This window comes from Streptomyces corynorhini, assembly GCF_003346515.1.
Taxonomy (GTDB): Bacteria; Actinomycetota; Actinomycetes; order Streptomycetales; family Streptomycetaceae; genus Streptomyces; species Streptomyces corynorhini.
Window position 1 is genome coordinate 1 of the sequence record NZ_QQNA01000060.1, and the last position, 57,351, is coordinate 57,351.

General features: G+C 72.0%; 50 protein-coding genes and 2 pseudogenes (1 of these 52 only partly in view). 19 read left to right on the forward strand and 33 right to left on the reverse strand.

Annotated elements, in window-relative coordinates; genetic code table 11:
- Nucleotides 1-81: 81 nt before the first annotated feature.
- The 6 genes from DVH02_RS09345 to DVH02_RS09370 form a co-directional block, all read right to left on the reverse strand.
- Complete coding sequence (locus DVH02_RS09345) at nt 82-378, reverse strand: hypothetical protein (protein ID WP_114623290.1); 297 nt, start codon at nt 376-378, stop codon at nt 82-84.
- Nucleotides 379-568: 190 nt separating this feature from the next.
- Nucleotides 569-4,873: a galactose-binding domain-containing protein gene (locus DVH02_RS09350; RefSeq protein WP_114623291.1), complete on the reverse strand. Its 4,305-nt coding sequence runs from the start codon at nt 4,871-4,873 to the stop codon at nt 569-571.
- A gap of 320 nt (nt 4,874-5,193) precedes the next feature.
- Nucleotides 5,194-6,228: a PrsW family intramembrane metalloprotease gene (locus DVH02_RS09355; RefSeq protein WP_114623292.1), complete on the reverse strand. Its 1,035-nt coding sequence runs from the start codon at nt 6,226-6,228 to the stop codon at nt 5,194-5,196.
- A complete protein-coding gene (locus DVH02_RS09360; RefSeq protein WP_233518114.1) occupies nt 6,225-6,821 on the reverse strand; it encodes a hypothetical protein in 597 nt (198 codons plus the stop codon). Before DVH02_RS09360 ends, DVH02_RS09355 begins: the two co-directional genes overlap by 4 nt.
- A 189-nt stretch (nt 6,822-7,010) precedes the next feature.
- Nucleotides 7,011-7,541 carry a cupin domain-containing protein gene (locus tag DVH02_RS09365; protein ID WP_114623293.1) on the reverse strand — a complete coding sequence of 177 codons (531 nt, stop codon included), beginning with the start codon at nt 7,539-7,541 and terminating at the stop codon, nt 7,011-7,013.
- Nucleotides 7,542-7,725: 184 nt separating this feature from the next.
- Nucleotides 7,726-8,850, reverse strand: a complete 1,125-nt coding sequence (locus tag DVH02_RS09370) for a type III polyketide synthase (protein ID WP_114623294.1) — start codon at nt 8,848-8,850, stop codon at nt 7,726-7,728.
- 357 nt (nt 8,851-9,207) lie between these two features.
- Between DVH02_RS09370 and DVH02_RS09375 the strand changes: the two genes are divergently transcribed.
- Nucleotides 9,208-10,062, forward strand: coding sequence for an NAD(P)H-binding protein (locus DVH02_RS09375; RefSeq protein ID WP_114623295.1), 855 nt, complete (start codon nt 9,208-9,210; stop codon nt 10,060-10,062).
- Nucleotides 10,063-10,556: 494 nt separating this feature from the next.
- A complete protein-coding gene (locus DVH02_RS09385) occupies nt 10,557-10,961 on the forward strand; it encodes a MerR family transcriptional regulator (RefSeq protein ID WP_114623296.1) in 405 nt (134 codons plus the stop codon).
- A 356-nt stretch (nt 10,962-11,317) separates the two neighbouring features.
- On the opposite strand, the gene DVH02_RS09390 is transcribed toward DVH02_RS09385, so the two are convergent.
- From DVH02_RS09390 to DVH02_RS09410, 5 genes and pseudogenes are all read right to left on the reverse strand, one after another.
- Entirely contained in the window at nt 11,318-12,286 is a 969-nt protein-coding gene (locus DVH02_RS09390; protein WP_114623297.1) for an aldo/keto reductase, read from the reverse strand.
- Nucleotides 12,283-12,702: a MerR family transcriptional regulator gene (locus DVH02_RS09395; protein WP_114623298.1), complete on the reverse strand. Its 420-nt coding sequence runs from the start codon at nt 12,700-12,702 to the stop codon at nt 12,283-12,285. Before DVH02_RS09395 ends, DVH02_RS09390 begins: the two co-directional genes overlap by 4 nt.
- A 51-nt stretch (nt 12,703-12,753) precedes the next feature.
- Entirely contained in the window at nt 12,754-12,912 is a 159-nt protein-coding gene (locus tag DVH02_RS09400; RefSeq protein WP_233518115.1) for a hypothetical protein, read from the reverse strand.
- A gap of 90 nt (nt 12,913-13,002) precedes the next feature.
- Nucleotides 13,003-16,581 carry a phosphodiester glycosidase family protein gene (locus DVH02_RS09405; protein ID WP_407697606.1) on the reverse strand — a complete coding sequence of 1,193 codons (3,579 nt, stop codon included), beginning with the start codon at nt 16,579-16,581 and terminating at the stop codon, nt 13,003-13,005.
- Nucleotides 16,582-16,765: 184 nt separating this feature from the next.
- Nucleotides 16,766-18,454: pseudogene (locus tag DVH02_RS09410) on the reverse strand (SpoIIE family protein phosphatase); the annotation flags it as partial.
- Nucleotides 18,455-18,623: 169 nt separating this feature from the next.
- Here DVH02_RS09410 and DVH02_RS09415 point away from each other — a divergent pair.
- Entirely contained in the window at nt 18,624-20,411 is a 1,788-nt protein-coding gene (locus tag DVH02_RS09415; RefSeq protein ID WP_114623302.1) for an ABC transporter ATP-binding protein, read from the forward strand.
- Nucleotides 20,412-20,618: 207 nt separating this feature from the next.
- A complete protein-coding gene (locus DVH02_RS09420) occupies nt 20,619-20,888 on the forward strand; it encodes a chaplin (protein WP_114623303.1) in 270 nt (89 codons plus the stop codon).
- A gap of 184 nt (nt 20,889-21,072) precedes the next feature.
- Here DVH02_RS09420 and DVH02_RS09425 read toward each other — a convergent pair whose 3' ends face one another.
- The 5 genes from DVH02_RS09425 to DVH02_RS09445 form a co-directional block, all read right to left on the reverse strand.
- On the reverse strand, nt 21,073-21,936 hold the full coding sequence (locus DVH02_RS09425; RefSeq protein WP_114623304.1) for a tyrosinase family protein: 864 nt from the start codon (nt 21,934-21,936) through the stop codon (nt 21,073-21,075).
- Between the two features lie 24 nt (nt 21,937-21,960).
- Nucleotides 21,961-22,458 carry a tyrosinase family oxidase copper chaperone gene (locus DVH02_RS09430; protein ID WP_114623305.1) on the reverse strand — a complete coding sequence of 166 codons (498 nt, stop codon included), beginning with the start codon at nt 22,456-22,458 and terminating at the stop codon, nt 21,961-21,963.
- A gap of 160 nt (nt 22,459-22,618) precedes the next feature.
- Nucleotides 22,619-22,981 (reverse strand): Asp23/Gls24 family envelope stress response protein, encoded by a 363-nt coding sequence (locus tag DVH02_RS09435; RefSeq protein WP_114623306.1) that lies wholly within the window; start codon nt 22,979-22,981, stop codon nt 22,619-22,621.
- Entirely contained in the window at nt 22,978-23,820 is an 843-nt protein-coding gene (locus tag DVH02_RS09440; RefSeq protein ID WP_114623307.1) for an Asp23/Gls24 family envelope stress response protein, read from the reverse strand. The genes DVH02_RS09435 and DVH02_RS09440 overlap by 4 nt, the downstream gene beginning before the upstream one ends.
- A complete protein-coding gene (locus DVH02_RS09445; protein WP_114623308.1) occupies nt 23,811-24,440 on the reverse strand; it encodes an RNA polymerase sigma factor in 630 nt (209 codons plus the stop codon). Before DVH02_RS09445 ends, DVH02_RS09440 begins: the two co-directional genes overlap by 10 nt.
- A gap of 210 nt (nt 24,441-24,650) precedes the next feature.
- Here DVH02_RS09445 and DVH02_RS09450 point away from each other — a divergent pair, with 210 nt between their 5' ends.
- On the forward strand, nt 24,651-25,157 hold the full coding sequence (locus DVH02_RS09450) for an Asp23/Gls24 family envelope stress response protein (protein ID WP_114623309.1): 507 nt from the start codon (nt 24,651-24,653) through the stop codon (nt 25,155-25,157).
- A 209-nt stretch (nt 25,158-25,366) separates the two neighbouring features.
- The gene (locus DVH02_RS09455) at nt 25,367-26,470 is read left to right on the forward strand and encodes a YihY/virulence factor BrkB family protein (protein ID WP_114623310.1); all 1,104 of its coding nucleotides are present in this window, start codon (nt 25,367-25,369) and stop codon (nt 26,468-26,470) included.
- A gap of 74 nt (nt 26,471-26,544) precedes the next feature.
- Here the strand turns inward: DVH02_RS09455 and DVH02_RS09460 are convergent, their stop codons facing one another.
- The 9 genes from DVH02_RS09460 to DVH02_RS09500 all read right to left on the reverse strand — a co-directional run bounded on the left by DVH02_RS09460 (nt 26,545) and on the right by DVH02_RS09500 (nt 36,884).
- Nucleotides 26,545-27,609, reverse strand: a complete 1,065-nt coding sequence (locus tag DVH02_RS09460) for a glycoside hydrolase family 19 protein (RefSeq protein WP_233518116.1) — start codon at nt 27,607-27,609, stop codon at nt 26,545-26,547.
- Between the two features lie 134 nt (nt 27,610-27,743).
- Nucleotides 27,744-28,769 (reverse strand): LacI family DNA-binding transcriptional regulator, encoded by a 1,026-nt coding sequence (locus DVH02_RS09465; protein ID WP_114623311.1) that lies wholly within the window; start codon nt 28,767-28,769, stop codon nt 27,744-27,746.
- Complete coding sequence (locus DVH02_RS09470; protein WP_114623312.1) at nt 28,769-30,214, reverse strand: L-fucose/L-arabinose isomerase family protein; 1,446 nt, start codon at nt 30,212-30,214, stop codon at nt 28,769-28,771. Before DVH02_RS09470 ends, DVH02_RS09465 begins: the two co-directional genes overlap by 1 nt.
- 17 nt (nt 30,215-30,231) lie before the next feature.
- A complete protein-coding gene (locus tag DVH02_RS09475; RefSeq protein WP_114623313.1) occupies nt 30,232-31,659 on the reverse strand; it encodes a BNR repeat-containing protein in 1,428 nt (475 codons plus the stop codon).
- Between the two features lie 92 nt (nt 31,660-31,751).
- Nucleotides 31,752-32,072: an L-rhamnose mutarotase gene (locus tag DVH02_RS09480; protein ID WP_114623314.1), complete on the reverse strand. Its 321-nt coding sequence runs from the start codon at nt 32,070-32,072 to the stop codon at nt 31,752-31,754.
- A 15-nt stretch (nt 32,073-32,087) separates the two neighbouring features.
- Complete coding sequence (rhaS, locus tag DVH02_RS09485) at nt 32,088-33,176, reverse strand: rhamnose ABC transporter substrate-binding protein (RefSeq protein ID WP_114623315.1); 1,089 nt, start codon at nt 33,174-33,176, stop codon at nt 32,088-32,090.
- Nucleotides 33,177-33,228: 52 nt separating this feature from the next.
- Nucleotides 33,229-34,302 (reverse strand): ABC transporter permease, encoded by a 1,074-nt coding sequence (locus DVH02_RS09490; RefSeq protein ID WP_114623316.1) that lies wholly within the window; start codon nt 34,300-34,302, stop codon nt 33,229-33,231.
- On the reverse strand, nt 34,286-35,335 hold the full coding sequence (locus DVH02_RS09495) for an ABC transporter permease (protein WP_114623343.1): 1,050 nt from the start codon (nt 35,333-35,335) through the stop codon (nt 34,286-34,288). Before DVH02_RS09495 ends, DVH02_RS09490 begins: the two co-directional genes overlap by 17 nt.
- Nucleotides 35,336-35,360: 25 nt before the next feature.
- Nucleotides 35,361-36,884, reverse strand: coding sequence for a sugar ABC transporter ATP-binding protein (locus DVH02_RS09500; RefSeq protein ID WP_114623317.1), 1,524 nt, complete (start codon nt 36,882-36,884; stop codon nt 35,361-35,363).
- 275 nt (nt 36,885-37,159) lie between these two features.
- Between DVH02_RS09500 and rhaI the strand changes: the two genes are divergently transcribed.
- The 7 genes from rhaI to DVH02_RS09535 all read left to right on the forward strand — a co-directional run bounded on the left by rhaI (nt 37,160) and on the right by DVH02_RS09535 (nt 46,287).
- Nucleotides 37,160-38,329 carry an L-rhamnose isomerase gene (rhaI, locus tag DVH02_RS09505; protein ID WP_114623318.1) on the forward strand — a complete coding sequence of 390 codons (1,170 nt, stop codon included), beginning with the start codon at nt 37,160-37,162 and terminating at the stop codon, nt 38,327-38,329.
- Between the two features lie 45 nt (nt 38,330-38,374).
- Nucleotides 38,375-40,426, forward strand: a complete 2,052-nt coding sequence (locus DVH02_RS09510) for a bifunctional aldolase/short-chain dehydrogenase (RefSeq protein WP_114623319.1) — start codon at nt 38,375-38,377, stop codon at nt 40,424-40,426.
- A 149-nt stretch (nt 40,427-40,575) separates the two neighbouring features.
- On the forward strand, nt 40,576-42,003 hold the full coding sequence (locus tag DVH02_RS09515; protein ID WP_114623344.1) for a rhamnulokinase: 1,428 nt from the start codon (nt 40,576-40,578) through the stop codon (nt 42,001-42,003).
- Between the two features lie 108 nt (nt 42,004-42,111).
- Complete coding sequence (locus DVH02_RS09520) at nt 42,112-43,134, forward strand: LacI family DNA-binding transcriptional regulator (protein WP_114623320.1); 1,023 nt, start codon at nt 42,112-42,114, stop codon at nt 43,132-43,134.
- Between the two features lie 3 nt (nt 43,135-43,137).
- Nucleotides 43,138-44,142: a phosphotransferase family protein gene (locus tag DVH02_RS09525; protein ID WP_114623321.1), complete on the forward strand. Its 1,005-nt coding sequence runs from the start codon at nt 43,138-43,140 to the stop codon at nt 44,140-44,142.
- Nucleotides 44,143-44,355: 213 nt separating this feature from the next.
- Nucleotides 44,356-45,102, forward strand: coding sequence for a carbonic anhydrase (locus DVH02_RS09530; protein ID WP_114623322.1), 747 nt, complete (start codon nt 44,356-44,358; stop codon nt 45,100-45,102).
- Nucleotides 45,103-45,306: 204 nt separating this feature from the next.
- Nucleotides 45,307-46,287 carry a fibronectin type III domain-containing protein gene (locus DVH02_RS09535; protein WP_114623323.1) on the forward strand — a complete coding sequence of 327 codons (981 nt, stop codon included), beginning with the start codon at nt 45,307-45,309 and terminating at the stop codon, nt 46,285-46,287.
- 29 nt (nt 46,288-46,316) lie between these two features.
- Here the strand turns inward: DVH02_RS09535 and DVH02_RS09540 are convergent, their stop codons facing one another.
- Both DVH02_RS09540 and DVH02_RS09545 read right to left on the reverse strand, forming a co-directional pair.
- A complete protein-coding gene (locus tag DVH02_RS09540; RefSeq protein ID WP_199566222.1) occupies nt 46,317-47,309 on the reverse strand; it encodes a DUF6397 family protein in 993 nt (330 codons plus the stop codon).
- A gap of 135 nt (nt 47,310-47,444) precedes the next feature.
- The gene (locus DVH02_RS09545; protein ID WP_114623324.1) at nt 47,445-47,858 is read right to left on the reverse strand and encodes a roadblock/LC7 domain-containing protein; all 414 of its coding nucleotides are present in this window, start codon (nt 47,856-47,858) and stop codon (nt 47,445-47,447) included.
- A 147-nt stretch (nt 47,859-48,005) separates the two neighbouring features.
- Between DVH02_RS09545 and DVH02_RS09550 the strand changes: the two genes are divergently transcribed.
- From DVH02_RS09550 to DVH02_RS09560, 3 genes are all read left to right on the forward strand, one after another.
- Nucleotides 48,006-48,434, forward strand: a complete 429-nt coding sequence (locus DVH02_RS09550; protein WP_114623325.1) for a PPOX class F420-dependent oxidoreductase — start codon at nt 48,006-48,008, stop codon at nt 48,432-48,434.
- A gap of 142 nt (nt 48,435-48,576) precedes the next feature.
- A complete protein-coding gene (locus DVH02_RS09555; protein WP_114623326.1) occupies nt 48,577-49,176 on the forward strand; it encodes a class I SAM-dependent methyltransferase in 600 nt (199 codons plus the stop codon).
- A gap of 128 nt (nt 49,177-49,304) precedes the next feature.
- A complete protein-coding gene (locus DVH02_RS09560; protein WP_114623327.1) occupies nt 49,305-50,264 on the forward strand; it encodes a hypothetical protein in 960 nt (319 codons plus the stop codon).
- Between the two features lie 71 nt (nt 50,265-50,335).
- On the opposite strand, the gene DVH02_RS09565 is transcribed toward DVH02_RS09560, so the two are convergent.
- A complete protein-coding gene (locus DVH02_RS09565) occupies nt 50,336-50,827 on the reverse strand; it encodes a hypothetical protein (RefSeq protein WP_147286025.1) in 492 nt (163 codons plus the stop codon).
- 82 nt (nt 50,828-50,909) lie between these two features.
- Here DVH02_RS09565 and DVH02_RS09570 point away from each other — a divergent pair, with 82 nt between their 5' ends.
- Complete coding sequence (locus DVH02_RS09570; protein ID WP_114623345.1) at nt 50,910-51,668, forward strand: DeoR/GlpR family DNA-binding transcription regulator; 759 nt, start codon at nt 50,910-50,912, stop codon at nt 51,666-51,668.
- A 281-nt stretch (nt 51,669-51,949) separates the two neighbouring features.
- On the opposite strand, the gene DVH02_RS09575 is transcribed toward DVH02_RS09570, so the two are convergent.
- Together DVH02_RS09575 and DVH02_RS09580 are read right to left on the reverse strand one after the other, a co-directional pair.
- Complete coding sequence (locus DVH02_RS09575; protein WP_114623329.1) at nt 51,950-52,573, reverse strand: HAD family hydrolase; 624 nt, start codon at nt 52,571-52,573, stop codon at nt 51,950-51,952.
- 32 nt (nt 52,574-52,605) lie between these two features.
- A complete protein-coding gene (locus DVH02_RS09580) occupies nt 52,606-53,811 on the reverse strand; it encodes an MFS transporter (protein ID WP_233518118.1) in 1,206 nt (401 codons plus the stop codon).
- A 152-nt stretch (nt 53,812-53,963) separates the two neighbouring features.
- On the opposite strand from DVH02_RS09580, the pseudogene DVH02_RS09585 reads away from it, so the two are divergent.
- A pseudogene (locus tag DVH02_RS09585) lies at nt 53,964-54,167 on the forward strand (transposase); the annotation flags it as partial.
- 29 nt (nt 54,168-54,196) lie between these two features.
- Here the strand turns inward: DVH02_RS09585 and DVH02_RS09590 are convergent.
- The 3 genes from DVH02_RS09590 to DVH02_RS09600 form a co-directional block, all read right to left on the reverse strand.
- Nucleotides 54,197-54,667: a GNAT family N-acetyltransferase gene (locus tag DVH02_RS09590; RefSeq protein ID WP_199566223.1), complete on the reverse strand. Its 471-nt coding sequence runs from the start codon at nt 54,665-54,667 to the stop codon at nt 54,197-54,199.
- A gap of 116 nt (nt 54,668-54,783) precedes the next feature.
- Nucleotides 54,784-54,966 (reverse strand): hypothetical protein, encoded by a 183-nt coding sequence (locus tag DVH02_RS09595; protein ID WP_114623331.1) that lies wholly within the window; start codon nt 54,964-54,966, stop codon nt 54,784-54,786.
- A 69-nt stretch (nt 54,967-55,035) separates the two neighbouring features.
- On the reverse strand, nt 55,036-56,166 hold the full coding sequence (locus DVH02_RS09600) for a fatty acid desaturase family protein (RefSeq protein WP_114623332.1): 1,131 nt from the start codon (nt 56,164-56,166) through the stop codon (nt 55,036-55,038).
- A gap of 762 nt (nt 56,167-56,928) precedes the next feature.
- Between DVH02_RS09600 and DVH02_RS09605 the strand changes: the two genes are divergently transcribed.
- Nucleotides 56,929-57,351, forward strand: partial view of a DEAD/DEAH box helicase gene (locus tag DVH02_RS09605; RefSeq protein ID WP_233518120.1) — the 5' portion only. It continues 2,454 nt past the right edge of the window; 423 of the gene's 2,877 nt are visible here — the first part of the coding sequence; its start codon is at nt 56,929-56,931; its stop codon lies beyond the right edge, outside the window.

Below are 57,351 nucleotides of genomic sequence, written 5' to 3' on the forward strand. Positions count from 1 at the left end.
GCCCTCGCCCCCCTCGGCGGCCCCGGCGGCCCCCGTCCCGGCCGCTCCCGCACGGGAGCGGCCGGGACGGGCCGTGCTCGGTCAGTGGTCGTCCCAGTGGCCGTCGTGCTCGGCGTGCCGGTGGCCGTCGTGCACGTAGTCGACATGCCCGTCGTGCGGCACGGCGACATGGCCGCAGCCCTCGCCATGCTGGTGCGCGTGGCCGCTGTGCGGGGTGTGCCCGGTGGGCTCGCACTCGTCGGTGTGGTCGTCGTGGGCCTGGTGCAGATGACCGTCGTGGACGTAGTCGACATGGCCGTCGTGCGGTACGGCGACATGGCCGCACCCCGCGCCGTGCCGGTGTTCGTGGTTCGGGTGAGGGGCGTGTGCGGTCGTCATGGCTCTCTCCGGTCGCTCTCGGACGAATCCGTCGGACAGGCGGCGGCACCCGGTCCCACCGGGTACCGCCGGCCTGATTTCGCCTCCGTAACGACGGACAGCCGCCCACGTCACCTTCGGTACGGCATTCGAGTGCGACGATCATCTGGTCATGACATTCATGACCACCACGCCCGATTCCGGCGGTTTCCTACGGCTTGATGTTGATCTTGAAGGTGGTGGTCGTGTTCCTCACGTCCACGACGTTGTTGTCGAGTCTCAGCCGGTTGAAGGTGACCTCCCCCACCGCGGGACCCTGTCCGGCCTCGGGCAGTTCGTTGGCCCACAGTCCGAAGCCCGACTTGGCGTCGAAGGCGTCCCCGCTCTTGCGCGCTCCGGTGATCGAGATGTCGTTGAGGATGGTGTCCTTGATCGGGAACTGCGGCTGGCCGCCGACGTAGTTGGTCTGGAACATGATGCCGCTGTAGGTCGGATCGACGATGTCGACGTTGTTGATCCGGATCCCCTGGAACACCTTGGACGCGGAGAACAGCCAGATACCGGGGAAGGTCTGTCCGTCCCAGAAGTGGCCGCCCGACCGGACGACCGATACGTTCTCGATCGTCGTCGGACCGGTCCCGAAGCCGTTCATCGGATACCCGAAGTCCAGCGAGCTGACCGTGATGCCCGAGTACACCAGGGTGTCCGCGATATGGATATTGCGGAAGGTGTTGTCGTAGCCGCCGTACACGGCGACGCCCGCGGCCCGCCAGGTGAGGATCGACGTCAGGTTCTCGTAGACGTTGTTCTTCATGTCCGAGCCGCCGGAGTCGATCGCCGAGAAGAGCGCGAAGCTGTCGTCGCCGGTGGCCCGTGCTTCGTTGTTGACGACGTGGTTGTCCGTGGAACCGTTGGTCATGTTGATGCCGTCGGCGAACATGTCGCGGATCCGGGAGTTCTTGATGGTGATCCGGTCGGTGTTCGCGCCCCAGTAGAGGCACACCATGTGCTCGTTCCAGATGTCGTCGATCACGATGTCGGAGACGTTCGAGAAGTCGAAGACCTTGCCGGGGCCGTCGATGCGCGAGGTGTAGTTGCCGAAGTACGCGAACCCGGTGAAGACCGATCCCTTCGCGGCGGCCTCGGCACGGAAGCCGATGTCGGTGTTCTCCTGGGACGCGGGAGCGTGGAACCTGGTGAACCAGGGCCCGGCCCCGACGACCCGTACCGGCTTGCCGTACACCTGGAACTTGCTGGAGGTCTGGTAGTCACCGGCGGGCAGATAGACACCGGTCAGCTTCCCCGTGGTGTCCATGCGGACCTTGTCCAGCGCGTTCTGCACGTCCTGATGGGTGCGTCCGGCGGGCACCGTGTAGGCGGCCGGGTCCGGGTTGGCGATCTCGGTGGCCTGCTCCAGGCTGACGAAGTCGATCGCGTACTTGGAGGTGTTGGCCGCGTCCTTCTGGAGCCTGATCCTGCTGCCCGCCGGGACGGTCCTGCCCAGCAGGACGTTCGCCTCGTCGTAGATGTGCCGGGGTGCTCCGGAGCCCGGCGAGTTGCCGGGACCGGTCTCCGACCCGTACAGCCAGGCGTACTTCGAGGTGAGGTCGATCGCCTTGAGGAAGGTGCCGTCCACATAGATGTCGAGAGTGGAGTCGATACCGCCGCCGCCCGGCGCGTCCGGGATGGAGAACCGTGTGACCAGGGTGTTCGTCCTGGCCTTGGTGGTGAACTCGACATAGCTTCCGGTGTCGTCGAGGGTGACGGCCTTGCGTCCCGACGCCTCTCCCGCGAGGTCGCCGACGGTGCGGTTCGGCCCGACGACCCGCGCGCCGCCGCCGATGACACCGTCCTCGGCCTCGTACATGTCGTACGGCATGTCGGCGCCGCGGCCGACGAAGAGCGGCTGGGTGCTGGTGTTGTTGTCGCGCTTCACCGGCAGTTCGTTGGCGTCGGCCGCGAGCACCACCTTGAGGGTGTACGAGCCGTTGACGGCCGTCCAGGTACCGAGACCGGCCGGCGGGGTGGTCGCCCCGGGCGCGATGGTGCCGTTGTGCGCACCGGTGAGGGTCCTGACCGTGTCGCCCTTGGAGTCGAGCAGGGAGAGCGTGATGCCGTGCGCACCGCTCGCGGACGCCACATTGCCCTGATTCCTGATCGCGACGGAGAAGGCGACGGTGTCACCGGCGGCGGGCGAGGACGGAGTGGTGGCGACCGTCGCGGCGATCAGGTCCGAGCTGTCGACCGCCCGCACCACGAGCGGGACGGGGCTGGTGTACGTGTTGTTGGTCTTGTTCTCCTCGATGATCAGGTCGTCCGGGTCGACGACGGCGCTGAGCTGGTACGAGCCCGCGTCCCGCGGTCCGATGTTCGCCGAGACCGTGGCCGAGGCCCCGGCCGCGAGCGCCCCCACCGGGGCGGTGGCCACCTTGCTGCCGCCGAGCCGGAATTCGACCGGACCGGCCGGTGCGGCCGCCCTTCCCGTGTTCCGGACGGTCGCCGACAGTGTGATCGCGTCGGACTCGACCGGCGAGGCGGGCGACGCGCTCAGCGCGCTCACCGTGAGGTCCGGGTTGGGGGCCGGGACGCCGAGGACCTGGAACTCCGCGACCTGCCCGGCCCCGGAACCGGTGTTGGAGGTGAACTTCAGCTGGACGTCGGCGACGCGCGCGGTGACCGGAATGGTCACCGAGTTGCCGCTCGCCGGGCTGAAGGCGTAGTCCTTGGCGGCCACCAGAGCGGTGAGACCGGAGGCGCTCTGCTCTCGGCCGAGCACCTGGATGTTCTGGGTCCGCGCTCCCCAGGCGCTGTCCGGATTGAGTTTGACGATCACGCTCCGGGTGTCGGCGTTGGCGCCCAGCTTCACGGTCAGCGTGTTGGGGTAACTGCCGCCCGCGCCCTCCCAGTAGGTGGTGAGGCTGTTGTCGTTGGCGTTCTCCGCGACGAAGGTGTGTACCACGGAGGACGCGGAGATCGGCCTGCCGACGGCGAGGTTGGACGCGGAACCCGTACTGCCGTTCCTGGTCACCGTGTTGCTGTCGCCCGAGACATTGCCGGCCGCGTCCTTCGCCCGTACGAAGTACGAGACGGTCGTCCCGGCGGGCTGGGTGTCCGTGTACGTGGTGACGTCCCCGGCGACGCTCGCGCGCAGGACGTTGTTGGCGTAGATGTCGTAGCCGGTCACGCCCTTGTTGTCGGTCGAGGCGCCCCAGGTCAGCTTGATCCGGTCGGCGGCCGGCTCGGTGAGGGCGAGATCGGCGGGGGCCGTCGGCGCCTCGGTGTCACCGCTGTCGCCGCGCCGGGTGACGGTGTCGCTGTTGGCCGACACATTGCCCGCCGCGTCCCTGGCACGCACGTAGTACGAGACCGTCGCCCCGGTGGGCCGGGTGTCCGTGTAGGTCGTCACGTCGCCCGCGACGCTGGTGCGCAGTTCGTTGTCGGCGTATATGTCGTATCCCGTGACCCCCGTGTTGTCGGTCGACGCCTTCCAGGTCAGCTTGATCAGGCCGGTGGCGGGCTCGGTGTACGCGAGTCCGGTGGGCGCGGTGGGCGGCTCCGTGTCGCCGGTCGCGGGCCCGTAGATCTCCAGCTCGGAGAGCTGGCCGCCGGGCTGGACGGTGTTGGCGGTGATCAGTACCCGCAGATAGCGCGCGGTGGTGGCGTCGAAGGGGATCGTCACCGACTGGCCGCCCGCCGCGTCGAACCGGTACGCCTTGGCGGGCGTCAGATCCGTGAAGGCGGAGTTGTCGACGCCGGCCTGGATCTTCAGGGTCTGATCCCTGGCGCCCCAGCCGTCGGGCAGCCGCAGCACCACCTGGTCGACGCGGACCGAGGCGCCGAGGTCGGCCTGGATCCACTGCGGAAAGGCGTTGTTCGCGCTCTCCCAGTAGGTCGACTTGTTGCCGTCGTTGGCGTTGCCGGGCCCGTAGACCTCGGTGTGGCCGCTGGCGGTCAGGGTCTTGCCCAGGGCGAGGTTGGTCGAGGCGGCGGCTGCCGCGCGCACCTCCAACGCGGCCAGCTGGGCTTTCTTCGCCACCGTGTTGGCGGTGAATTCGGCCCGTACGAAGCGCGTTCGGGTGGCCGGGAAGGTGACCGTCACCTGGTTGCCCGTCCCGGGGCTGAAGGTGTACGTCTCCGAGTTCTTGAGGGTCGAGAAGCCGGTGCCGTCGGTGCTGCCCTGGAGTGACAGGGTCTGTTTCCTGGTCGCCCACCGGGCGGGAAGTCTCAGCACCACCCGGTCGACCCGGTTGGTGGCGCCCAGGTCGGTCTGCACCCACTGGGGGAACGCGCTGCCGCCGCCCTCCCAGTACGTCGACGGGTTCCCGTCCGTGACGTTGCGGGCGGCCGTGCCCTTGGCGGTCGCGCTCGCCGCCGCGGCGCGGCCCGCGGCGATGTCGGGGCCCTGGGCGCGCGGGCCGTCGGCGGCCCGCGCGGTGAACGTCGGCCCGCCGATCATCAAAAGGCTGGTGGCGAGGGTGGCGGAGAGGATTCGCCATCTCCTGCGTAGCGATCTCATGATTCCCCGATCTTCGGCCTCGGCGCGGGGCGGCGAGGGCGCGGCTCTGGCTGCACGCCTGCGGAGCAAGCGTTTCTGCACTGTCGAACGGAGTATTTTGCGTTATTTAGTGAGAGAGTTGCAGAGAATGGCCACCTCGTCTACCACTGCGACCGAAGCGAATTCCCCGTCACGACTCCGGGCCGGACCGCCACCAGGGCGGCACAGCGCCCCTTTTCGATCTTCGGGGCGGCGGGCGGGCATCCGTAAATGATCTTCAGGATCTGCCATGAATTTGCGCCGTCATGGTCGGCGCAGAGCGTTGCCGGGCCGGTCGGCTCTCAGACCGACGTACCCCGCCGGGCCGCGTGCTCCTCCACCAGGTCGAGATACCCGGCGGCGCGGGCCGCCGCCGAGGGGCGACCGGCCGGCGGGATCCGCTCCAGGACGCGGCGGCGGGAGCGGCGGGTGAGCAGATCGGGGGAGAACGGGGTGCTCGACGAGCGCAGGTAGGCGCGAGCCCGCTTACGCACCCCGTGCCGCAGGAACAGGTAGAAGCACGCCGCGATCAGGAAGTTGACGCCCACTTTGACGCCGAGACCGGCGACGGAGTTCAGCAGGGGCGCGTTGAACTGCCAGTGCATGGCCATGGCGGTCAGTACGCAGGCCGCGGCGGGCAGCAGGCGGCGGCGTACCGGCCGGTCGTCGTGGGCGAGCAGGATGCCCACCCCGGTCCCGGCGACGGCGCTCATGGTCCAGTGCGAGCCGAGTCCGGTCACCAGGACCCGGGTGGTGAAGGACTGGACGACATCGGGGGTGCCGTTCACTCCCCCGCCGATCAGGATGGCGTTCATCGCGTACGTCCAGTTCTCCACGACCTGGAAGCCGAGCCCGGTGAACGCGCCGAGGAAGAACCCGTCCAGCGGGCCCCGGACCAGCGCGCGGGCGCTGAGCGCGATCAGCAGGACGCCGGAGAGTTTGAGGAGTTCCTCGTTGAGCGGCGCGGTGAGCGCGGCGCCCCAGCGGGAACCGAAGTCGATTCCGACACCCTTGGCCCAGATGCCCTGGAGCCCGCTGTTGGCCACGACCGCGCAGCCGGTCGCCGCGGTCGCCCCCCAGATCACCCCGCTCCACGCCCATCCGCGCGGCGGCGACCGCAACGGCCGCACCCGGGCCAGCAGGGCCGTGCCGACGGCGACGGTGAGCACGAGCAGCAGGAAGGCGAGCAGCGCGAGGTGCGGGAAGACCCGGACCACGGCCGCGAACTCGTAGCCGATCAGGGCGGCGCCGAGGCCGCACAGCAGGGCGGTGAGCAGGCCGACCGACCGGCGGCGCGGGTGGACGTGTGGCGTCACGTACGCGGTGGGCGGTGTCACCCGGCCTCCTGGGGGAAGGACACGCCGCGGACCAGTGCCATGGCCTCGGCCATCGCGTCCGCGCCGGCTCCCGGCTTCGCCAGGACGGTGATCTCCACGGCGCACGTCTCGTCGGGCCGCAGCCAGACGGTCGCCGTGCCCGTTCGGCCGCCGCGGGTCAGCGTTCCGGTGCTGCCCCGGGCTCCCCCGGCGCTGGTCGCCGAATGGGGCGCGCCCAGGCGGCTGTCCGCGTCCGCGACGGACTGGACGCGCCGCAGCCCCGTCCACAGCCGCCCGGCCCCGGCCTCGGTGGTGGTCAGATCGACATATCCGGCGACCACGTCGACGCCGTCACGCGAGAGCGCGTACGAGAAGCTGGGATCGCTCTGCGCCTTGCTCAGGGACCACCCCTCCCCCACCACGCGCAGCACGGCCGTGCCGGAGGCCGGTCCCAGTTCCAGCAGGGCGCCGCCCGGCAGCCGTTCGCGGTCGCTCAGCGCCCGGTCGATCAGCGGCCAGCCCCCTGTCAGGACGGCCATGACGAACACGACGCCGACCACCAGGGGCAGCACCCGCCGGGGCGGCTGGCCGCCGGGCGCCCGATCCGCCGTCATCCGGCGGCTCCGGGAGGTGTCGCGGCGACGCGCGCCGGGCCCGGGGCGGCGCGCGGACCCGGTCCAGGGCCTCTCGTCCGGATCATGGCGGGCCGGCGGCCCCCGGCACCGCGCCCCGACCGGGCCGGATCCGAACGAATGACCCTGGGCCCTGTCGTCGAAGTCCCGCCTGTTCGACGGCGAGAGGCCCTAGGCATCGTGACGCAGCGGGGTGAGCTGCTCGATGTCGTAGCGCACGCGCAGCTCCGCGATCGCCTGCGGATCGGGGGGCCCGCCGTCCTTGAGGATGTCGAGCAACTCCTCGAAGTAGCGCTCGTGGTCGGACGGCGGCGACGCCTGGAAGAACATCCGTGCGGGCTCCCCGGTCCGGTTGGCGAAGGCGTGCGGACAGCCCGGCGGTACGACGATGACCGTGCCCGCGGTGGCGCGCACCGCCTTCAGCCCCGACGCGGACTCCCAGTGGCGCCAGTCGTCGCTGAGCACGCGCGGCTCGAAGGCCAGCACGTCCAGCTCGCCGTCGAGGACGTAGAACAGCTCCTCGCTGTGGGTGTGCCGGTGGGCACCGACGTCGAAGCCGGGCGGTACGACGACCTCGAAGCTGGAGGACACCCGGGAGTGTTCGCCGGTGACCTTGAACGTCACCTGCTGCGCAGCCGTGTGGATGGTGTTGCCCCCGCCCGGGGGGACGATCAGGCCCTCGGGCCGCGCCAGCTCGGTCATGCGGTGCTCCAGAACGGTGAGTACGTGGCCGTATGGTCGGGCGCCCATGATCTCTCCGACCGGTGCGGGTGCGAAAGACCGCCCTCGCGTGTCATCGGATCCTTCGGGACCGCACGAGGGGGCGCACGACCGGGGCACTGCGGGCCCTCGACGGGGCGCCCCGGCCGTCGTCCGGGCGGCCGGGTCAGCCCACGGGCTCCGTTCTGCGGCCCGCGCTCGCGATCATCCGGCGGTCCCGCACGGCGGCGCCGTTGACGCCCCCGGCCGTGCTCCAGCGCCCCAGGGCCATCTCGGCGGTGATCCCGGGCCCGAAGCCCGCGACGATGCCGCGTGCGCCGTCGTGCACGGCGCCCTCGTCGAAGAGTCTGCGTACGGCGTCGAGGACGACCGCGCTGGCGATGTTGCCGTACTCGGTGAGCGTGCCGCGGCTGAACCGGAATGCCTCGGGCGGCACTTCGAGGAAGTGGCTGAGGTCGTCGAGGATGCGTGGCCCGCCGGCGTGGATGATGTAGAAGTCGAGCCCGGTGGCGTCCCAGCCGTGCTGGTCCGCCATGGTGCGCAGGGCCGGAGCCAGTGGCTCCATGGTGGTGGGCACCCGCTTGTCGAGCAGGAAGTGGAATCCGGTGGCCCGGACGCTGTAGGCGATCCAGTCGGTGGTGTCCGGCACGAGGTGGGAGCCGTTGCGCTCCAGGGTGATGCCGGTGCCGCCCTCCCCCCGTACGACGGCGGCGGCGACCGCGTCGCCGAACAGCCCGTTGGACAGCAGCGAACCGACGCCCAGGTCGGTGGGCTGGTAGCACAGCGAGCAGAATTCGCACGCCACGATCAGGACGTTCGATCCGGGGTAGGCCCGGCAGAAGTCATGGGCCCGGTTGATGGCCGCGCCGCCCGCCGCGCAGCCGAGCTGGGCGATGGGGAGCTGTCGGGTGTGACCGGGGAAGCCCATGGTGTTGATCATCCAGGCCGTCAGGGACGGCATCATGAAGCCGGTGCACGAGACGTACACGATCATGTCGATGTCGGCGGGGCGCAGTCCGGCGTGGTCGAGGGCGCTGTGCACCACGGCGGGCACCCGTGCCTTCGCCTCGGCCTCGTAGAGCACGTTCCGGTCCTCGAAGCCGGGATGTCTCAGCGTCTCCTCGATGGGCTGGACGATGTGGCGCTTCGCCACTCCGGTGTTCTCGATCAGCCGCAGCGCGAGCGGGAGTTGCGGGTGGTCGGCGTGGAGCGAGCGGGCGAGAGCGAGTGTGTCCTCCATGGTGATCACATGTTCGGGAACCGAGACCGCGGGTTTACACAGAGTCGCCACGACAACGCTCTCCTTCATTTGTGTTCGCTGTGAACTGCGGCCCACACTCACGGATGGCCCACCACCCCGCAACCGGGGAAGGACTGGTTGAAGGGGTGTGGCCGGGCTGCTCGAAGGGTCCGGCGGGTGAGAGGCGCGGTATCCGAGGGACCGTCATGACTTCGGGTGCCGACTACACACCGTGGGGAAGGGTGCGGTCGCTCGCCCGTTCAGGGGGTGGCGGACGGTGTGTCACGGTGGCGACGGGGCGCGGGCGCGCGCGGGCGACCGCTGCCGTGGGGGCGCTTCCCGTGCACCATGGGCACAGGAGCGCGATGGGTGGGGGACGACGAGCGTGGCGGTGGAAGGGGCTGGGCGATGATCCTGCTGACCGGAGTCACCGGCACCGTCGGACGGCTGGTGGCGCGGCGCCTGCGCACCGACGAGCCGGTACGGCTGCTCGCGCGTGCGCCCGGCCGTATCGCCGGGCGGGCCGGGCCTGGGACCGAGATCGTGGGCGGTGACTTCGCGGATCCCGGGACGCTGGCCGCCGCGCTGACCGGCGTCAGGGCCGCGCTGCTGGTGACGTGCGACCCGCTCGCCCCGGCCCACGACGAACACTTCGTCACGGCCGCGCGGCGCGCGGGCGTACGCCATGTGGTGAAGCTGTCCGCGCGGGCGGTGGCGGAGCCGGACGCGACCGATCTGATCACCGGCTGGCAGCGGGACAACGAGGCGCTGTTGCGGGCGTCGGGGCTCGCGTGGACCTTTCTGCGCCCGCGCGCCTTCATGTCCAACACCCTGGGCTGGGCGCGTTCGATCCGGGAGGAGGCGGTGGTACGGGTCTTCGGCGGCGCCGCCGCGCACGCGGTGGTGGACCCCAGGGACATCGCCGACGTCGCGGTGCTCTGCCTCACCACGGCCGGCCACGAGGGCCGTGTCCACGCGCTCACGGGTCCGGTAGCGATCAGCGCCGCCGAGCAGCTCACGGTCCTGTCCGAGGTGCTCCAACGGCCGCTGCGGCTGGCGGAGCTGACCCGGGACCAGGCGCTGCGGGCGCTGCTCGCCCGCTGTCCCCCACCGGTCGCCGAGGCGCTCATGGAGAGCGCCCTGCGACGAGGGTCCGGCGCGAAGGCCGGGGTGGAGCCGACGGTGGAGCGGCTCCTCGGCCGCCCGGCGACCTCGTACCGCGCCTGGGCAGCGGACCACGCGCGGGTGTTCCTGCGCGGCTGAACCGCGAACGGACGAGGTGGATTTCGCCCGCGTGCCGCACGCGCGCGGCGGGGCGGTGAGTCGCTGGTGGACGCGTCGGGCCGATCTCGGAGTCCGTCGGGTGTGCGTGGGTTCGGCTTCGGCCCGGGTCGCCAGGAACGCCTTCATCGGGGCGGCGCGGCGGATCGCGGAGGAGGGCTCGTTCGACGGCTCGCGTGACGTGGTGCCGTTCGGGGGTGTACCTGGTCCCGACGGCGTCCCTGACGTGCGCGTGGGTCGGGTCGATACGGGCGGCGGCGCGCGGCGTCGTGGTCGTGCGCGCGCTCCCTCCCGCCGGTTCGTTCCCGCCGGGAGCGTCCTCGGTACCGACAGGGCCGAGGGGGCGTCGTATCCCGCCGTACGGGAAGGCGACCGCCGGGCGGCTCGGTCCCACCGACCCGCGACTCTACCCTGACGTTACGGTAGAGATGGAATCCGGCCGTCCCGGCCCCGGCAGGAAGACGAGGAAGCACCGCGTGAGCGACGAGCACATGCGGATCGGCGAGGTCGCCGCACGCACCGACCTCTCGTTGCGCACGATCCGGCACTACGAGGACACCGGCCTGGTCCTCCCGTCCGCCCGCTCACAGGGCGGATTCCGTCTCTACACGGAGGCCGACGTCGGCCGTCTGATGGTGATCCGCCGGATGAAACCGCTGGGCTTCAGCCTGGAGGAGATGCGCGAACTGCTGACCGCGACCGACCGTCTCGACGCGGGCGGACCGCTGTCCGCCGCGGAACACGCGGAGCTGGTGGAGCGGGTGCGCGGTTTCGAGGAGACCGTACAGCTGCGGATGGCCGAGCTGCGGACGCAGTTGGCGCGGGCCGAGGAGTTCGCCGCCACGCTGCGCGGCCATCTGACGCGCGCTCCGGTTCGGTGACGCCGGGCACCGGCGGGTTCACCCGCTCCCCCACGGGGGCTGACCGGATTCTCCGACTCCGGAGACCCGGCGTCGTTCGTCGGGGTGGTCCTGGCTCGTGCCCGTGGCCACGCCGAGGGCATCCGGCGTCTCGCGGCCGAGGGAGACCCGTTGTCCGAGCAGCCGCTCCGCCAGGGCGTCGCCGCCGATCCGGACCGTGTCGCCGCATGGCGCGAACTGCCGCTCCGACGGCGGCCGCGCGAATCCCCCGGACCCACCGCGTGGAGCGCACCGCGGGTGGGCCCGGGTCGAGCAGGCGTACTCGTCCGACGGGCGGTGGTGGGCGCGTCCCGGGGGAATCCGGTGGCCGGAGCCCGTCAGGCGGGTGACGGGCGCTCGCGGGCGCCCGCCGCGACGCCGTGCGGCGCCGCCGCCTCGATCGCCGCCAGATCCTCGGCGGTCAGCCGGATACCTGCGGCCTCGGCGTTGTGTTCCAGGTACGCGCGCCGCTTGGTGCCGGGGATCGGTACGACGTCCTGGGCCAGCAGCCAGGCCAGCGTGAGCTGCGTCGGGGTGACGCCCTTGGCCTCGGCCAGCTCGGTGATCTTGTGCACGACCGCCAGGTTCGCCGCGATGTTCTCCTCGCTGAACCGGGGCAGACCGCGGCGGGCGTCATCCGGGGCGAGGTCGTCGCGGCGGGTGATCTTCCCGGAGAGGAAGCCCCGGCCCAGTGGCGAGAACGCGACGAATCCGATGCCCAGTTCCCGGACCGTCTCCAGCACCGTGTTGTGTTCCACGTCCCGGCTGAACAGGGAGTACTCCGACTGGAGCGCGGTCAGCGGATGGACCGCGTGGCCCCGGCGGATCTGCTCGGGGGTGGCCTCGGAGAGCCCGATGTAGCGGACCTTGCCGGCCTGGACCATCTCGCTCATGGCGCCGACGCTCTCCTCGACCGGCACGTGCGGGTCGACGCGGTGCAGGTAGTAGAGGTCGATGACGTCCGTGCCGAGGTGGCGCAAGGAGCGGTCCACCGACCTGTGGGCGTAGGCGGCGCTGCCGTTGGGGCCGTGGGACGTGCCGTCGTCGTCGAACTCCGTGGCGAACTTCGTGGCGAGTGTGATGGCGTCGCGCCGCTTGCCGAGGGCGCGGCCGATCAGCTTCTCGTTCTCGAACGGGCCGTACGCCTCCGCCGTGTCGATGAAGGTGACGCCGATGTCCACGGCCCGGTTGAGCGTCGCCACGGCCTCCCGCTCGTCGCGCGGGCCGTACCAGACGCTCATGCCCATCGCGCCCAGCCCCTCGGCGGAGACGGTGAGGCCCTGCGATCCGAGTGTCACGGTTTTCATGAGGAGGGGGAGCCCTTTCGCTCGCGATAAAAGTGGATCTTGCGTTCAATGGCCTCCAGATGGCTCCGCGTCTCGTTGAGCTGTTCGAGGACGCGCTCGCGGTGCTGCTCCAGCACCCCGAGCCGCTCGGCCTCGCTGCCCTCGCGACGGCAGATCTCGGTGAAGGCGCGGATATCGCGGATCGGCATGCCGGTGCCGCGCAGCATGACGATGCCGTCGAGCCAGCTCAGATCCCGGGCGAAGTACCGGCGCTGTCCGGAGGGCGCCCGATCGGCGGGCTCGGCCGTCAGACCTTCGCGCTCGTAGTAGCGCAGTGTGTCGATGCTGAGCCCGCAGAGCGCGGCGGCCTCGCCGATCGTCAGGCCGCCCGGCGGGATCTGCGGATCCGGTGCCGGCCGCGGAGCCACTGAAGTCATGGTTCCACCCTCCCCCCTGGAGCGCGCTCCAGGGCAAATGATGACCGGCCGCTACCCGCTCCCGCGCGCCGCGGACACCGACGCGGCGCCCACGCGGACGCCCGCCACGATCAGCGCCACGCTCACCGGGGTCGCGTAGCCGTCGAACAGGTCGAGACGGGACGCCGCCGACCAGAGTCTGAACCATCCGCCCGTCACCTCGTACCGCAAACCGCCAACCCCTCGGGAGATCAGGACAAAGGACACGAACCCGAGCGGCGTCTTCACTCCCGAAGGCTGGAAGCGGCAGGCAGCAGGCCGCTATCGGCCATCGGGAGCCCGTGCGCCGACCGAAGTCGCGGGGACCGGCGCCGCCGCGTCCGAAGTCCGCGCGATCCGGATCCCGGCGCGGCGGGTCACTCCGTCGACCGTCACCGCGAGGGTGACCGTGCCGGGGCGCAGGGCCGTGAGGGTGCCGGTGGCCGGGTCGAAGGCCGCCGTGTGGCGGTCGCGGGCCCCGGCCGGGGGGCCGATACGGAGGTTGAGGGAACCGGTCCAGTCGGCGCTGAGCGGAAAGGCCACCGGCACCGCACGCGCGCGGTCCGCGTCCGCCCCTTGGGTGACCGTCGCCGTGACGCGCGCGTCGCGGCCCGGCGCCAACGACGTCGGCGCGTCGAGGGTCAGCCCGTCCGTGTGCGCACGCGTCTGTGCGGAGAGCCAGTCGGGCCCGCCCCGCCACGGCCGCAGCCGCGCGTCCCGCCACTGACCGGGCGTCACGCGGTCCACGCCGACGAGCGACCAGCCCGTGAAGCCGCCCTCGGCGGCCGGACCGGCCGGGGCCTTCCCGGCGTTGCCGTTGATCAGACAGGGCACCCCGTCCACCCGCGAGGCGTCGAAGACGCCGACATGGCCACCGATGAACGCGGCGCCCTTGCCCGTCGTACGGCGGAAGTCGGCGAGCCACCGCTCCAGGAGGGCGGCCTCCTTGCGGTCGCCCAGCTCGCCGGCCCGCTGCACCGTCGGATCGCGCGGCGGTACGTGCGCGACGACCAGCACCGAACCCACCCGGTCGTCCCGCGCCGCCGCGTCCAGCTGGTCGCGTACCGCCCTGATCTGCGCGAGGCCGCCGCCGCGCAGGGTCAGACGCGAGGTGTCGAGGGTGAGGAAGCGGGTCCCCCGGTGGTCGAAGACCCGCTGGGCCGGGCCGAATCGTGCCACGAACTCGTCGATGGAGCCGCCCATCACCTCGTGGTTGCCCGGTACGTAGTACCAGGGCAGGGCGTCCCCCAGCTCCTCGGTCAGCAGGGCGTGGGCGAAGTCGAGGTCCGCGGGGGATCCCTCGTCGACCAGGTCCCCGTTGACGACCAGGAAGTCCGGCCGCGCCGCCCTGATCTCGCGCAGCGTGCCGCGGGTCCGCGCGACGATGGCGCTGCCGGGGTCCCGGGCGACGAACTGGGCGTCGGACATCACCGCGAACCGCCAGTCCCGCCCGCCTGTTCCGGCCGCCGTGTCGATCAGCGGATCGGCCGGGCGCTGCCGGGCGGGCAGTGCGACGCCGGGCGGCACCTGCGCGGTCAGTTCGTCCACCGTGACCCCGCCGGTGTACCGGTGGTCCGCGGCGGTCTCGGCCAGGTAGAAACGTTGGACGGTCAGCGGCGCGGGGGCTCCGGCGGGGACGGCGAAGGTGACCTGGCGCCAGCCGGTCCAGGTGAGGTAGGGGCCGCGCAGCAGCTGGTCCGACCCGGCCGCGTCCTTGAGGTGCAGAGTGGGCCAGGAACCGGCGCCGTCGCCCTTGATCCAGAGCTTGAAGGACTGCGGCAGGCCGGCGACCGGGAGGGGGGTCGGGGGGCTCGCGTAGGCCGCGCGGGTGGCGGTGGACCCGGTGAAGTCGTACGTCAGGTTCAAGCCGGTGCCGGTACGGCCCTCGGGGGTGGCGGAGACCGAGCCGCTCGCGCGCGCCTGGCCGAAGGTCCACTCCGCCGCGTCGTCGAATCCGGTGACCAGCTGTTCGTCGAGTCCGACGCTGACGGCGAGTACGGTCGTGACGCCGCCCGCCGTCGCCGTGATCCGCGCCGCGCCGCCCCCCGTCGACGAGGTGACACGGAAGGAGCCGTGGCCGTCGTCGGTGACGGAGAAGAGCGTCCGGTCGTAGTCGAGGTGGACGTCCGAGGGCTCGATCGGGGCGCCCGCTCCATGGGCGTCGAGACCGACGATGCCGAAGGAACCGGTCGCCGAGGCGTCCGCGAGCGCGACGCGCTCGGTGGTCGGCAGGATCCGGTCGAGCGTGTCGAGCACCGTCAGCTCGGTGCTGCCCCCGACCGGTCCGCGCTCGGCCCGTACCCGGGTGGTGCCGCCGGTCCGCGCGGTGAACACCCCGTCCTCGACCCGTCCCACCGAAGGGCGTTCGGCGTGCCATCGGGGCCGTCCCGCGGCCGGTCCGTACGTCTCGTCGTAGCCGGTGGCCGTCAGACGGCGGGTGAGTCCCGGGAAGACGCGCTCGGGGTGGCCGCCCTTCACCGGGTCGGTGGTCGGGGCCTCGGCCGCCGTGGTGCGGGGTTCGACCCGGTATCCGGTGAGGCGTCCGCTGCCCGCCGGAGCGGTGAGGGCCAGTCCGTTGGCGACCGCGCGCTCGCCGCCGTCCGACGGGCTGTTCACCGGCCGCGGGGTGTCGTCGCCGGGGGCGCGCGCGACGAGCGTGGTGGAGCCACCGCCGTCGAGGTTCAGGGCGTTGTGGGCTCCGGCCGCACGCATCATCAGGCCCAGTTCGGTGAGGGTGACTCCGCCGCTGTCCTGCTGGCGGCCGTCCACGGTGATCACCCGCATGGTGGCGCCGTCCCGGGAGAAGCCGACGGCGGTACGCGGGGCGGCGGTGTTGTTGCCCTCTCCCTCGTGTCCGACCGCCGCACCGTCCACGACCAGCAGCTCCCGGCCACCGACCGCCGTGCGCGGCACGGGTGCGCCGTCGGTGCGCGGCCGGTACTCCAGCGCGACGGCATCACCGGGCCGCAGCGCCGCGAGGGCCTCGGCGCCCGCTTCCCTGCCGATCAGCACGGTGGTGCCGGCGGGGATCGGCCCCGTGCCGGGACGGTCCGTCACCGCGACGACCCGGCCGCCGCGCAGCGCCGCCTCCGCGACCGGGACGGCCCGGTCCACGGTGAACGCGCGATCGGCCTCGCCCCAGTCCGCCGTGTAGGCGCCGATACCGCCGACGGGCACGTTCGCCGCGTTGTAGGCGTCCAGCGCGCGCGGGCCGGACGGGAGCGTCACCGTACCGTCGAAGTACAGCCGCAGGATGCGCCCGGCGGCGCCGGGGCCGATTCCGACGGCCCGCTCCGCGCCGCTCTGCGCGGAGTGCACGACCCGGCCGTCGGCGAGACCCGGCCCCTGGGGCGCGCCCGTCTCGTTGATGTCGAAGAAGTCGGCGTTGAACGCGGCGACGGTACGGCGGCCGGGGCCCGGGTCGTGCCGCGCGGCGAGTTCGGAGACCGTACGGCGTTCGGAGACCCGGCCGGAGGAGAGGTAGTCGACGCGGGCACCGGCGGTCAGATCGACCGAAAGGGCGTTCACCCGCAGCCACTTGTCGGATTCGAGACGGTCGTACGAGGTGAGACGGATACCGGGGGCGACCGGCCGGGAGGTGCGCGCCGTCTCGATCCCGTCGGCGTCCGCCACGGAACGCGGCGCCACGGAACGCGGCGCCCCGGCACCGGCGCTCGCGGGCGGCGGCGCGACCGGCCGCGGCGCCTCGGCGGCGGTGCGCGGCCGGGGATCGGGGCCCGCGCCGGCGACCGCGGGGACCACCGCGCCCACGGCCAGCGCGAACACGGTGGTGAGGAGTACGGCGACCCTGGCCCCTGCTGTCCGAACCGGCCTCGTGCCCGAGGCTCCTCCTGTGCCCACGACTGCTCCCGGATCGCGGTCGGTTCGCGTGGGGCCCGTGCGCCCCCGCGGTACAGGCCGCCAGCATGGCCGTACAGAGAGCAATGAACCAGGGGTTCGGCGCGACAGCCGGGAGAACACGCGGTGTCGTAGCGGCGTTTCGGCTCACCGGGTCAGCTCAGCCCCGGACGGCGGGTCAGTCCGTCCGCGGCCCGTCGCGCGGCCCGTCCGTGCGCAGGAGCAGCAGCGCCCGGTCGTCGCCGCCGCTGCGCTCCACGACCGCTTCGAAGAGCCGGTCGGCCAGCTCGGGCAGTCCGGCGGGACCGTCGCGGACGGCGCGCCTGAGGGTCTCCAGGCTCTCGCCCAGGTCGGTGCCGGGCTCTTCCACCAGTCCGTCGGTGCAGAGCAGGAGCGTATCGCCCGGCCCGAGCGTCCCGGTGGTGACCGGATAGCTGATCCCGCCGGGACCGGCGAACTCGGCGGACAGCCCGAGGGGCAGCCCGCCCTCGGCGGGGAGCCATGAGCAGCTCCCGTCGGCGCGGCGCACCAGCGGGTCGAGATGGCCGGCGCGCACGACCCGCAGCGCGCCGGTCGCGAGCACCAGCTCCACGTAGGTGCAGGTCGCGAAGCGGTCGGTGTCCAGTTGGCGCAGCAGGACGGAGGCGCGGGCGAGCGCGGTGTCCGGCGGGTGTCCCTCGGCCGTGTAGGCCCACAGCGCCATGCGCAGCTGGCCCATCACCACGGCCGCGTCCGTGTCGTGGCCCTGGACGTCGCCGATGGTCAGCCCGACCCGGCCGCCGGGCAGCGGCAGCACGTCGTACCAGTCGCCGCCGACGCTGCGGCCGATCCGCGCCGAGCGGTAGCGCACGGCGATCCGCGCGCCGGGGACCTCGGGGACGTGCCGGGGCAGCATGGCCTGCTGGAGGTCCTCGGCGAGATCGTGCTCCTGTTCGTAGAGCATGGCCCGTGCCAGGCTCTGCGCGATCCCGCTGCTGAGCGCGACGAGCAGATTGCGTTCCTCCTCGTGGAAGCCGCCGGGCCGGGGCGAGAGCAGCCCGAGCACGCCGATCGGCCGGGCCTGGGCGATCAGCGGGAGGTAGGCGCCCGAGGCCACGGCGAGCGGCTCGATGTGCGGCCACAGCAGCGGGTAGGAGGAGCTGAACTCCTCCCGGGATTCGATGAAGCGGGGCCGCTCGGTGCGCACCACCTCGCTCATCGGGTACGGGTCGGCGACCCTCGTGTAGCGCAGCTCGGGTACGAACGATCCGGAGCGGGCCTCGGCGACCGTCCGGATCCGGCCGCCCTCGACCACGCCGAGCATCACGCTGACGGCCGTGAGATGCCCGAGCGCCTCTCTGTCGCGCAGGATGTCCAGGACGTCCTCGACGGTGCCGGCGCTGGCCAGCAGGGCGGTGGTACGGGCCACCACGCCGGTCAGCCGCTGCCGGTCCTCGTCGAGGTCGCTGCGTGCGGCGATCTCGGTCAGTTCGTGCTGGGCGTCGCGGATGATGCCGATGACGCGCCGCGGCCGTCCGGTGGGGTCGTGCCGGATGTGCGCCTGGGTGTGGGCCCAGTGCGGGGCACCGTCCCGGCCGTGGATCCGGAAGTACGCGCCGTAGTCGGCCGGCCCTCGCTTGAGCGCCCGCGCGACGAGCGCCTTCAGCCGCGCGGCGTCGTGCGGCAGCAGCCGGTGGGCGAGGCTGTGCGGGTCGCCCCGGTAGGTGTCCGGCGCCACGTCGAGGAGGCGGAGCGCGGCCGGGTCCAGATGGAGGATCCCGGAGTCGAGATCCCAGTCGAAAGTGCCCATGCGGTTCAGAGCGAGGCTCAGGTCCGGATGGGCGGGCCAGTCGTCCGGCGGCACCGTGCCGGCCGGAGGTTCACCCCGTTCGGCCATGCGGTCACCTTCTCACCGATCGGCCGCCGCCACTCCCCGAGCGGATTGCGGACCCCGGCAGAAAGCGCTTCCTATCCGGCGGGGATCGGAGCAGACTTTCTCCGCGCACCACACGATCCCCGCCCACGAGCGCGTGCCGCCGACCCTTTCGAAGAGGACTCCGCCCTCCATGCCGAAACCCGAACCCGTCTCGCGAACGAGCCCGCTGGACCACCACTACTCCGGGGAGCATCCGCTCCGCACGCTCGCCTATCTCTTCCGCCCGGACCGGCGCAGGCTCTCGCTCGCCGTTCTCGTTTTCGCCGTCAAGCACATACCGGTCTGGCTGCTGCCGCTGATCACGGCCAACATCATCGATGTCGTCGTGGAGCACCGGCCGATCGCCGAGCTGTGGTACAACACCGGCGTCCTGGTCTTCGTCCTGGTCCTCAACTTCCCGCTGGCGCTGCTGTACGCACGCCTGATGAGCGCCAGCATCCGCCGGATGGGCCGCGAACTGCGCGCGGCGCTCTGCCGCCGGATGCAGCATCTGTCCATCGGGTACCACTCCCGGGTCAGCGCCGGCGTCCTGCAGACCAAGGTCGTACGGGATGTCGAGGGCGTGGAGCAGATGGCGCAGCAGAGCGCCGACATGGGGCTCGGCGCCGTCATGACGCTGATCGGCGGAGTGGCGGTGATCGGGTACCGGGCCCCCGTGGTACTGCCGGTCTTCCTGGTCGTCGTGCCGCTGGCGGCGCTGCTGGTGCTCCGGCTGCGCGCCCGTATCCGGAGCAACAACGAGCGGTTCAGGGTGGAGGTCGAGCGGATGTCCTCGCACGTCGGCGAGATGACCACCCTGATCCCCATCACCCGCGCCCACGGTCTGGAACGGACGGCGCTGCACCGTGTCGACCACACCCTGGAGCGGGTCCACTCCGCGGGTTTCCGGCTCGACCTGCTCAACGGCCGGTTCGGTTCGCTCTCCTGGATCCTGCTCAACACCATGGCCGTGGGCTGTCTGTCGGGCTCCGCGGTCGTCGCGTACCACGGCCTGCTGGGGCTGACGGCGGGCGACGTCGTCATGATCAGTGCCTTCTTCACCGCGCTGACCGCGTCGCTGACCACGCTGATGAGCCTGACCCCGATCGTCTCCAAGGGGCTGGAGTCGGTGCGCTCGATGGGCGAGGTCCTGCAGGCGCCCGATCTGGAGAGCAACGAGGGCAAGGCGTCCGTCGAGCGGGTCGGCGGGCGGATCGATTTCGAGGGGGTGGGGTTCGGCTACCCGGGGACGTCGGAGCCCTCGGTGCGCGGCTTCGACCTGTCCGTGCGGCCCGGCGAGACGATCGCGCTGGTCGGGGCGTCGGGCGCGGGCAAGTCCACCATCCTGAATCTGCTGATCGGGTTCATCAGGCCCACGGAGGGCCGCATCCTGCTGGACGGCGCGGACATGGCGGAGCTGGATCTGCGCACGTACCGGCGCTTCCTCTCGGTCGTGCCGCAGGAGTCGATCCTCTTCGAGGGGACCATCAGGGAGAACGTCACCTACGGTCTGGAGGACGGTGCCGACGAGGAGGCGCTGCGCCGGGCGCTGGTCGCCGCCCACGCGATGGAGTTCGTGGAGCGGCTGCCCGACGGTCTCGACACCGTGGTGGGGCAGCGCGGCGCGCGGCTGTCGGGCGGTCAGAAGCAGCGGCTGGCGATCGCCAGGGCGCTGATCAGGGATCCGCGGGTCCTGGTGCTGGACGAGGCGACGTCGGCGCTGGACAACACGTCGGAGGCGCTGATCCAGGACGCGCTGTCCCGTCTGGTCCAGGGCCGCACGGTGTTCGTCGTCGCGCACCGGCTGTCCACCATCCGCGGCGCGGACCGGATCGTGGTGATGGAGCACGGCCGGATCGTCGAGGTGGGGAGCCACCACGAGCTGCTGGCCGGCAGCGGCCCGTACGCCACCACGCTCCAGCCGCGCCGCTCGGGCTGACGGCCCGCGCACGCGCCCGCCCGGCGCGGCGAACGGGCGCCCGTTCGGCCGGTCGGGTGACCGGGCGGGCTGCGCCGATCAGGTGGGAGACCGAACTGATCGAGAACGGATCGCGCGTGGGGCGTTACCGAGTGTGAGTCGCGGCGTTGAAGTCCGTGAAGGCCGCACATCGTGCGGCTGTGCTCCACACGTTCAAGGAGAATCTTGATGTCGCGTATCGCGAAGGCAACCGCTGTTCTCGTCGGCACGGGCGCCGTGCTGGCCGGTGGCGCCGGTATGGCCGCTGCCGACGCCGGCGCCGGCGCCGCCGCTGTCGGCTCGCCCGGTGTCCTGTCCGGCAATGTCGTCCAGATCCCGGTGCACGTCCCGGTCAACGTCTGCGGCAACACGATCGACGTGGTCGGTCTGCTCAACCCGGCGTTCGGCAACCAGTGCGCCAACATCTCGGGCGGCCACCACGGCGGCTACGGCTACTGAGCCACAACACCCGGTGAGCCACGGCCACCGGTCTGATCGCGGAATGACGGTGCGCGGCCCCTCGGCCGCGCGATTCCGGTGAGGGTCGGCCCCTCGCGTGCGAGCGCGGGGGGCCGTCGTGCGTGCGGGGGTGCCGGGACCGGCCCGGCGTCCGTACGCGGTACGGCGGCCGGGCGGGCCGGGCTCATTCGGCGTAGCGGTAGAGCTTCGTGTGATCCAGGAGTGCGGACGGCTTGACGTTCCACGGGGGCAGGGGTTCGTCCAGGCTGGCGATCCGGTCCCGCTGCGGATCCCCCGCGCGCAGCCGCGTCCTCGGCAGATAGCCCGCGTCCGGGTGTGCGCGCTGCCAGCGGTCCCAGACGAGGTCGACGAAGGAGTGGTGCAGCCAGAAGACGGGGTCGTTGGGCGAGGCCGCGCTCAGCATGTCGCCGCCGACCCAGCGGTGGACCCGGTTGTGGTTGCGCTCGTGCGGGACGGAGCGCACGCTCCAGCCCTCCAGCGCGTTGCGGAAGCCCGTGGTGACGGTCGAGTCCCAGGGGTCGGCGTCGTAGATCTTCTGGTTCAGGGCCGACGCCAGTTCGTCCTTGTCGGGAAGGCTGACCGGGGCGCTCGGCCGGCCGAGGTCGCGGGTCAGGAACTTGGCGCTCGTCACCCCGTTCCTGATGGTCCAGTTGCCCGCCTTGTAGGCGAAGGGGCCGGTGGTGACCTGCTGGTCCCGCGGGCGGCCGGTGCCGCCGAGGAAGTCGTCGGCCCACAGCCCGGCGGCCGGGGTGTTGTCGCTGGTCCAGTCCCAGTACGGGACGGTCACCTGGGGGTCCACGCGCTGCAGAGCGCGCTCGAACTCCAGCAGGAACCGCCGGTGCCAGGGGAAGAAGGAGGGGGTCATGTGTGCCGCGCGCGGGCCGCTCCGGGCGTCGGCGGTGTTGTACTGGCTGTGCAGTCGGACGAACTCCTCGTACTCGCCCGTGCGCTTGAGTTCCAGAACGGCGCTGACGAAGCCGCGCCTCTCGGCTCCGGTGAGATCGCGCTGGTTCTTCCTGGTGTACACGGTCGGGCCTTCCCTGGTCGGATGTCAGATGTGGTGGAGCGGTCCCCCGGGCCGCAGCCGGGCGCCCCGCAGCTCGTCCACCGCGGCCCTGGCCGTCTCGATCGCGGTGGGGAACGACTGGTAGTGGTTGACCGCGCTCAGATATCCGCCGTCCGCGCGCCGCATCAGGTGCAGGGGCCGCCCGTCGATCAGGACGGCGGGCACGGCCTGCCCGCCGTCGTGTCCGGCCGGTACGGCGGCGGGAGCGCCGTCGCTCGTACGGCCCGGCCGCCGGGGGCCGATCTGGATCCGGCGCCCCCGGTACATCTCGTCGAGGGCCGCGTCGGGGCCGTCCGCCCGCGCGGGCGCGGCGGGCGCGCTCGGGCCCGCCCGCAGGATCGGTGCCAGGGCCGCCGAGGTGCCGGTGACCACGCCCAGCGTGAACAGCCCACGCAGCAGGTGGCGCCGGGACCGTCCGGGGCCGGGACCGCCGGAGCGCCCGGCCCGTGGCACCGCCGAGCGCCGCTGGTTTCCGTCCGCCATCAAGACCTCCGCTCGTCGCGACCAATGGGGCGGGGCGGCGGCGCGGGTGCGCGAGGAAGGCACGCGGCCCGGCCGCCGCCCCGACCGGGACAACGAGACGAGAGCCAAACGGTTATCGGGCGACCGGGTGGTGGCCTGCCCCTCGGTGGCGCGGGTCCGTTCAGACGATGCCGACGACCGTCACCGTGACCCGCACCCGGTCGCCCGGTTCGGACAGCACGTCCCCGGCCGCCGCCGCGACGGCCGCGCGCACGGCGCGGGTGACGTCGAGCGTGCGGTGCGAGGTGCGCGCGACCAGCTGGATGTCGATGTGCCAGGCGTCCGGGCCGCCGTCGAGCGCTCTGACCCGTACGCCCGCGTGACCCGCGGCCGTCCCGGTGCCGGGGCGTCCGGCGCGGGAGGCGGCGGAGGCGCGGAGCCGGTCGACGATGCCGGGCCGCAGAAACGCCACCCCCGCGGTCCGCCGTGCGGCGTCGGCCGTCGCCAGGGACAGTTCGTCCTGGATCTTCCGCTCAGTGTTCACCGGTGTCCTCCTTCCTGGTGCTCGCCGGATCCCGCCGGATCCTCCTCGTCGAGAACGTCGACGATCAGTACATCGATACGGGCCACGTCGATCCCGATGGCGTCCTCGGCCGCCTCGGCCACTCGTGCGCGTACCGACTCGGCCAATTCGGGCAGCGGCCACTGGAGCCCGGCCACGACCTCCAGCCTGACCTGGACGGGCCCCCGGTCCGCCGGTCCCCCGGCGGCGCCGCCGCCGCGCCGTGCGACCGCCGGGTCCAGCGGAGCGATACGGCAGCTGCCCGCCCGTACGCTCGGCAGGGACTCGGCGGCGGCGCGGAACGCGCGGGCGGCCGCGGCTTCCACGATCCAGGCGTCGTCCTCGGGGGCTCCCAGCGGCAGGGACCTGCCGGGGCGCAGCTCCAGCCGCACCATGTCCATGACGCGGCCGGTCAGCTCGGCGAGACCGGTGGCGTCGGACGGGTCGTCCGCGCGCGCCTCCCGTACCGCGTCGTCCAGGGCGGCCAGATCGGCCAGTGCGGCGGAGCAGTGCGGGCAGTCGGCCAGATGCGGGTCGAGCCCGCTCTCCCCGGCTTCCCACGCCTCCCAGACCGCGCTGAGTTCCCGGCCGCAGGGCAGGAGTTCCTCGTCGTCGGCCTCCGGGGCGCGCGCGTCCAGAGCCCCGTTCTCCCGGGCCCCGTTCTCCCGGGTCCCGGTCTCCGGAACCGCGCGCTCCGTCGCCGCCGACGACTCGTCGAGTGCGTTGTCGTCCGTAGGTGACTCCTCGTCAGGTGTGGTCGCGGGCTCGTCAGGCGTCCGCCCCGGCTCCCCGGGGCGGCCTGAATGCGCGTTCAGCGCCATGCGCTCATCGCCTCCGTCAGGTAGCGGCGTGCGCGGAAGACCCGGCCGCGGACCGCCTGCAGGCTGATTCCGACCGTCTCCGCGATGCTCTCGTACGACAATCCGTGCAGCTCGCGCAGTACCCAGCAGGCACGCTGTTCCGGCGAGAGCCCCGCCATGGCCACGGCCAGCGCGCGGGTGGCCGCGTGGGACTCGGCCACCCGGGCCGGTGAGGACTGGTATTCGGGCGCGGCCGGTTCCGGTACCGAGTCCAGATCGGTGGCCGGACGGCGCGCGCGTAGCTGGTTGAGGCACCGGTTGGTGACAATCCGGTACATCCAGGTTCTGAAGGCCGACTCGCCACGGAACTCGGGCAACTTGCGCCAGGCGTTCACGAACGCGTCCTGCACGGCGTCCTCCGCCTCGGTGCGATTGCCGAGCAGGCGCGTCGCCAGCTGGAGCATGACCGGGCCGTGCCGGCGCACCAGGACCTCGAACGCTTCCTCGTCGCCTTCGCCCGCGCGTACGGCCAGCAGACCGTCGTCGGACGGGTCGCGGTCCTGGGCCGGATCCTGCTCCCGGCCCCGTCCCGTGTCCCGGTCCGGCGCGCGTGCTGACAGTTGATTCCCGTTGCCGGGCACTCACCGACTCCTCTCGACATCCCCGTGAGCCCCGGTGTGGGGGGCCATGGAGTTGGACACGCGGGACGGCCCGTCGTCACGCGGAACCGTCACCGGAAAATTTCTCAGGAATCTCGCCGAACGCGCGTGACGATCTCGCGAGTGGCGGGTCCAACGCAGTGAGAGTCCCCGAGAGCCGGGTGACCGGACGAGAAAACAGGAGGCTGTCCCATGACAGCGACCCAGGAAGCTCCCGCGATCAAGAAGGCCGTGACCGGACAGGGCTCCACGGCCGCGGGTTCCACCACCGTCGGCGACGGGGCCGTCGGGGTGAACGAGCCGGCCGCGACGCGCGGCAGGACCTCCATCGCCGATGTCGTGGTCGTCAAGATCTCCGGGATGGCCGCGCGCGAGATCCCCGGTGTGTACGACATGGGCGGCGGCCTGTCCCGCACTCTGGGCGCCGTGCGCGACCGGGTGCCGGGCGGCCGTCCCAATGTGGGCCGGGGCGTCAAGGTCGAGGTCGGCGAGCGCCAGACCGCCATCGACCTGGACCTGGTGGTGGAGTACGGCGTGGCGATCACCGATGTGGCCCGTGATGTACGGGAGAACGTCATCGCCGCCGTCGAGCGGATCACCGGCCTTGAGGTCGTCGAGGTGAACGTCACCGTCAACGACGTCCACCTGCCCGAGGACGACGACGAATCCGCTCACGCGTCCGAGGGACGCGTCGCCTGATCACCGCCGCGGCTCTCGGCGGAACATCTGCCCGGGGTCGGGCTGAGAGCGCCGATCCCGGGCAGACGGTCAGCACGGCCCGCGCGCGGCTCGGGCCGGGGCCGGCCCCGGCCACGACGGTGCTGGTCAGGGCCGTCGTGGTGATGGGGCAGGCTGTGACCTGACCCGTCCCGTGGGGGACGGCATGTTCGAGGACGCAGGAGGCAGCGTTGTCCGCCGAGGAATCCGGACGCGGAGTGTTGGCACGCATCGGCAAGGCCGCTGTGAAGCGGCGCGGCCGGCTGGCCGGCGCACTGCGCCGCACACCACTCGCTCTGTGGCACGACGACGCCACCGACCAGGCCGCCGCCCTCACCTATTACGCGGTCCTGGCGATCTTCCCGGCGCTGCTGGTCACCGTCTGCTCCATCGGTCTGGCCGGACCCGACGCGAGCGCGCAGCTGGCCGACCAGGTGGCGGCCATCGTTCCGGCGCAGTCGCAGCCGCTGGTCCGCAGCTCGCTGGAGGAGATGACGCAGCAGCGCTCGGCCGCCTGGCTGCTGGCGTCGTTCGGCACCGTGGGCGCGATGTGGTCGGCCTCCAGCTATCTGGGCGTGTTCCGCCGTGCCCTGCACGCCATGCACGGCGCCGTCGACCACCGGCCGCCGTGGCGTACGGCGCCGCTGATCGTGCTGACCGCTCTGGCCATGCTGACCCTGCTGGTGACCAGCGCCCTCACGCTCGTGCTGACCGGAGAGGCCGCGGACACCCTGGGGCGGGTGCTGGGGATGGGCACGACGGTGTCCCTGGTGTGGCGGATGATGAAGTGGCCGCTGCTGCTGGCGCTGGCGGCGGTTCTGGTGCTGATGGTGTTCCGTACCGGCCCGGTGGACACACGGCGGCTCCGGCGCTCGCTGCCGGGCGGGATCCTCGCGGTGGCGCTCTGGCTGCTGACCTCGGCGGGGTTCGCGGTGTACACGTCGCACGCGGGCACGTACAACCGGCTCTACGGCTCGCTGGCGGGGATCATCGTGTTCCTCGTCTGGCTCTGGGTCACCAATCTCTCCCTGCTGGCCGGTGCGCAGTTCAACGCCGAACTGGCCAGAAGCGCGGCCTCCGACGCCCAGGAGTCCGACGCCCAGGAGGAGGAGTCGGGCGCGCGGGAGCCCGGCGAAGAGAAACACCCCGCGCCCGTCGAGGAGAAATCCGCCGAACGCGGGCCCGTCGAGGAGAATCCCGCCCCGGTCCCGGCGCCCCCGGCCGTGCCGGCGTCCGTACCGGCCTCCGTACCGACTTGTGTATCGGCGTCCGCGCTGGATCAGCGTCCGGTCTGACCGGCTCTGACCCGCGCGCGAGGGCCGGTCCGCGGGCGGGTGCCCGTCGGACCGGCCCGGTGTACCGCGGTGGTTCAGCAGCTCAGGTTGGATCCGGGTGTGGTGCCGAGGATCGACACGAAGTTCTGGTAGAGGTTGATCCGGCTCTGCACCTGCCCGGGGTTGCCCCCGTTGCACTCGATGCTGCCGTTGATGGAGCGGATGGTCTCGCCGAAGCCCCGGCCGTTGACCATGGCGTTGTGCGGCGTCATCGTGCCGGGACCGGTCTGGGTGTTCCAGTACCAGAGGGCGGTCTTCCAGGCCACGGCCGCGTCGTTCTGGACGAGGTTGGGGTTGTTCAGCAGGTCGATGCCGAGGGCGTCACCGGCCGCCTTGTAGTTGAAGTTCCAGCTCAGCTGGATCGGGCCGCGGCCGTAGTAGGCGGCCTGCCCGGCCGGGCAGCCGTAGGGCTGGCTCGGGTCGCAGTAGTGCGGGTAGTTGGCGGTGTTCTGCTCGACGATGTGGACCAGTCCGCCGGTCTCGTGGCTGGCATTGGCCAGGAACGCGGCGGCCTCCTGGCGCTTGACCGTGTCGCTGCCGGTGTTGGCGAAGCCCGGGTAGGCGCTCAGCGCGGCCTTCAGCCCGCTGTAGGTGTAGAAGGAGTTCCGGCTCGGGAACATCTGGTTGAACTGGGCTTCGCTGACGACGAATCCGCCCGGTGCCGGGGGCTCGGTCCCTCCGCCGCAGGTGTAGGGGGTCCAGTACCAGGTGCTGATGACCGGGTCGTAGCCCGGGTTGTCGTGTTCGGCGCGGTAGTACTTTCCGTCGGTGTATGTGACGATGTCGCCGGTGACGTACGAACGGCCCGCGACCCACGACGGGTAGTCGCAGCTGCCGCCGGAGCCGCCGCCGGGGCTGGATCCGTCACAGCCGCCCTGGTCGGCCCAGACGTCGGAGGTGCCGGGGGCCTCTCCCTGCGTCCACCACTTCGCCGACCAGTTGTGGCCGTTGTACGAGGCGACGTTGCCGCCGGTGTAGACGGCCGAGGTGTTCCAGCCCGCCGCGCAGGTCGCGGCGGAGGCGGACGAGGCGGGCAGGAACATCAGGAGAGCGAGGGCCGAGGCCATCGCGGTGAACAGGGCCAGTACACGCTGTCTCAAACGACTCACTCCTTCGCGCGAGCAGCCGGAGTCCGGCGCTCACCATGGGGGGTGAGGGAACCAAAGCGGAAATCGCGTGCGCCTGTCAAGGTCTAGACCAAAGCCCGCCACGCGGGACGGTCGCTTCCCGGCCTTCAGCGCCGCGCCCCGGCCAACGTCGAGGCGCGTACGACCAGTTCGGGCTGGAGCACGATGCGCCGGTGCTCGTGCGCGACCGCGTCCCGCGCCGTCTCCTCGATCAGCAGGTCGGCGGCGGCGCCGCCGAGCTGGAAGGCGGGCTGGCGCACCGAGGTGAGCGGTACGGCGGCGGCCGAGGCGAACTCGATGTCGTCGTAACCGACGAGGGCGATGTCCTCGGGGACCCGTACGCCCGCGTGGTACAGCGTCTGGAGGACGCCGAGAGCCAGCAGGTCGTTGGCGCAGAACACCGCGTCCGGCCGGACCGCCATGCCGAGCAGCCGCGCCCCCGCGTCCCGGCCCGCGGCGACGTCGAGACGCGCGGCCTCGACATGGCGCAGCGCGCCGGGCCCGCGTCCCTCCTCGGCGAGGGCGAGCAGCGCGCCCTCGCGGCGGTTCTGGCACTGCGCCAGATGCATCGGGCCGCTGACGTAGGCGATGTCGCGGCTGCCCCTGCGCAGCAGATGGCGTACGGCCAGCGCACCGCCGGTCACATCGTCGACGGAGACGGAGCAGCCCGCGCTGCTGGGCACGATCCGGTCGACGAGGACGAACGGGATGCCGTGGCGGCGGAAGGCGTCGAGGTTGCGGCCGCTCATGTCGGCCGGGGTGACGAGCACGCCCCGCACCTGCTGTTCGGAGAACATGGTGAGGTAGGTGGCCTCCTCCGCCGGGCTCTCCGCGCTGTTGCAGAGCATCACGCCGAGCCCGGCGGCGCGGGCGGAGCGTTCCGCGCCGGAGGCCACCTCCACGAAGAACGGGTTGGCCATGTCGAGCACGAGCACGGCCAGGATGCGGCTGCGGCCCGCGCGCAGCTGGCGCGCGGACTCGCTGCGTACATAGCCGAGCCGTTCGATGGCGGACAGGACGCGCAGCCGGGTCTCCTCGGTGACGGAGTCGGGCCGGTTGATCACGTTCGAGACGGTGCCCACCGAGACCCCGGCCGCTCCCGCCACATCCTTGATTCCCACCGGCCGCCGCATCAGACCGTGACTTCCACCAGGTCGAGTCCGGTCAGCCCGGCCAGCGCGCGCAGCTCCGGCAGGAGCGCGCCGGTGGCCAGTGCCCAGTGGTGGCCGACGCCGCTCGCGCTCCACGCGTCGGTCCACTCCCCCGGGTCGCAGCCGAAGCCGACGCGTGAGGTGGTGTTGCCGATCTCCAGATGCGGTCCTTCGACCACCTCGCCCTCGGCCGCGATCAGCCGGTAGCGGCCGTCGCGGCTCTGGCCGAGTCCGACCAGCGTCACCGGGCCGTGCCGTACGTCGAATTCGACGGAGACGCCCCAGCCGCGCTTGCCGTGGTAGACACCGAGCCCGCGCAGCAGGGGCTTGCGCGCGCTGATGGCGAGGTGACCGGGGCCGTCGTGGCCCATCTCGACGACTCCGGCGGTGAAGTCGAGCGCCTGGAGTTCGGTGAAGGAGCCGCCCGCGCCGAGCCGGTCGGTGATCAGCATGGCCAGCGAGGTGCGCAGCTCGTACTCCCCGCAGGTCGGCACGGAGCGCGAGGTGAGCAGGGAGGAGCCGAGGATCATGCCGGCGCCGAGCCGCTCGTGGACCTCGCCCTTCAGCCCGCGGTGGTAGTACGCGAGCGAGTCCAGGTCGAAGTCGGCGACGAGCCGGTCGAGTCCGACGGCGACCCGGGCGGCCCAGCGCAGGTCGTCCTCGACCACGGAGTCGGCGAGGTCGAAGACCCGGCGGGTCTCGTCGAGCTTGGCGGCGACGTCGTCGTCCCCGGCCGCCTCCACCCGGACCCGCAGGTCGTCGAACTCGACCACCTCCACATGTCCGCCGAGCTGTCCCGGGACCATGGTGAGGTCGGTGGAGACGTCGTACATGCCGGGGTAGAGATGGCCCATCAGTCCGTGCCGGCCGTGGCGCAGCACGGAGCGGACCCCGGCGGCGCGGATCCAGCGGCCGATGCGTGCCCAGGCCCGTTCGTCCTCCAGATGGCCGGAGACCGAGCGGAAGGGCACGCCGACGCGTTCGAAGGCGTTGGCCATCTCGGGCAGCGGGCAGGCGCCGCAGTAGGCGAGCCACTGGCCGGTGTCGAAGGAGGCGTGGTCCATGGCGGGGGTGGGCTGGAGGTTGATCAGCAGGACGGGGGCGCCGCTGCGCTGGGCGATGGGGACGAGCATCGTGGCCGTCATATAGGTGGTGAGGAAGCCGACGATCAGGTCGCAGCCGGCCGCGCGCAGTTTCTCGGCGGCCGCCGCGCCTTCCTCGGCGTCCGAGATGAAGCCGACGTCGATCACCTCGGCGTCGAACGCGCGCATGCGTGCGGTGACCCGGGCGGCCGAGCCGCGCAGTTGCGGGAGCAGGTCGGGGAACTGCGGCCAGTACGCGCCGAGGCCGCCCGCGACCAGGCCGATCCTGGGCTTTCTGGCGACGGCGGGGGTACGGGTGGCGGTGCGGGCCTCTGGTGTGGTCATGGCGGACCCTTCGTGCGTCAGGACGGGAGCCGGAAGTCGATGACACGCAGCGCGGAGGGCGTGGTGCCGCTCGACTTCCGCTGGTACATGTACGACAGAACACCGTCCTGCGCGAGGCGGGTGTCGTCCACCACGACCTCGCCGAAGGCGTTCAGGGCGCCGGCGTCGTACAGGGTCTTCCAGTCGGTGTAACCGGAGGACTTCGAGGCCGCGGCGATCCGGCCGTAGGGCAGGACGGCGTAGGCGTTGTCGTACTTGTCGAGGACGAGACGGGTGCGCTGGCTGGAGTCGAGCGGGACGGGTATCTCCGTCTTCTTCCAGTCGCCTGCCGCGTTACTGACCAGGTGGAAGGCGCGGCCGTGCGCGGTCCTGTCGGCGGCGTAGCCGGTGGTGCACTGGCCGAACCGGCCCGGGACATAGCTGATGATCGCCTGCGGGAGGCCGGTGGAGTCGGTGGCCTGACTCTCCTGGTTCATCAGCGAGTGGTCGGGGTTGAGCGGGTCGACGACCGTGCCGGGGTCGTCGACGGTGACCTTGTCGGAGCCGCCGGTGGTGCCGACGGCGGTGCCCGCCTGGTTGCGCCAGGTCCGGCCGCGGTCGGTGCTGTAGACGTAGCCGGTGTCGTGGTTGGTGAGGCCGCCGTTGTGGCACATGACGGCGTTGGACTGTTCGCGCCAGGTGTAGAAGGCGTGGAGGCGGCCGTCGGGGCCGTAGTCGATGCCGTGCAGATACATGTTGCGGGCGGTGCTGGAGCCGTGCTCGCTGGTGTAGGTACCGGTGGAGCCGGACCATTCGCCGAGCGCGGTCCACTTCGTGCCGTCGTACTCGGCGAGGGCGTTGCGGCCGTTGCCGGAGACGCCGGCCCGGTAGCTGAGCTGGAGCCGGCCCTCGGGGGTGGCGACGAACTGCGGATAGGTGAACTGGGAGGTGAGGGCGAGCCCGTCCAGCGTGGTCTGTACGGGGCCGAACGCGTCGCTCGCCCAGGCGCGCCCCGCCGGGTCGTCCAGCAGTCCGGCGGCCGACTTCAGGTAGAAGAAGCCGTCGCTGTGGGAGTCCAGGTTGATGTGCAGTCGGCCGTCGACGCGTGAGAGGCCCATGGAGATGACGTTGTGGGAGTCGTCGGTGCTCAGCCGGTGCGCCAGCCGTACGGTCTGCCAGGAGGAGGCGCCGAGTGCGCGCCGGGCGACGACGGCGGTGCGGTCGGCCGTGTACCAGGCGGCGTACTGGTGGCCCTTGTAGGTCAGCAGCCCGTTCTTCTGGAACGAGTTGTTGTTGACGAGGCCGTCGTAGGAGACGAAGTAGATGGCCTGGGGGTCGAGCTGGGTGTCGGCCACCCGGGTGACGGCGGGGCCGGGGTCGGCGGCCCGCGCCGTGCCCGCGGCGCCGGGCAGCGAGGCGGCGGTGAGGAGCACGGTGGCCGCGGTCGCGGCGGTCCTGAGTCTCATGTCCGTATCTCTCCGTTGAGTGCGGGACCCTGGCGCGCGGCCCGGCCGGGCGCCCTGCCGGTTCCGGCGGGGCGGCGGCCGTCGGCCGCGTGTCAGGCGAGGTGGAAGACCTCGGTGAGCGGCTTCATCGCCTCGTCCGGCCGGTCGCCGTCGAGCGCTTCGAAGAAGGGCGCCATGTCCTTCTGCCACCGGGCGTTGACCTCGGTGGCGGCCATGGCCTCCTGGGCCGCGGTGAAGTCCTCGGTCTCCAGGTAGCCGACGAGGAGTCCGTCGTCGCGCAGGAAGAGCGAGTAGTTGTGCCAGCCGCACTGCGACAGGGCCAGGAGCATGTCCGGCCAGACGGCGGCGTGCCGCTCGCGGTATTCGGTGATGCGGTCCTGACGGACCTTCAGCAGGAAGCAGACGCGTCGCACGATTTCCCGCCCCGCTCAGAAGTCGAACTTGTCGATGTTCTTCTTGTCGAAGACGGTCGGTTCGCCGAGGATGACCTCGCCGTCCTTGCCGATGGTGTACTCGCCGAGCTTGCCCGCCTTGAACTTCTCCCCCTCGGCGCCGGTGATCTGCCCGGAGGCCAGGGCCGCGGCGGCGTACGAGCCGAGGTAGCCCAGCTCCTCGGGGTTCCACAGGGAGAACTGCTCGACGGTGTCGTTCTTGACGTACTTGCGCATCTGGTTGGGGGTGCCCAGCCCGTTGAGGACGACCTTGCCCTTGTACGAGGAGTCGCCCAGGTAGCGGGCGGCGGCGGCGATGCCGACGGTGGTGGGCGAGATGATGCCCTTGAGGTCCGGGTAGGCCTGCATGAGGCCCTGGGTCTGCTGGAAGGACTTCTGGTCCGCGTCGTCGCCGTAGGCCACCTTGACCAGCTGCATGTCCTTGTACTTGGGCAGCTTCAGCTCGTCCTTCATGAACGCGATCCAGGTGTTCTGGTTGGTGGCGTTCTGGGTGGCCGAGAGGATGGCGATCTTGCCCTTGTAGTCGATCTGCTCGCCGAGGTGCTGGACGAGGCTGCGGCCGATCTGTTCGGAGCTGGCCTGGTTGATGAAGAGCTGGCGGCAGTCCTTGGCGGTGTCCGAGTCGTACGCGACGACCTTGATGTTCTTCTTCATGGCCTGCTTGAGCGGGCCGCACACCGCGTTCGGGTCGTTGGCCGCGATCAGGATGGCGTCCTGGCGCTGCTGGATGAGCGTGTTGATGTACGAGACCTGCGAGGAGGCGCTGGCGTCGGAGGGGCCGACCTCCTTGCCGGTGGCGCCGTACTCCCCGGCGGCCTTGATGCCGGCCTCGTCGACGATCTTCTCGTACGGGTTGTTGATCTGCTTGGGCAGGAAGGCGAGTTTGAGGCCCTTCTTCAGCGGCGCGTCCGGGTTGGCCGACGCGGCGGCGGCGCCCGTGTCGCCCCCTTCCTCGACGGCGCTGTCCTTGGTGGTGCCGGAGCACGCGGTCAGGGCGACGGCGAGGGCACAGGCGGTGGCGGCGGTGGCGGCCGCGCGGCGTCGGGCAGCGGTACGGATGAGCATGGCGGGGGTGCCTTTCTGGAGGTTCGGGGGGCGGCTCGGCGGGCCGAGGGCTTCAGGGCGTGGCGGTGGGTGCGTCGGCCGCGCGTCGGTGCCGGCGCTCGACGACGGTGGCGATCAGCCGCGGGGTGAGTACGGAGGCGACCAGCAGCAGGCCCGTCACGATGACCTGGACCTCGTTGGGCACGTCGTTGAGGGTGAGCAGGTTCTTGAGGACGCCGATGAGCAGCACCCCGGCGACGGCACCGAACAGCGTGCCCTTGCCGCCGTCGAAGTCGACGCCGCCGAGCAGGACGGAGGCGATGACGAGCATCTCGAAGCCGAGACCGTTGTCGGCGCGCGCGCTGCCGTACCGGAGGGTGAAGACGATCCCGGCGAAGGCGGCGAACACTCCGGTGACCACGAAGAGGATCAGCTTGAAGCGCTTGACCCTGATCCCGGCGAAGTAGGCGGCCTCCTCCTGGGCGCCGATGGCGAACAGGGACCTGCCGAAGGAGGTCGAGTGCAGCAGGACGGCGGTGGCGGCGGCCAGGACGATGAACAGGGCGACCGGATAGGTGACGAAGGTGCCGGGGACGGTGGTGGTGTCCACGGCCCAGTCGGCGTAGGTACGGGGGAAGTCGGTGACGGCGTCGCTGCCGAGCGCGACCGAGGCGAGGCCGCGGTAGAGGGCGAGCGTGCCGATGGTGACGGCGAGCGAGGGCAGCCCCACCCGGGTGACGAGCCAGCCGTTGAGCAACCCGCCGGCGACTCCGACGAGCAGCACCACCGGGACGATCAGTTCGAAGGCCCAGCCGGCGTTCCACAGGGCGCCGGTCAGCGCGCTGCCCAGGCCCAGCATGGAGGCGACGGAGAGATCGACCTGTCCGGCCACGACCAGCAGGGTCATCGGCAGGGCGATGAGGGCGACTTCGGCGATGTCGTTGAAGGCGAAGGCGAGGTTGTCGCCCGACGCGAAGCCGTCGGTGCCGGAGAGTCCGACGACGAAGACGGCCACCAGCAGGGCACCGACCGCCGAGTCCCAGCGCAGGGCGACGGCCTTGACGCGTTCGCCGGGTGTCGCGCCGCGCTGGTGCGGTGCGGGCGCCCGGGGGCGCGGCGCGGTCTGTGTGTCAGGCGCCATTCCCATGTCGGGCGCTCCTCTTCCTCAGTGCTGCTGTCATGCGCAGGGAGACGATCCGGTCGACGCTGATGGCCGCCAGGAGCAGCGCGCCGGTGATGGCGCCCTGCCAGAACGCGTCGACCTTCAGGACGATCAGCGCGCTGCCGATGGTGGTGAGGAGCAGCGCGCCGAGCGCCGCGCCCCAGACGGTGCCGGTGCCGCCGGTGATGGCGACGCCGCCGACCACCACGGCGCTGACGACGGTCAGTTCCCAGCCGTGCGCGTTGTCCGCGACGACCGTGCCGAAGCGGGCGAGCCACAGGGCGCCGGCGAAACCGGCGACGGCGCCGGAGAAGGCGTACGCGCCGAGGATCCTGCGGCGGATGGGTACGCCGGCCAGCCGGGCGGCCTCGGGGTTGGAGCCGATGGCGTACAGCTCGCGGCCCGAGCGGTAGGAGCGCAGGAAGTAGGCGGTGGCGGCGAGCAGGACCAGGGCGATGAGCGGCAGCCAGGGGACGCCGAGGACGCCGCCGCTGCCGAGGCTCAGGATCGGGTCGGGCACGTCGCCCGCGCTGATCTGTTCGCCCTGCGCCCACCAGTAGTCCAGGCCCTGGATGATGTAGAGCATGCCGAGGGTGACCACCAGGGCGGGCACCCGGCCGAAGCTGACCAGCGCGCCGCTGACCAGTCCGCAGGTCACGCCGAGGGCGGCGCCCAGCAGCAGGACGGTGAGCACGCCGTGGTCGGTACCGGCGACGAACTTGCCGCAGGCGAAGGCGGAGAGCCCGACGACGGAGCCGACCGAGAGGTCGATGTTGCGGGTGACGACGACCACGGACTGGCCGACGGCGAGCAGGACCAGGATGGAGGCGTTCAGCAGCAGGTCCTTGACGCCCTGGTCGTCGAGGAAGCGGGGGTTGGAGATCCAGGTGAAGAGGATGAGCAGCGCCAGTGCTCCGGCGATGCTGATCTCCCTGGCCCGGAAGACGGCGTCCACGAGCGAGCGGGCCGAGCGGCCCTCGCCGGTGTCCGTGGGCGGTTTGTCGAGAAGTGTGGTCATGCCGCGGCCCTTTCGCCCGGTGTGGTCATGCCGCGGCCCTGTCACCGAGTCCGGTCGCCGCCGCCATCACCGTTTCCTCGGTGGCCTCGGCCCGCGGGATCTCGGCGGTCAGCCGCCCCTCGTGCATCACGAGCACCCGGTCGGCCATGCCGAGCACCTCCGGCAGGTCGGAGGAGATCATCAGGACGGCGAGGCCCTCGGCGGCCAGGGAGGAGAGCAGCCGGTGCACCTCGGCCTTGGTGCCGACGTCGATGCCGCGGGTGGGTTCGTCGACGATGAGCACGGCGGGTTCGGTGGCCAGCCACTTGGCGAGGACGACCTTCTGCTGGTTGCCGCCGGAGAGCACGCCGACGGGGTCGGCGAGCCGGTTGTACTTGAGCTGGAGGCGGACGGCCCAGTCGGCGGCCCGGCCGCGTTCCAGGGCCCGGCGCACCAGACCGCCGCGGCCCAGCCGGTCGAGACCGGTGAGGGCGATATTCCGTTCGATGGACATGTCCATCACCAGTCCGCGCTGCCTGCGGTCCTCGGGGACGAGCGCGAGCCCGGCGTCCATGGCGGCCGTCGGGGAACCGGCGGGCAGCACGCGTCCGTCGACCACCACCTCGCCGGCGTCGGCCCGGTCGACGCCGAAGACGGCCTGCGCCACTTCGCTGCGCCCCGCGCCGACCAGCCCGGCCAGGGCGACGATCTCGCCGCTGCGCACCTCGAAGGAGACGTCGTGGAACACGCCCTCCCTGGTCAGCCTGCGCACCGCGAGCGCGGTCCCGCCCACGGTGGTGCGCTGCTTGGGGTACAGCTCGCCGAGGTCGCGGCCGACCATGGAGCGGACGAGGTCGTCCTCGGTCAGTCCCTCCAGCGGCTGCGAGGAGATCAGCCGGCCGTCCCGCAGGGTGGTGACCCGCTGGCAGAGCGCGAAGATCTCCTCCAGCCGGTGGGAGATGAACAGGACGGCGGCGCCTTCGGCCCGCAGGGTCCGTACGACGGAGAACAGCCGGGCGGTCTCACCGCCCGTCAGGGCCGCGGTGGGCTCGTCCATGATGAGGACGCGCGCGTCGAAGGAGAGCGCCTTGGCGATCTCCACGATCTGCTGGTCGGCGATGGACAGACCGCGCGCGGGCCGGTCGGGGTCCAGCTCCACGCCGAGGCGCTTCATGAGCGCCGCGGTGGTCTCCCGTACGGCCGTGTGGTCGATACGGCCCAGCGCCCGCCGGGGCTGGCGTCCCATGAAGATGTTCTCGGCGATCGACAGATCGGGGAAGAGCGTCGGCTCCTGGTAGATGACGGCGATCCCGGCGTCACGGGCGTCGGCAGGGCCGTGGAAGACGACGGGCGCGCCGTCGAGCCGTACTTCCCCGGTGTCGGGCGCGTGCACCCCGGCGAGCGTCTTGATCAATGTGGACTTGCCCGCGCCGTTCTCCCCGGCGAGGGCGTGCGCCTCGCCGGGGAACAGGCACAGGGAGACGTCCCGCAGGGCCCGTACGGCGCCGAAGGACTTGCTCACGTCCTTGAGGGCCAGGACCGGGGCGGGGCCGGTGGCGGGCTGGTTCATGAGGGCTCCTCAGCAGCGACGGCCGTGTGCGCCGCCCGCCGTGAAAGGTTTCAAAGAAGTTGCACGGAAGCTAAACGGCGACGACGGGCGGCGTCAATGGGCCGCGCACGACATTCTGCGGGCGATCCGCATGGGTGCGGCGGTGCGGCTCACACGTGCCGCGCGGAGGGTTGACACGCTCCGGCGACTCCCATAACTTCACCGCGATGAAACGATTCATAAGGAATCGCGGCACCGACTCGCCTGACGAGTCCGCACCACGGGAGCGCTGAGAGATGACGGGTCGATCCGCCGTGTCCGCTGTGAAGGCGGCGCTGAAGTCACAGACCGTCGAGACGCCGTCGTGGGCGTTCGGGAACTCCGGTACGCGGTTCAAGGTGTTCGCGCAGCCCGGGGTGCCCCGCACTCCGGACGAGAAGCTGGCGGACGCCGCCCGGGTGCACGCGCACACGGGCGTGGCACCGACGGTCGCCCTGCACATTCCGTGGGACCGCGTGGACGACTACGCGGCGCTGGCCGCGCGGGCACGGGAACGGGGGCTGCGGGTCGGGACGATCAACTCGAACGTGTTCCAGGACAATGACTACAAGCTGGGATCGGTCACCCACCCGGACGCGGCCGTGCGCCGCAAGGCGCTGGGGCATCTGCTGGAGTGCGTGGACGTCATGGACGCCACCGGCTCGCGCGATCTGAAGCTGTGGTTCTCCGACGGCACCAACTACCCCGGCCAGGACGACATCTCCGCACGTCAGGGGCGGCTCGCGGAGGCGCTGGCGGCGGTGTACGAGCGGCTCGGCGACGACCAGCGGATGCTGCTGGAGTACAAGCTGTTCGAGCCGGCGTTCTACGCGACGGACGTGCCGGACTGGGGCACGGCGTACGCGCACTGCCTCAAGCTCGGCGAGAAGGCCCAGGTCGTGGTGGACACCGGGCACCACGCGCCGGGCACCAACATCGAGTTCATCGTGGCGCTGCTGCTGCGGGAGAAGAAGCTCGGCGGATTCGACTTCAACTCGCGCTTCTACGCGGACGACGACCTGATGGCCGGGGCCGCCGACCCCTTCCAGCTGTTCCGGATCATGTACGAGGTGATCAGGGGCGGCGGCTACACGCCGGAGACGGCCTTCATGCTCGACCAGTGCCACAACATCGAGGAGAAGATCCCCGCGATCATCCGCTCGGTGATGAACGTCCAGGAGGCCACGGCCAAGGCGCTGCTGGTGGACGCGGAGGCACTGGGCGCGGCGCAGCGCTCCGGGGACGTCCTGGCCGCCAACGCGGTGCTGATGGACGCGTTCGACACCGACGTACGCCCGCTGGTGGCCGAGGCCCGTACGGAACTGGGCGCGGACGCCGATCCCGTCGCCGCGTACCACGCTTCCGGGTACGGCGAGAAGATCGTCGCGGAGCGGGTCGGCGGCACCCAGGCCGGCTGGGGAGCCTGACCCCGTCCGTCCATCCGCACAGACCGCACTTCACAGAGGGACACGATGACCGACCAGCCCAGCGCGCACCCCGAGGCCGAGCAGCTGCTCGCCCGCTCCCACCGGCTCGGCGCCGACCCGCGCAACACCAATTACGCGGGCGGCAACACCTCCGCCAAGGGATCCGCCACCGACCCGGTCACCGGCGACGACGTCGAGCTGATGTGGGTGAAGGGATCCGGCGGCGATCTGGGCACCCTCAAGGCGGCCGGACTGGCCGCGCTGCGCCTGGACCGGCTGCGCGCGCTGACCTCGGTCTATCCGGGGGTGGAACGCGAGGACGAGATGGTCGCCGCGTTCGACTACTGCCTGCACGGCAAGGGCGGCGCGGCGCCGTCGATCGACACGGCGATGCACGGCCTGGTCGACGCCCCGCACGTCGATCATCTGCACCCCGACTCGGGGATCGCGCTGGCCTGCGCGGCCGACGGGGAGAAGCTGACGGCCGAGTGCTTCGGCGACACGGTCGTCTGGGTGCCCTGGCGGCGCCCCGGCTTCCAGCTGGGTCTGGACATCGCCGCCGTCAAGAAGGCGCACCCGCGGGCGATCGGCTGTGTGCTCGGCGGCCACGGGATCACCGCCTGGGGCGCCACCTCCGAGGAGTGCGAGCGCAACTCGCTGCACATCATCCGGACGGCCGAGGCGTTCCTCGCCGAGCGCGGCGCTCCCGAGCCGTTCGGCCCTGTGACGCCCGGGTACGAGCCGCTGCCCGAGGCCGAGCGGCGCGCGCGGGCCGCCGCGCTGGCGCCGCTGATCCGGGGGCTCGCCTCCACCGACCGGCCGCAGGTGGGCCACTTCGACGACGCCGCCGTGGTGCTCGGCTTCCTGTCGAGGAGGGAGCATCCGAGGCTGGCCGCGCTGGGCACGTCCTGCCCCGATCACTTCCTGCGCACCAAGGTCCGCCCGCTGGTGGTCGACCTGCCCGCCGACGCGCCGCTGGAGCAGGTGCGCGAGCGGCTGGCCGCGCTGCACACCGCCTACCGGGAGGAGTACCGCGCGTACTACGAGCGGCACGCGACGCCCGGCGCCCCGGCGATGCGCGGAGCCGACCCGGCGATCGTGCTGGTGCCCGGGGTGGGCATGTTCTCCTTCGGCAAGGACAAGCAGACCGCCCGGGTCGCGGGCGAGTTCTACGTCAACGCGATCAACGTGATGCGCGGCGCCGAGGCCGTCTCCTCGTACGCGCCGATCGAGGAGTCCGAGAAGTTCCGCATCGAGTACTGGGAGCTGGAGGAGGCCAAGCTGCGCCGGATGCCCGCGCCGAAGGCGCTGGCCACCCGGGTGGCGCTGGTGACCGGCGCGGGCTCGGGGATCGGCCGGGCCATCGCGCACCGACTGGCCGCCGAGGGCGCCTGCGTGGTGGTGGCCGATATGAACGCCGAGGGTGCGGCGGCGGTCGCCAACGAACTGGGCGGCCCGGACCGGGCGGTCGCGGTCACGGTCGACGTGACGGACGAGGAGCAGATCAGGGCGGCGTTCGACGCGGCGGTCCTCGCCTTCGGCGGTGTGGATCTGGTCGTCAACAACGCCGGTATCTCGATCTCGAAGCCGCTGCTGGAGACGACGGTCCGGGACTGGGACCTGCAGCACGACATCATGGCCCGGGGCTCCTTCCTGGTCTCGCGCGAGGCGGCGCGGGTGATGGGTGATCAGGGGCTGGGCGGCGACATCGTCTACATCGCCTCCAAGAACGCGGTGTTCGCGGGCCCCAACAACATCGCGTACTCGGCGACCAAGGCCGACCAGGCCCACCAGGTACGGCTGCTCGCGGCCGAGCTGGGCGGGCTGGGGATCCGGGTCAACGGCGTCAACCCCGACGGTGTGGTGCGCGGTTCCGGGATCTTCGCGGGCGGCTGGGGCGCGGAGCGCGCGGCGGTGTACGGGGTGGAGGAGGAGAAACTGGGCGAGTTCTACGCGCAGCGGACGATCCTCAAGCGGGAGGTGCTGCCCGACCATGTGGCCAACGCGGTGTTCGCCCTCACGGGCGGCGACCTCAGCCACACGACGGGGCTGCACATCCCGGTGGACGCGGGGGTGGCGGCGGCGTTCCTGCGCTGATCCGCCGCCGGGCGGGCGGGGCGCGCGGTCCCGGGCCCCGTCCTCCGCTCTCCCCCGCCGTTCGACAAGCTCCCACGAGGTCAGTCGTGTCACTCTCCGCCCCTCTCCCCTTCGCCGCCGTAGACCTCGGCGCGTCCAGCGGACGTGTCATGGTCGGCCATGTCTCCGACCGGGGCGCCGGCACGCTGCGGCTCGACGAGGTCCACCGTTTCCCCAACCGGCCGGTGCGCACCGCCGGCACGCTGCACTGGGACGTCCTGTCCCTGTACGCCGGTGTGCTGGACGGGCTGCGGGCGGCGGGCAGCGCGGCCGGGCGGGCTCCGGCGAGCGTGGGGATCGACACCTGGGCCGTCGACTACGGTCTGCTGGACGCGTCGGGCGCGCTGCTCGGCAACCCGGTGCACTACCGGGACGCGCGCACCGAGGGGCAGGCCGAGAAGGTCGGCGCGGTGCTCGGGCCGGACGCGCTGTACGCGGCCACCGGGCTGCAGTACCTGCCGTTCAACACCGTGTACCAGCTCAGCGCCGCGCGGGACACCGCCGCGCTGCGTGCGGCGAGCCGTCTGCTGCTGATGCCCGATCTGATCGCGTACTGGCTCACCGGCGAGGCCGGTACGGAACTCACCAACGCGTCCACCACGCAGCTCATCGACCCCCGTTCGCGTGACTGGTCGCCGTTGGTGGCCGGGACGCTCGGGATCGATCTGGGGCTGTTCGCGCCGCTGCGCGGGCCGGGTGATCCGGCCGGGGAACTGCTTCCCGAGGTGCTGGCCGAGACGCGGCTGAGCGGCCCGGTGCCGGTGACCGCCGTGGGCTCGCACGACACGGCCTCGGCGGTCGCGGCGGTCCCGGCGGCCGGGGACCGCTTCGCCTATGTCGCCACCGGCACCTGGTCGCTGGCCGGCCTCGAACTCGACGCCCCCGTGCTGACCGAGGAGAGCAGGCGGGCCAACTTCACCAATGAGCTGGGGGTGGACGGAACCGTCCGGTATCTGCGCAACATCATGGGGCTCTGGCTGCTCCAGGAGTGTCTGCGCACCTGGGAGTCCGAGGGGGCGCCCCAGCGGTTGGACCGGCTGCTGGCCGAGGCCGCCGAGGTGCCGGGGCCCCGCTGGTACGTGGACGCCGACGACCCGGCGTTCCTGGCCCCCGGTGACATGCCGGCCCGCGTCGTGGACGCCTGCCGCCGCGCGGGCGGGGAGCCGCCGAGGACCCCGGCGGAGATCACGCGGTGTGTGCTGGACTCGCTGGCGCTCGCGCACCGGCGGGCGATCGAGGACGCGCAGCGGCTGTCGGGCCGGGCGGTGGACACCGTGCACATCGTGGGCGGCGGCGCGCACAACGCGCTGCTGTGCCAACTCACCGCCGACGCCTGCGGCCTGCCCGTCGTCGCGGGTCCGGCCGAGGCCGCGGCCCTCGGCAACGTGCTCGTCCAGGCGCGCGCGGCGGGCGCCGTCCGCGGTGACCTGTCCGATCTGCGCGCGCTGCTGCGCGCCACGCTGGCTCCCCGACGGTACGAGCCGACCGGCGACGGGCGGGCCCGGCGGGAGTGGGACCGCGCGGCGGCGCGGCGTTGACAGCGGGCCGCCGCCCGTGCACCGGTGCGGTCTCTGTCCGCCGTCCCCCGATATGATGGCCCACTCGGGCAGGGGTACCCGCACGATGTGACAGGACAGGCAGGACGCGTGGCGCAGACGGTCGGCATCAAGGACGTGGCCAGGCTGGCCGGTGTCTCGGTCGGCACCGTCTCCAATGTGCTGAACCGCCCGGAGAAGGTGTCCGAGCACACCCGGGTGCGGGTGCGCGCGGTGATAGACCAGCTCGGTTTCGTGCGGAGCGAGACCGCCCGTCAGCTCCGGGTCGGCACCAGCCGCATTCTGGCGATTCTGGTGCTCGACATGGCCAATCCGTTCTTCGTCGCCGTCGCGAAGGGCGCGGAGCGCGCGGCGCGCGAGACCGGACTCGGGGTGATGCTCTGCAACAGCGCGGGCAGCCCTGAGGAGGAGGCGGAGTACCTCGCGCTCTTCGCGGAACAGCGGGTGCGCGGGGTGCTGCTCACTCCGGCGGACGCGACCGGGCGCAATGTGCGGGACTTCGCGCGCCGCGGCATTCCCTTCGTCCATGTGGACCGGGCCGTACCGGCCGCCGAGGGCTGCTCCGTGTCGGTGGACGACGTGGCGGGCGGGGCGCTGGCGGTGCGGCATCTGCTGGCTGCCGGGCACCGCTCCGTGACCTACATCAGCGGCCCGATGTCGCTGCCCCAGTGCCGGGACCGGCGCTCGGGCGCGCTCAGCGCGCTGCGCGAGGCGGGACTGCCGGAGACGTCCCTGCTCCATGTCGAGTCGGCGCGGCTGGATGTCGCCTCGGGTATCGACGCCGGGGCCCGGCTGCTCGGGCTGGCCGACCGGCCCACGGCGGTCTTCTGCGCGAACGACCTGCTGGCGCTGGGTGTTCTCCAGGCCATGTACGGGGCCGGGGTCGATGTTCCGGGTGATGTGTCGATCGTCGGCTACGACGACATCGAGTTCGCCGCCGCCGCGGTCGTGCCGCTCACCTCCGTACGGCAGCCGGCGGCCGCGATGGGACGGACGGCGGCGGAGATGCTGATGGACGAGACGGGCCCCGGGGCGGAGCACCACACCCACCGTTCCGTGGTGCTCCGTCCCGAGTTGGTGGTCCGCAGTTCGACGCGCCGGCTGGAGCGCTGAGCGGTGGACGGCGACGGGAGCGTCGCGCTCGGCGCGGCGCTGCGGGCCGCCGGTGCCGCGTCCGGCGACGTCCTGGAGTGCGAGCCGCTGACGGGCGGTACGTACAACACGCTCCACCGGGTCGTGCTGCGTGACGGTGCACGGTGGATCGTCAAGATTCCGCCGCCCGCCTCGCTCCCCGGGCTCAGCCATGAGCGTGGACTGCTCGGCGGCGAGGTGGAGTTCTACACGGCGGCGGGCCGGATCCCCGGGGTCCCGGTGCCCCGGGTCGTGCGGTACGAGACGGATCCGGGCGCGCCGACGGGTGCCTTCCTGGTCATGTCCGCGTGTCCGGGGGCGTCGTGGCAGGAGTGGGAGGGGCGGCTCGCGGCGGGTGAGCGCGCCGCACTGCGCGCGGAGCTGGGCGGCGTCGTCGCGCGTCTGCATACGGTGACCGGCCATGGATTCGGTTACCCGGCGCGGCCGTTCGGGCCGCTCGCGGCGACCTGGCGGGAGGCGTTCACCCGGATGCTGGCGCGGCTCCTGGAGGATGCCGTCCACTACGGCGTCCGGCTGCCGCGTACCCCTGATGCCATCGGCGCGCTGGCCTCCGGGGCGGCCGGGGCGCTGGACGAGGTGACCGTGCCCGTCGCGGTCCACTTCGACCTGTGGCAGGGCAATGTGCTGCTCGACGGCGCTCCCGGCGCCCGTACGGTGAGCGGGATCGTCGACGGCGAGCGGATGTTCTGGGGTGATCCCCTCGCGGACTTCGTCTCGCTGGCTCTGCTGGACGACATCGAGAGGGACGGCGACTTCCTCGCCGGATACGCGGCGGCCGGCGGCACCGTACGGTGGGACCGGGCCGCCCGCGTCCGGATGGCGTTCTACCGCTGCTACCTCTACCTGATCATGCTGGTGGAGGCGGTCCCCCGCGCTTATCCGCGGGATCACCGGGAGTGGGCCGACCGGCATGTCGCGCCCCGACTGGAGGCGGCGCTCGTGGAGCTGTCCCGGGCCGACGCCGCGTAACGGCGGACCGTGGCCGTCCGTTCCGGGCTCCGGCGCGGACGGCGCAGCCCGTACGGCCGCTCCACGGACCGGGCGCCGGAGCCACCCGCGAAGGTGAACAGCAGCTGTCCGGACCTCGTATCCCCGGTGCGCGTGGGACAGTTGATTCAAGATCAGGTCAATATCTCGCCAACAACAAACAATGGCCAAAGATGTCACGGATAGTCTCCGGCCGTGATATCGATCAGACAGGCGCGTAGCGCCTCCGCCCCCACGGGCACCCCCCGTCGCTCCCTGCTCCGCGCGGCCCTCGCCGGAACCGCCGCCACGGCGGGAGTGGCCCTCGCCGCACCGTCCGCGGGCGCCGCCATCAGCGCCCGTCCCGAACGCCCCCGGCCGACCACCCCGGACCAGGCGCTCCGAGAACTCACGGAGGGCAACCGCCGCTGGCGCACCTTCCGTGAGCAGCACCCGCACGAGACGAAGACCGTGCGCCAGGCCCTCGTGTCGGGCCAGCACCCCTTCGCCGTCGTCCTCGGCTGCATCGATTCCCGTGTCCCTCCGGAGCTGGCATTCGACCAGGGGCTCGGCGATCTGATGACCGTGCGCTCCGCCGGTGAGGTCCTGGACGAGGCCGTCCTGGGCAGCATCTGCTACGGCGCGCTGGAGCTGGAGATTCCGCTGATCCTCGTGCTCGGGCACCAGTCGTGCGGCGCCGTCGCCGCGGCGGTGGAGGCGGACGAGACCGGCGCGCACCTTCCGGCACACATCCAGTACCTGGCCGACGAGATCCGCCCCGCGATCGATCACACCAAAGAAGGCGCCGAGCGCGTCGACTCCACGGTGAGCGCGCAGGTCAACGCGGTACGCGCGCGTCTCGCCGCGGAGCCCGACCTGGCCGCCAGGATCGCCCGGGGCAAGCTGGCCGTCGTCGGCGCGCGCTACGAACTCACGAACCAGCTCGTCCACCGCATCAGCTGACACCACCGCACCGCTCCCGGCACCCGCACTGCCGACGCGGCCCCTCGCCTTCCCGCCGCCCCGCTCCCACCGGAACGGGGCGGCGGCGCGTCGTGCGCCGTTCCTCATGCTCCTCATCACTCCGCCCTCTTGATGTGAACCCATCAGCTGTGTCATATATGTCCAGACCAATCTCATCCGGGTGCGCAGACGGAGGACACGGCCATGCCCAGGAACGCCGCTCTCGCCGCGCTGGTACCGGCCGCCCTGCTCCTCGCGCTGGCCGGGTGCGGTGCGGACGACGAGCAGCCGGCCCAGGCACCTCCCGCCCCCGCCGGGGTCACCGCCCAGGCAGGTAGCGCCACCTCCATCCATGTCATGTGGAAGCCGGTCCCGGAAAACGCCGGGGTGCGCGGCTACGAGGTGTACCGGGGCGGAGCGAAGGTGAAGGACGTCCCGGCCGAGCGGAACATGATCGACGTCACCGGGCTGAAGCCGTCGACCCCGTACACCTTCACCGTCCGTGCCCGTGGCGCCGAGGGGGCCCTCTCCCCGCACAGCGGCGATGTACCCGTCACCACTCCCGCCGACGTCACCGCGGACACCGGGCCCCCCGCCCGGCCCACCGGGTTGAGGGCGAAGAGCGACGGCCCCCGGGGCGCCCTGCTCAGCTGGGACCACGCCGAGGACGGCCGGGGCATCGTCTCGTACGACATCCTCCAGGGCGGCGCGCGGATCCACAGCGTCAGGGGCGACGCCACCTCGGCGCGGATCACCCGGCTGCGCCCCGGGACCCACTACCGCTTCGGCGTCACCGCGCGCGACGCGGCCGACCGCACCTCACCGGCCGGGCGGACGGTCGAGATCACCACCCCGAAGGGGCCCGGAGACGACCCCGATACCGCGCCCACCGCCTTCCGGGCCACGACGCACACCGCCGACGGCGCCCATTACGCCGATCTGTCCTGGCTGGCCCCGGAGACCGGCGTCGATGTCCCCGAATACCAGATCTATCTGGACGGGAAGTTCGCGACCACGCTGGCCTGGGGCACGGAGGCGCCCAAGGGCCGGGCCGCCTACAGCGTGTACGTGAGCAAGAGGGCCGGTGAGACCTACCGGGTGAAGCTCAGGGCCCGGCTGCCCGACGGCGAATGGGGCGCGTTCTCCGCGGAGAAGACCTTCGTCACCGGAACGGACCGCCCGTGACACCGGCGCCGGTCCCGCCACCAGTCGCGTCACCATCCCGCCCCGCCCCGGCCCCTCTTCGGCTCACCGTCCCGCGCGCACACGTCGGCGCGGCCGGGACCGAGACGGCCGGAGCGCGTGTGCCGCCCGATCCGCAGCCGGGCCAGCAGCCGTCCCCGGCGCTCCGCCCGCGACGGCGCGTGCCCTCCGGGCGGGCGCGGCGCGGTAGTCGCCCGCCGGTCCGCCGGAGCCGCAGCGCCAGGATCATCGGGGCGCGGCGCGGGCCGCACGGACCGGGCCTCGGCCAACAGGCTCTCCAGGCCGACGTGATGCCACCGGATCTCGTCCGGGGCGTCCGCCACCACCAGTCGCCGCACCACCTCGCGCGCCGCCTCCGAAGCGGAGCGGGCCTCGGCCAGATCGGGCCGCAGCCGGTTCAGATAGGCGCGCTCATACGGGTCGCGCACCAGCTCGGCCAGATGGGCCGGATCGAGGACGCATCCGGCGACGGCCGCCCGCTCCCAGGCGTCGTCGCTCTCGTGCAACAGCAGCCCGACGCGCCGGCCTCGCCAGTTGCGCGCCCTGCGGTCCTCCCCCGCGTCGAGGCCGGCGCGCAGAGCCTGCGGGAACCGGCCGGTCAGCAGGACCGGCTCCGTATCGACGAACGCCCGCAGGTCGTCGGCCAGATAGAGCCATACGACCGCCCGGTACCGGTTGAGATAGAACGTCACCGGTGCGACGAAGCCGGCACGCGCCAGCCGCGTGAAACGTCCTGGACTGACGGACATCAGCTCGGCGCCCTCGGCGGTGCCCACGGTCCGCACCCGCTCGCGCAGCGCGCCGGGAAACCCGTCGGCCGCCCGTAAGCGGTCGATCTCCTGCCTGGCGACCTGTCGGCGGCCGAGAACCGGCCCCGCGACGGTGCGGATGTGTCCCAGCTGGGCGGCGAGCGCGAACTCTCCGCGCCTCAGCTCCAGCTCCTGCGCGGCCCGGTCGACACCGACCGTCTCCGGCTTCCTGATCCCCGCGTCACCGACGGACATGGCCGTCCTCCCCCGTGAGTCGTTATTACTCTCGGTGACGACCGTAGCGCGACGCGGGCCTCGCCCGCCAAGCCTGTGGATAACTCGTCGAGTCCGCCGGACACCGGTCCGGCGGCCGTTGGGGCTCCGCTCCCCTCACAGCCCGCTCAGGCTCGTACCGCCCGGCTGTCGCGCGGCGACACCGAGGTGCTCACCGACCCGGTTGACCAGCAGGGTCATCTCGTAGGCCACCTGGCCGACATCGGCCTCCGCCGAAGTGAGGACACACAGACAGCTGCCTTCACCCGCCGCCGTGACGAACAGAAGAGCCTCGTCGAACTCCACCATGGTCTGGCGTGCCTGTCCCGCCTTGAAGTGCCGCCCGGACCCGCGGGCGAGGCTGTGCAGCCCCGAGGAGACCGCCGCGAGGTGCTCGGCGTCCTCGCGCGCCAGCGCCGAACTGGCCCCCGTCACCAGCCCGTCGTTGGACAGCACGAGCGCGTGCTTGATGTGCTCGACCCGCTCGGTCAGGTCATCCAGCAGCCAGTCAAGACCCTTTTCGAGTGGCATTTACTGTTCCTCCCCGTTCACATGTTCCCGTGTCCGCAACGCCCGTAGCGTTCCGTACCGGCCGCTCCTGCGCAAGCGGCACCGGATCCCGGCCTGGCGGACGGGCCTCATATCGCGCCGCGTCTCCTGTCGGCGGAAAATACGGCCATGGTGACAAACATGAGCAAGGACGAGTGGCAGACCTTCGTCTCCTCGGGCACGCACACCGGAAAACTGTCCACCGTACGGGCCGACGGAAGCCCGCACATCGCGCCCGTCTGGTTCGTACTGGACGGCGACGATCTCGTTTTCAACACCGGCAAGGCCACCGTGAAGGGCCGGAACCTGCTGCGGGACGGCCGAGTGGCCCTGTGCGTGGACGACGAGCGTCCGCCGTTCTCCTTCGTCCTGATGCAGGGCCGGGCCGAGACCGACGAGGACCCGGAGCAGCTCCTGACGTGGTCGACCAGGATCGCCGCGCGGTACATGGGCGAGGAGCGGGCGCGGGAGTTCGGCGAGCGCAACGCCGTGCCGGGCGAACTCGTGGTGCGCGTACGGATCGAGAAGGTGACGGCGTACGCGGCCCTGGCGGACTGAGAGCCGCGCGGGACCGAGAGGCGTCGGGTCGGACGGAACGGCCCCAGCTGTTCGCCACCACCGCGCGGGCGTTCGCCACCACCGCGCGTTCCCGCGGGCGGCCGGGGAGTTCGCACGGGCCGCCGGGGAGCATCATGTCCCCATGGCTCATGACCACACCCATGTACAGGAGTTCTTCGGCGCCCGCGCGGCGGACTGGGACCGGCGTTTTCCGGACGACGCTCCCGCTTACGCCGCCGCCGTCGCCGCGCTCGGACCACGCCCCGGCGACAGCGTGCTGGACGCCGGATGCGGAACCGGGCGTGCCCTGGCACCGCTGCGGGCGGCGGTGGGCGAGCGAGGAAGGGTGCTGGGCGCCGATCTGACCCCCGAAATGCTCGGCGCGGCCGTACGGGCGGGCCGAGCGGGCAGCGGGCTGCTGCTGCTCGCGGACGTGACGCGGCTGCCGCTGCGCGACCGCGTGCTGGACGCGGTGTTCGGCGCGGGGCTGATCGGTCATCTGCCGGACCCCGAGCGGGATCTCGGCGAGCTGGCCAGGGTGGTACGGCCAGGAGGCCGCCTGGCGCTCTTCCATCCCCTCGGGCGGGCCGCCCTCGCCGCACGGCAGGGCAGACGGCTCACGGACGACGATCTGCGGGCCGAGCCCCGGCTGCGGCCCCTGCTGGCCGCCTCGGGCTGGCTGCTGGAGTCGTACACCGACGAGGACGCCCGCTTCCTGGCCCTGGCCGTCCGCCGGAGCTGACGCGGCCGGGGCGGAATCGAGGGAGGCGGCAGGGAACGGAGCCGGATCCGGGGCGTTCCGGGCCCTCGACGCCCGGGTTGGCCGGTGGTTAGGGTGCGCCGACAACCGATCGGGACGAGGTGGGTGCCGTGGCCGCGCCGGACGACTCCGAGGACCAGGACGCGCTGTACGTACTGACCGCCGCCCTGCTGACCCCCGCGCGGTTCCCCGCCGCGCTCGGCGACGACTACCCGGAGAGCTGTGCCGCTCTCGGCCTTGATCCCTACCCCGGGGGATACGGGCTGGTCATCGGCCAGGACAGCGACGGCGCCCGCTGGACCGTGGTGGTGGACGACGTCTCGCTCGTCGCGGTAGCGATCGCGTCCTGGGACTGCGGTATGGAGTACGACCTGTCGCCGGGGGAACGCACGGTCGTCTCCGTACTGCCCGGCTGGCCGCTCGACCTCGCGGTCGCCGCGCCCGGCCTGCCGGCCCCGCACGACCCCGCCCCCGAGCCTGAACCCTCGCGGGACGGCAGCGGGCAGGACGGGCCGACGGCCGGAACGGCCCTGCGGCTGCCGCTGGCACCGCCCGACACGGGGACGTGGGGACCGCCCCAACGGCGTCTCGGCGCGGACGAGATCGCCCTCCACTGGACGCAGTGGCGCGACCGGACCGAAGCGGAGGACGCCGAGGCGACCGGGACCGCGAAGAGGTCCGAGGTGGCGAAGGAGCCGGAGGTCACGCAAGACTCGGAGGCGACCGGGACCGCGCAGGGCGCCGACGCACCCGGAGAGTCCTCCGAGAACGGCTCGCCCTCCCCCGGGGAGATCTCCCACCCCGGCATACGGCGGGTACTCGGCGAACTGCGCGCCTACCTCCACAGCGACACGGCTCCCCCGCTCGGCCGGGTCCGCTCGGGCTTCGCCCCGGACGGAGCACGGATGCTGCGCGCCGACGGTCCCGGCTGGTCGTTCGTCGCGAGGACCGACGACATGGCGTTCGTCCTGCTGGACGAGGAGCCGGGCGAAGTGCTGCCGGTGGGCCGGGGCAGCGAGCTGCCGCCCCTGCTCAAGGCGCTCGACGCGATGGCCGTACGCCCGGCATGAACCGGGCGGCTTCGGGACGGACAACGGGTCCTCGACGTGAGTCGGCTCGTCGAGACCGACCGGCAGACCCTTCACACCAGCCGCGAAAGCGGCGATGACGCCGTGTTCGCGGACGGCGCCCATGCCATGCCGGGCGCCGGGCAGCGGTCGCGAGATCCACACCAGCCGCCAGTCCCGGGCTCGGCGAAGCCCGGAAACACCCGGAGATGCCCGGAGAAGATCAAGCCGCCCGGCCGGGCCGCCCGGACGAGAAGGCGTCCCCCGACCGCCCGACTGGAGGGCCGGTGGAGGACGCGCCGGGGCGGGGGTCGGCCCACGTCGTGCCGGGTGCGGCTCATGACCGCCATGCCGACCGTCGCCGCCAGGCAGTACAGCGTCGGCGCGAGGAACACGTGCGGCAGTCCGGACCAGCCCGTACCCAGACTGCCGGTCAGCCCGCCCAGGGCGCCGGCGATCGCGTCGAGCTGATGAAAGGCCGCCGAGGCGGTCGCCGCCGCTCGGGGCAGCAGGCACTGGGCGACGATGACGCCCAGGCCCGCGAACACTCCCCACGCCGCGCCCATCGGGACCGTAACCGCGCACGGAATGAACATCAATGATGTGCGTAAAGTTGACTTTATATCAGATATGGCGTTTAATCGAATGGTGGCCGGTACCGATCGCTTGAGACAGATCACCGACGCGCTGCGCGAGGGCGCCGAGCGCAGCGTCGCCGAACTCTCCGCCCTGACCGGCGCCTCGGAGATGACGATCCGCCGCGACCTGGACGCCCTGGCCGACCAAGGCATCCTTGAGCGCTACCGAGGTGGCGCCCGAGGTCTGCTGCTGCGCGGTCAGGAGCCCCCCTTCGTCCTGCGGGCCCAGGAGTCGATGGACGCCAAGCGGCGCATCGCCGCCGAGGTCGCCACGTTGATCACTGACGGCGAGTCCGTCGTCCTGGACAGCGGCACCACCTGCCTGGAAGTCGCCCGTGCCCTGCGCGAGCGCCGACTGACCCTGATGCCGCTGTCCCTGCACGCCGCCAACGAGGTCACCGGCGCACCGCAGCTCACCCTTCTCCTGCCCGGTGGCCAGCCACGCCCCGGCGAACTCGCCCTGACCGGCCCCCTGACCGAGGCATCACTCGCCGCGCTGCGGTTCGACACCGCCGTCATCGGCTGCTGCGGGCTGTCCGCCGCCGACGGCCTGACCGCCTACGACCTGGCCGACGCCGCGGTCAAACGCGCCGCCATCGCCTCCTCTCGCCGCGTCATCGCGGTGGCCGACGGCGCCAAGCTCACCCGCAGTGCCCTCGCCTTTGTCACCCCCGCCACCGCCCTGCACTGCGTGGTCACCGACCATGACGCTCCCCAGGACCCCGTCCTCGAACTCACCGCCGTCGGTGTCACCGTCCGCAGGGCCTGAGTCGCCGGGGCCCGGAGCCGAATGGACGGGCGCCACGTGCAAGGGCTCCTCTGCGAGACGGGCTTCAGGTGCAGGGGCTCCTCGCGAGTGCACCACCGACATGTCCGGCGTGCTGCGCGCCCGCGTCGGCACGCAGCTCACCGCGCTCCTCTGAGGACCGTCTCAGACCCGGCCCCCGGGTCCGGCCCGGCCACACCGGACCGGACCGGACCGGCGCGCCGGGAGTGTCGGCCGCTCGCCCGCTCGCCCGCTCGCCTGCTCATGAAACGGACGTCACGCGATTACGCGGAAGCCCTGTTCGACAGCCAGGCGTCGATGACGGCCGCCACCTCGTCGCGGTCGGTGAAGACGTGGCCGCTCATTCCGACGGCCTGTGCGGCACGTACGTTCTCCTCGCGGTCGTCGACGAAGAGGAAGTCGGCCGGAGCGGCCCGCATGGCGAGGACGCAGTGGTGGAAGGCCGCTGGGGCCGGTTTCGCCGCGTTGATCCTTCCGGAGAAGGCCACGTGGTCCAGGCTGTGCAGCCAGGGCTGCGCGGCGAGGAAGGCGTCCGCATGGTCCGAGGGGATGTTGGACAGCAGGGCGACTTCGACGCCGCGCAGGGACTGGGCAAAGGCGACCATCCCGTCATCGACGCGTGACCAGCTCTCGATGTCGATGAGGCGCAGTTCCTCGACCGTGCGGGCGTCGGCGGACCGGCAGAGCGATCGCAGTACTGCGGTCCAGTACTCGGGCGCGGACTGCCGACCGGCGTCGTAGAGCGGTCGGCAGGCCCAGTAGGCCGTCGTGAAGTCTTCGGTGGATGCCCGACAGCGGGCGGCCATCTCTCCCAGGGATCCCGGGCGTTGGTGACGGGCTATAACTCCGAAGAGGTCGAACAGCACGATGCTCCGCTCTGTGCGCATGGTGATGCGTTCCTCCGGATCCCGAGGGGCGTTCAGTGGTCGCTCGCTACCGTCTGACGTGTGCGGTCGGATCCGACGCGCAGGATCCCGGCGGCCACAGCGGTGATCGCACACAGCAGGGTCAGCAGCACGAAGGCGTGGTTCAGGGCGACAAGGTGGGTCAACCAGCCGATGACGGCGGGGCCGGCGAGCATGCCCACGTAGCCGAGCCCGGCGACACGGGAGACATTGGCCCCCGCGGCGGCGGGGTCGGCGTGCCCGGCGGCGCTGAACAACTGCGGGACGCAGCCGGACAGGCCCAGCCCGAACAGCGCCCAACCCGCGAAGGCGGCCCATATCCACGGGGAGACGGCGACGATCGTGATGCCGACGGCGGCTGTCGCCGCGCCGTGACGCAGGATCGGCATGGAGCCGAACCGGGCGACGAGACGGTCGGCGAGCAGTCGGCCGACGGTCATGGCCGCCGCGAAGGTGCCGTACGCGAACGCGGCAGTGCTCGCGGACGCTCCGAGGACGTCCTTCAACTGCAGGGCGCTCCAGTCGTTGGCGGCGCCCTCGCACAACATGACCATCAGCGCCAGGACCGCGAGGATCCAGATGCGCCGGCCTGCGCCGCCCCGCCCGGCGGGCGACGACGCCCGCTCGGCCTCCCCCGCGGAGTCGGCGTCGGCGACGGCGGGCGCGGCCGGCAGCAGTGCGCGTGCCGAGGCCAGGGCGATCACGATGCCGAGGGCTCCCACCGCGGTCATACCCGCGGCCGGGCCCAGGCCGGAGCTGGCCGTAGCGGCTCCGACCAGCGCGGCGAGGACCCCGCCGACCGAGAATGTGGCGTGGAAGGCCGACATGACGGGCCTACCGTACGCCTGCTCCACGTGCACGGCGTGGGCGTTCATGCTCACGTCCAGGCAGCCGTTGCAGAAGCCGAAGACCAGCAAGGCACCCGCCAGCGCCCACGGCCGCGAGGAGACGCCGGGCAGCACCAGAGCCGCGCTGCACAGCACTCCGGCGGCGGGCACGACTACGCGCGCTCCGAGAGCGTCGGTCAGACGCCCGGCCACCTGCATGCCCATGAAGGCCCCCAGCCCCAGCAGGACCAGCAGCCCGCCGAGCGTCGCGTGACTGATGCCCACGCGCTCTTCGATGGCGGGGATATTGACCACCCACGCGCCCATCACGGTGCCGCAAAGGATGAAGTAGGCAAAAGTTGCCACGCGGGCGGCTCGAAGCGAGTCTCTCATGACGGCAACCGTAACGAACATTCCGAGCGATTGACAAGCGCAGTTTCGAACACATCACATGTTCGTTTCACGGCCTCCGCCCCGCCATCAGCGACACAGACCGGCACGGAATGATCGCGCAGACCGTCAGGAAGCCGGTCAGTTGATCGGATATGTCTCTCCGGCTGCTGATCGCCGATGCGATGGGGGACCGGATCGAGCCGTGGACGCCCGCCGATGCGGCCCGTGGGCGAAGACGGGCAGACCACCGTCAGACCCTTGAGGCCATTGCGTGGAAGTACCGCAGCTGCCGGCCCTGGCGAGACGTGCCCGGCGGACTCAGCCCGTTCCAGGCCGCACGCAGGCGCCTGATCAGGCGGGGCAGGCGGGACTGTGACGCCAGGGCCTAGAGCGCCTTCTCGAAGAACACGCTTTCCGGATCGCCGCGATACGTTCCGAAGCCCTCCGTCGGCGCATAACCGCTGGAGGTGTAGAGCCTCACCGCCTCGGCCAGCAGGGCGCCGGTCTCCAGGACCATCCGTATCCGCCCCGCCTCGCGCGCGCTCTGCTCCAGCGCGGCCAGAATCCGGCGCGACAACCCCTGCCCGCGCGCCTCGGGCACCACGAACATCCGCTTCAGCTCCGCGTCCCCGCGCGCGTACCCCTCGTCCGGGGCATCCTGGGCGCGCCATCCGCCGGAAGCGACGGGCGCGTCCGCGGCGTACCCGAGGAGATAGATCCCGTTCGGCGGATCGAAGTACGCGGACCGCAGGGGCGTCACATCGCCGGACCCGTACCTGCGGGTGTACTCCGCCTGGGCCTGGCCGTCCAGGGCGACTGCGTCGGGGTGGTCATAGGAGATGGTCTGGATTTTCACGGTTCACCACCCTACGCACCCCGCGTACGAGGCACGCCGTGCGGGGTCCGGGCCACTCGGCCCGGACCCCGCACGCGCACGGCTCACCGGCCCGCGCGACTCATCGGCTCATCCGCTCAGCGGCCGATTTCCTTCCGGTTGATCCGGCGCAGTCTGCGCCGCTGCGACGGGTCCAGCATCAGATAGGCCGCCGTCGGCACACCGATCACCACCAGCAGTGCGAACCAGAAACCGATCAGTGGCCACAGGAGAAGGCCCACGGCCACTCCCCCGATGGCGATCTTCGCGTTTGTCGACATCTCCCACGCCTCCTCTGCGGCTCGGCCGCTCCCTGCTCAGTGAACGTGCGCGACCGTCCGGCAGTTCCACTATGCGCCCGCGCGCAGCGGTTCGCCGACCTCGTGCAGATGACCGAGTGCCTGACGGTACGAATCGACGAGTCCTGTTTCGGTGTACGGGAGCCCCAGCCCGCGACAGTGGGCGCGTACCAGCGGCTGGGCGAGCCGCAGGTGGGGGCGGGGCATGCTGGGGAAAAGGTGGTGTTCGATCTGGTAGTTCAGGCCACCGAGGAACCAGTCGGTGAGGACTGAGCCCCGGATGTTCCGCGAGGTGAGGACCTGGCGGCGCAGATGCCCCCAGCCCTCGCTGTTCTCGGGGTCGGGCATCTCCATACCCTTGTGGTTGGGCGCGAACGCCATCCCGAGATGGAGACCGAGCAGCATCTGGTGGACCAGCGCGAAGGCGACGGCCTGGCCGACGGTCAGGGTGGTGAGCAGCAGGGCCGCGTAGCCGACGACGTGTGCCGCGAGCAGCGCGCCCTCCACGGCCCTGCGGCGCGGGGGTATGCCGCCGCTCTCACGGGAGAGGACGGCCTGGAAGCCGTACACCTTGAGTGCGATGCCCTCCAGGGTGGTCAGCGGGAAGAACAGCCACGCCTGGTGCCGGGTGAGCCAGCGACGCAGCCCTGAACGGTCCCGGGTCTGGTGCTGGGTGAAGACCAGGATGTCGGCCTTGACGTCGGGATCCTTGTCAATGTGGTTGGGGTTGGCGTGGTGCCGGTTGTGCTTGTCGTTCCACCATTCCTGACTCATGCCGAGCAGCAGATTGGCGTGGACGAGCTGGATGAGACGTCCCTTCCTCCGGTCGGCGGTGATCTGCGCGTGTCCCGCGTCGTGGCCGACGAACGCCATGCGCGCGGACAGAACCGCCAGGGGCGGGGCCAGCGCCAGCGTCCACCAGGAGGGGCCGAGCAGGACCATCCCGGCGACGATCGCGGCCAGCAGCAGGAGGTTGACGGTGATGCCCCGGAGATACCAGCCCGCTCGGCGTTCCAGGAGTCCCTGCTCCTTCACCATCCTCAGGAGCGGGGTGAAATCGCTGCCTCCCGCGCGTGCCGTCGCGGGCTCGGTCACGACCGGGTGCGCCGGCGGGGCCGTGGGCTCCGCCGGTACGGGATCGGGTACGGGCTCCACGACGGGGGCCGCGGCGGCTCGGGGCATGTCTGTCTCCGGTCTGTCGGCATGGCAGGTGAGGGCGGTCAGGGCAGGGCAAGACAGGTCAGGTCAGGTCAGGGAGAGGCGGCTCGGGAAGAGAGGGGTGAGGGGTGAGAGGAGTGGAGAGGTCACGCGGACCTCGCTCGCCCTCCTGACTCGCTCGCCCTCTTGACTCGCTCGCCCTCTTGAAACGTACGGTCGCGCGACGTGGCGGACCATGAGGCAATCCCCCCGAACCCATGGGGGGTTTACGGGGACCAGGGGTGTCTCTGAGTGCACCGACGCGAGTCCCCGGCAGACCGGGGCGTGCGCCCGGTCACCGGAGGCGCGGCGCCCGCGAGGCCGTGAGGATGAGGTACCCTCGGCCGCCTCGACCCGCCAGTAGTCAAACTTGAGGAGTGTATTTTTCCCGTGCGCAGGCTCCCTGTGGCATCACTCTCCGGGATCGCCGGAATCGCCCGCGGCTCCACCGTCTTCCTTCCCTCGGATCCCGCCCGTGCGGGCAGGATCGTCTCCTGGCAGCCCGAGAGTCCCTCGCAAGCCGATGGCGCCACCGACCGCACCCCCGGGAGCGCTGCCGGGAGCGCTCCCGGCGCCGTACGGCCGCCGTCGGGCACCGGCTCCCTGGAGCCCGGGGCCTCGGAGCCCGGCGCCCTGGAGCACGGCGCCTCTGAGCCCGTCCAGGCACCGGGCGGCCGTGAGCAGGAAACGGAGAAGCTGGTCGTCGTCGACGCCGAGGGCCGTCTGCGGACGGTCGGAGCCGTGTCGATGCCGGTGCCGGTCGCGCTTCCACTGCTCACCAGGGCGCGCACCTCGCCGCACGTCTCGCCCTCGTCCGCCTTTTGGGGCTCGGCGGCGCTGCTCGCGCTCCGGCTGGCCGCCCAGGGGAAGATGTTGCCCGGCATCACCGCCGCGGGGTACGACGCGTGGCGGGCCGGGCCGCTGGACGCCGAGGACCTCGACCGGATCCGTGCCCTCGCGGCCTCGATGCCGCCCACCGCACACGCCGTGCCGTTGGACGCCTCGGGCCCCGGACCGTTTCTGCTCCCTGCGCCCGAAGGGCTGCTGCGGGAGTTCCTCGACGCGGTGATCGACGGGCTGCCACGCACCCCTGGCGCCCCGATCGCCGCCGGCGGACCGGCCTTCGCCGCCGTAGCACCGTCCCGCCGGTTCCCCGAACTGCGCGACTGG

Bases quoted from the DNA above. Each gene is read 5' to 3' on its own strand.
- DVH02_RS09345 (WP_114623290.1), bottom strand. From the start codon at position 378: ATGACGACCGCACACGCCCCTCACCCGAACCACGAACACCGGCACGGC.
- DVH02_RS09350 (WP_114623291.1), bottom strand. From the start codon at position 4,873: ATGAGATCGCTACGCAGGAGATGGCGAATCCTCTCCGCCACCCTCGCC.
- DVH02_RS09360 (WP_233518114.1), bottom strand. From the start codon at position 6,821: ATGACGGCGGATCGGGCGCCCGGCGGCCAGCCGCCCCGGCGGGTGCTG.
- DVH02_RS09365 (WP_114623293.1), bottom strand. From the start codon at position 7,541: ATGACCGAGCTGGCGCGGCCCGAGGGCCTGATCGTCCCCCCGGGCGGG.
- DVH02_RS09375 (WP_114623295.1), top strand. From the start codon at position 9,208: ATGATCCTGCTGACCGGAGTCACCGGCACCGTCGGACGGCTGGTGGCG.
- DVH02_RS09390 (WP_114623297.1), bottom strand. From the start codon at position 12,286: ATGAAAACCGTGACACTCGGATCGCAGGGCCTCACCGTCTCCGCCGAG.
- DVH02_RS09395 (WP_114623298.1), bottom strand. From the start codon at position 12,702: ATGACTTCAGTGGCTCCGCGGCCGGCACCGGATCCGCAGATCCCGCCG.
- DVH02_RS09415 (WP_114623302.1), top strand. From the start codon at position 18,624: ATGCCGAAACCCGAACCCGTCTCGCGAACGAGCCCGCTGGACCACCAC.
- DVH02_RS09420 (WP_114623303.1), top strand. From the start codon at position 20,619: ATGTCGCGTATCGCGAAGGCAACCGCTGTTCTCGTCGGCACGGGCGCC.
- DVH02_RS09430 (WP_114623305.1), bottom strand. From the start codon at position 22,458: ATGGCGGACGGAAACCAGCGGCGCTCGGCGGTGCCACGGGCCGGGCGC.
- DVH02_RS09440 (WP_114623307.1), bottom strand. From the start codon at position 23,820: ATGGCGCTGAACGCGCATTCAGGCCGCCCCGGGGAGCCGGGGCGGACG.
- DVH02_RS09450 (WP_114623309.1), top strand. From the start codon at position 24,651: ATGACAGCGACCCAGGAAGCTCCCGCGATCAAGAAGGCCGTGACCGGA.
- DVH02_RS09465 (WP_114623311.1), bottom strand. From the start codon at position 28,769: ATGCGGCGGCCGGTGGGAATCAAGGATGTGGCGGGAGCGGCCGGGGTC.
- DVH02_RS09470 (WP_114623312.1), bottom strand. From the start codon at position 30,214: ATGACCACACCAGAGGCCCGCACCGCCACCCGTACCCCCGCCGTCGCC.
- DVH02_RS09475 (WP_114623313.1), bottom strand. From the start codon at position 31,659: ATGAGACTCAGGACCGCCGCGACCGCGGCCACCGTGCTCCTCACCGCC.
- rhaS (WP_114623315.1), bottom strand. From the start codon at position 33,176: ATGCTCATCCGTACCGCTGCCCGACGCCGCGCGGCCGCCACCGCCGCC.
- DVH02_RS09490 (WP_114623316.1), bottom strand. From the start codon at position 34,302: ATGGGAATGGCGCCTGACACACAGACCGCGCCGCGCCCCCGGGCGCCC.
- DVH02_RS09495 (WP_114623343.1), bottom strand. From the start codon at position 35,335: ATGACCACACTTCTCGACAAACCGCCCACGGACACCGGCGAGGGCCGC.
- DVH02_RS09500 (WP_114623317.1), bottom strand. From the start codon at position 36,884: ATGAACCAGCCCGCCACCGGCCCCGCCCCGGTCCTGGCCCTCAAGGAC.
- rhaI (WP_114623318.1), top strand. From the start codon at position 37,160: ATGACGGGTCGATCCGCCGTGTCCGCTGTGAAGGCGGCGCTGAAGTCA.
- DVH02_RS09510 (WP_114623319.1), top strand. From the start codon at position 38,375: ATGACCGACCAGCCCAGCGCGCACCCCGAGGCCGAGCAGCTGCTCGCC.
- DVH02_RS09515 (WP_114623344.1), top strand. From the start codon at position 40,576: ATGGTCGGCCATGTCTCCGACCGGGGCGCCGGCACGCTGCGGCTCGAC.
- DVH02_RS09535 (WP_114623323.1), top strand. From the start codon at position 45,307: ATGCCCAGGAACGCCGCTCTCGCCGCGCTGGTACCGGCCGCCCTGCTC.
- DVH02_RS09540 (WP_199566222.1), bottom strand. From the start codon at position 47,309: ATGTCCGTCGGTGACGCGGGGATCAGGAAGCCGGAGACGGTCGGTGTC.
- DVH02_RS09545 (WP_114623324.1), bottom strand. From the start codon at position 47,858: ATGCCACTCGAAAAGGGTCTTGACTGGCTGCTGGATGACCTGACCGAG.
- DVH02_RS09550 (WP_114623325.1), top strand. From the start codon at position 48,006: ATGGTGACAAACATGAGCAAGGACGAGTGGCAGACCTTCGTCTCCTCG.
- DVH02_RS09555 (WP_114623326.1), top strand. From the start codon at position 48,577: ATGGCTCATGACCACACCCATGTACAGGAGTTCTTCGGCGCCCGCGCG.
- DVH02_RS09565 (WP_147286025.1), bottom strand. From the start codon at position 50,827: ATGGGCGCGGCGTGGGGAGTGTTCGCGGGCCTGGGCGTCATCGTCGCC.
- DVH02_RS09575 (WP_114623329.1), bottom strand. From the start codon at position 52,573: ATGCGCACAGAGCGGAGCATCGTGCTGTTCGACCTCTTCGGAGTTATA.
- DVH02_RS09580 (WP_233518118.1), bottom strand. From the start codon at position 53,811: ATGAGAGACTCGCTTCGAGCCGCCCGCGTGGCAACTTTTGCCTACTTC.
- DVH02_RS09595 (WP_114623331.1), bottom strand. From the start codon at position 54,966: ATGTCGACAAACGCGAAGATCGCCATCGGGGGAGTGGCCGTGGGCCTT.
- DVH02_RS09600 (WP_114623332.1), bottom strand. From the start codon at position 56,166: ATGCCCCGAGCCGCCGCGGCCCCCGTCGTGGAGCCCGTACCCGATCCC.